This window comes from Microcoleus sp. T2B6 (assembly GCF_036700475.1).
Classification (GTDB): domain Bacteria; phylum Cyanobacteriota; class Cyanobacteriia; order Cyanobacteriales; family Microcoleaceae; genus Microcoleus.
The window spans coordinates 34,011-75,770 of sequence record NZ_JAUBOZ010000028.1; the positions used below are offsets into that span (position 1 = coordinate 34,011).

Annotated in this window: 40 protein-coding genes and 1 tRNA gene; 28 read left to right on the plus strand and 13 right to left on the minus strand. The window is 45.1% G+C overall.

Going from position 1 to position 41,760, the window contains the following annotated elements; all coding sequences use genetic code 11:
• Both QUA00_RS14725 and QUA00_RS14730 read right to left on the minus strand, forming a co-directional pair.
• The coding region (locus QUA00_RS14725; protein ID WP_333143666.1) for a serine/threonine-protein kinase at positions 1–1,055 on the minus strand (1,055 nt) is incomplete at its 3' end.
• A gap of 309 nt (positions 1,056–1,364) precedes the next feature.
• Positions 1,365–1,754 carry a CVNH domain-containing protein gene (locus QUA00_RS14730; protein ID WP_333143633.1) on the minus strand — a complete coding sequence of 130 codons (390 nt, stop codon included), beginning with the start codon at positions 1,752–1,754 and terminating at the stop codon, positions 1,365–1,367.
• Between the two features lie 465 nt (positions 1,755–2,219).
• Here QUA00_RS14730 and QUA00_RS14735 point away from each other — a divergent pair, with 465 nt between their 5' ends.
• The 5 genes from QUA00_RS14735 (at position 2,220) to QUA00_RS14755 (ending at position 3,832) form a co-directional block, all read left to right on the plus strand.
• Positions 2,220–2,624 carry a Nif11-like leader peptide family natural product precursor gene (locus QUA00_RS14735; protein ID WP_333143634.1) on the plus strand — a complete coding sequence of 135 codons (405 nt, stop codon included), beginning with the start codon at positions 2,220–2,222 and terminating at the stop codon, positions 2,622–2,624.
• Between the two features lie 46 nt (positions 2,625–2,670).
• Positions 2,671–2,910: a hypothetical protein gene (locus QUA00_RS14740; RefSeq protein WP_333143635.1), complete on the plus strand. Its 240-nt coding sequence runs from the start codon at positions 2,671–2,673 to the stop codon at positions 2,908–2,910.
• Positions 2,911–2,986: 76 nt separating this feature from the next.
• Positions 2,987–3,220: a hypothetical protein gene (locus tag QUA00_RS14745; RefSeq protein WP_333143636.1), complete on the plus strand. Its 234-nt coding sequence runs from the start codon at positions 2,987–2,989 to the stop codon at positions 3,218–3,220.
• A gap of 64 nt (positions 3,221–3,284) precedes the next feature.
• A complete protein-coding gene (locus tag QUA00_RS14750) occupies positions 3,285–3,545 on the plus strand; it encodes a hypothetical protein (protein ID WP_333143637.1) in 261 nt (86 codons plus the stop codon).
• Between the two features lie 146 nt (positions 3,546–3,691).
• On the plus strand, positions 3,692–3,832 hold the full coding sequence (locus QUA00_RS14755; RefSeq protein WP_333410086.1) for a hypothetical protein: 141 nt from the start codon (positions 3,692–3,694) through the stop codon (positions 3,830–3,832).
• A 362-nt stretch (positions 3,833–4,194) separates the two neighbouring features.
• Here the strand turns inward: QUA00_RS14755 and QUA00_RS14760 are convergent, their stop codons facing one another.
• From QUA00_RS14760 to QUA00_RS14775, 4 genes are all read right to left on the minus strand, one after another.
• Entirely contained in the window at positions 4,195–7,164 is a 2,970-nt protein-coding gene (locus tag QUA00_RS14760; RefSeq protein ID WP_333410087.1) for an NHLP bacteriocin export ABC transporter permease/ATPase subunit, read from the minus strand.
• Between the two features lie 294 nt (positions 7,165–7,458).
• Entirely contained in the window at positions 7,459–9,669 is a 2,211-nt protein-coding gene (locus tag QUA00_RS14765; protein ID WP_333410088.1) for an NHLP family bacteriocin export ABC transporter peptidase/permease/ATPase subunit, read from the minus strand.
• Between the two features lie 279 nt (positions 9,670–9,948).
• The gene (locus tag QUA00_RS14770; protein WP_333410089.1) at positions 9,949–11,736 is read right to left on the minus strand and encodes an NHLP bacteriocin system secretion protein; all 1,788 of its coding nucleotides are present in this window, start codon (positions 11,734–11,736) and stop codon (positions 9,949–9,951) included.
• 1,082 nt (positions 11,737–12,818) lie between these two features.
• Positions 12,819–12,968 (minus strand): isochorismate synthase, encoded by a 150-nt coding sequence (locus QUA00_RS14775; protein WP_333143642.1) that lies wholly within the window; start codon positions 12,966–12,968, stop codon positions 12,819–12,821.
• Positions 12,969–13,076: 108 nt separating this feature from the next.
• Here QUA00_RS14775 and QUA00_RS14780 point away from each other — a divergent pair, with 108 nt between their 5' ends.
• The 11 genes from QUA00_RS14780 (at position 13,077) to QUA00_RS14830 (ending at position 21,489) form a co-directional block, all read left to right on the plus strand.
• Complete coding sequence (locus tag QUA00_RS14780) at positions 13,077–13,256, plus strand: hypothetical protein (protein ID WP_333410090.1); 180 nt, start codon at positions 13,077–13,079, stop codon at positions 13,254–13,256.
• 211 nt (positions 13,257–13,467) lie between these two features.
• Positions 13,468–14,892: a nicotinate phosphoribosyltransferase gene (locus QUA00_RS14785; RefSeq protein WP_333143644.1), complete on the plus strand. Its 1,425-nt coding sequence runs from the start codon at positions 13,468–13,470 to the stop codon at positions 14,890–14,892.
• A gap of 83 nt (positions 14,893–14,975) precedes the next feature.
• Positions 14,976–15,575, plus strand: coding sequence for a nicotinate-nucleotide adenylyltransferase (locus QUA00_RS14790; RefSeq protein ID WP_333307586.1), 600 nt, complete (start codon positions 14,976–14,978; stop codon positions 15,573–15,575).
• On the plus strand, positions 15,536–16,285 hold the full coding sequence (locus QUA00_RS14795) for an NrtR DNA-binding winged helix domain-containing protein (protein WP_333307583.1): 750 nt from the start codon (positions 15,536–15,538) through the stop codon (positions 16,283–16,285). The genes QUA00_RS14790 and QUA00_RS14795 overlap by 40 nt, the downstream gene beginning before the upstream one ends.
• Positions 16,286–16,355: 70 nt before the next feature.
• The gene (locus tag QUA00_RS14800; RefSeq protein ID WP_333105335.1) at positions 16,356–16,649 is read left to right on the plus strand and encodes an isochorismate lyase; all 294 of its coding nucleotides are present in this window, start codon (positions 16,356–16,358) and stop codon (positions 16,647–16,649) included.
• Positions 16,650–16,736: 87 nt separating this feature from the next.
• Entirely contained in the window at positions 16,737–18,590 is a 1,854-nt protein-coding gene (locus tag QUA00_RS14805; RefSeq protein ID WP_333410091.1) for an NAD+ synthase, read from the plus strand.
• A gap of 7 nt (positions 18,591–18,597) precedes the next feature.
• The gene (locus QUA00_RS14810; RefSeq protein WP_333410092.1) at positions 18,598–19,527 is read left to right on the plus strand and encodes a DUF192 domain-containing protein; all 930 of its coding nucleotides are present in this window, start codon (positions 18,598–18,600) and stop codon (positions 19,525–19,527) included.
• Positions 19,528–19,698: 171 nt separating this feature from the next.
• Complete coding sequence (crn3, locus tag QUA00_RS14815) at positions 19,699–20,031, plus strand: CRISPR-associated ring nuclease Crn3/Csx3 (protein WP_333083735.1); 333 nt, start codon at positions 19,699–19,701, stop codon at positions 20,029–20,031.
• 140 nt (positions 20,032–20,171) lie between these two features.
• A complete protein-coding gene (locus QUA00_RS14820; protein ID WP_333307574.1) occupies positions 20,172–20,369 on the plus strand; it encodes a hypothetical protein in 198 nt (65 codons plus the stop codon).
• A 191-nt stretch (positions 20,370–20,560) separates the two neighbouring features.
• Complete coding sequence (locus QUA00_RS14825; protein ID WP_333286513.1) at positions 20,561–21,190, plus strand: hypothetical protein; 630 nt, start codon at positions 20,561–20,563, stop codon at positions 21,188–21,190.
• Between the two features lie 155 nt (positions 21,191–21,345).
• Positions 21,346–21,489, plus strand: coding sequence for a hypothetical protein (locus QUA00_RS14830; protein WP_333143650.1), 144 nt, complete (start codon positions 21,346–21,348; stop codon positions 21,487–21,489).
• Here QUA00_RS14830 and ureC read toward each other — a convergent pair.
• The 6 genes from ureC to QUA00_RS14860 form a co-directional block, all read right to left on the minus strand.
• A complete protein-coding gene (gene ureC / locus QUA00_RS14835) occupies positions 21,486–23,258 on the minus strand; it encodes an urease subunit alpha (protein ID WP_333410093.1) in 1,773 nt (590 codons plus the stop codon). The two genes, QUA00_RS14830 and ureC, sit on opposite strands and share 4 nt — an antisense overlap.
• 73 nt (positions 23,259–23,331) lie before the next feature.
• Complete coding sequence (locus QUA00_RS14840) at positions 23,332–24,003, minus strand: DUF4276 family protein (RefSeq protein ID WP_333410094.1); 672 nt, start codon at positions 24,001–24,003, stop codon at positions 23,332–23,334.
• Positions 24,000–25,142, minus strand: coding sequence for an AAA family ATPase (locus tag QUA00_RS14845; RefSeq protein ID WP_333410095.1), 1,143 nt, complete (start codon positions 25,140–25,142; stop codon positions 24,000–24,002). The genes QUA00_RS14840 and QUA00_RS14845 overlap by 4 nt, the downstream gene beginning before the upstream one ends.
• 156 nt (positions 25,143–25,298) lie before the next feature.
• Positions 25,299–25,610 (minus strand): urease subunit beta, encoded by a 312-nt coding sequence (locus QUA00_RS14850; protein ID WP_333286519.1) that lies wholly within the window; start codon positions 25,608–25,610, stop codon positions 25,299–25,301.
• Positions 25,611–25,643: 33 nt separating this feature from the next.
• Complete coding sequence (gene ureA, locus QUA00_RS14855; RefSeq protein ID WP_006635319.1) at positions 25,644–25,946, minus strand: urease subunit gamma; 303 nt, start codon at positions 25,944–25,946, stop codon at positions 25,644–25,646.
• Positions 25,947–26,118: 172 nt separating this feature from the next.
• Positions 26,119–26,994 carry an urease accessory protein UreD gene (locus QUA00_RS14860; protein WP_333410096.1) on the minus strand — a complete coding sequence of 292 codons (876 nt, stop codon included), beginning with the start codon at positions 26,992–26,994 and terminating at the stop codon, positions 26,119–26,121.
• 203 nt (positions 26,995–27,197) lie between these two features.
• Between QUA00_RS14860 and fmdA the strand changes: the two genes are divergently transcribed.
• From fmdA to QUA00_RS14880, 4 genes are all read left to right on the plus strand, one after another.
• The gene (gene fmdA, locus QUA00_RS14865) at positions 27,198–28,373 is read left to right on the plus strand and encodes a formamidase (protein WP_333286524.1); all 1,176 of its coding nucleotides are present in this window, start codon (positions 27,198–27,200) and stop codon (positions 28,371–28,373) included.
• Between the two features lie 281 nt (positions 28,374–28,654).
• On the plus strand, positions 28,655–28,918 hold the full coding sequence (locus tag QUA00_RS14870; protein ID WP_333286526.1) for a zinc ribbon domain-containing protein: 264 nt from the start codon (positions 28,655–28,657) through the stop codon (positions 28,916–28,918).
• 320 nt (positions 28,919–29,238) lie between these two features.
• Positions 29,239–31,962, plus strand: a complete 2,724-nt coding sequence (locus QUA00_RS14875) for a DNA methyltransferase (protein ID WP_333410097.1) — start codon at positions 29,239–29,241, stop codon at positions 31,960–31,962.
• A gap of 227 nt (positions 31,963–32,189) precedes the next feature.
• Positions 32,190–33,965: an ATP-binding protein gene (locus tag QUA00_RS14880; RefSeq protein ID WP_333410098.1), complete on the plus strand. Its 1,776-nt coding sequence runs from the start codon at positions 32,190–32,192 to the stop codon at positions 33,963–33,965.
• A gap of 210 nt (positions 33,966–34,175) precedes the next feature.
• Here the strand turns inward: QUA00_RS14880 and QUA00_RS14885 are convergent.
• Positions 34,176–34,260 (minus strand) — tRNA-Leu (locus tag QUA00_RS14885).
• A 198-nt stretch (positions 34,261–34,458) separates the two neighbouring features.
• Here QUA00_RS14885 and ndhL point away from each other — a divergent pair.
• The 8 genes from ndhL to QUA00_RS36830 all read left to right on the plus strand — a co-directional run bounded on the left by ndhL (position 34,459) and on the right by QUA00_RS36830 (position 41,561).
• Positions 34,459–34,674, plus strand: coding sequence for an NAD(P)H-quinone oxidoreductase subunit L (ndhL, locus tag QUA00_RS14890; protein ID WP_193972727.1), 216 nt, complete (start codon positions 34,459–34,461; stop codon positions 34,672–34,674).
• Positions 34,675–34,980, plus strand: a complete 306-nt coding sequence (locus tag QUA00_RS14895) for a DUF3007 family protein (RefSeq protein ID WP_333104690.1) — start codon at positions 34,675–34,677, stop codon at positions 34,978–34,980.
• 205 nt (positions 34,981–35,185) lie between these two features.
• Entirely contained in the window at positions 35,186–35,983 is a 798-nt protein-coding gene (gene trpA, locus QUA00_RS14900; protein ID WP_333286531.1) for a tryptophan synthase subunit alpha, read from the plus strand.
• A gap of 538 nt (positions 35,984–36,521) precedes the next feature.
• A complete protein-coding gene (locus tag QUA00_RS14905) occupies positions 36,522–37,169 on the plus strand; it encodes a DUF6658 family protein (protein ID WP_333286533.1) in 648 nt (215 codons plus the stop codon).
• A 775-nt stretch (positions 37,170–37,944) separates the two neighbouring features.
• Positions 37,945–38,145 (plus strand): hypothetical protein, encoded by a 201-nt coding sequence (locus QUA00_RS14910; protein ID WP_333286535.1) that lies wholly within the window; start codon positions 37,945–37,947, stop codon positions 38,143–38,145.
• 252 nt (positions 38,146–38,397) lie between these two features.
• Positions 38,398–40,815: an ATP-binding protein gene (locus QUA00_RS14915; RefSeq protein WP_333410101.1), complete on the plus strand. Its 2,418-nt coding sequence runs from the start codon at positions 38,398–38,400 to the stop codon at positions 40,813–40,815.
• Between the two features lie 433 nt (positions 40,816–41,248).
• Positions 41,249–41,446 (plus strand): hypothetical protein, encoded by a 198-nt coding sequence (locus QUA00_RS14920; RefSeq protein ID WP_333307548.1) that lies wholly within the window; start codon positions 41,249–41,251, stop codon positions 41,444–41,446.
• The gene (locus QUA00_RS36830) at positions 41,439–41,561 is read left to right on the plus strand and encodes a transposase (RefSeq protein WP_445252049.1); all 123 of its coding nucleotides are present in this window, start codon (positions 41,439–41,441) and stop codon (positions 41,559–41,561) included. Before QUA00_RS14920 ends, QUA00_RS36830 begins: the two co-directional genes overlap by 8 nt.
• Positions 41,562–41,760 lie beyond the last annotated feature (199 nt).

Here is a 41,760-nt window from a genome sequence, read left to right on the forward strand (position 1 = left end):
TCTTGCCTGTGACTGCTTGTGGCACAGGCATCTTGCCTGTGACTGCTTGTGGCACAGGCATCTTGCCTGTGACTGCTTGTGGCACAGGCATCTTGCCTGTGACTGCTGACTGTTTCAAAAGCTGTTAGTAAACTATCAATTTCTCGCTCTCTGCCATAAAGTTTTTGCGGAATTTGAAAGCGATCAGAAATATCTTGACATCCTAGCGAAAAAAAGGATATATTGTTATTGCTGTGCAGTTGATTTAAGCATTCTTCTAAATCCGCTTTAATGCCGATCGCACTTTGATAGCGCTCCTCAGCATTTTTCCCCATCAACTTCATCACAATATCGGAAAGAATTTGCGGAATTTCAGGATTCACCTGAGATGGAGACAAGGGCTGTTTAGCGAGATGACTGTGTACTAATTCCAGCACATCGTTAGTGTCAAAAGGCAGTTGGTATGTCAGCAGTTCGTAAAAGGTAGCGCCCAGGGAATAAAAATCCGTGCGGTAATCTAAACTTCGGTTCATCCTGCCGGTTTGTTCCGGCGACATATAAGCAAGAGTTCCCTCTAAAATGTTGGGATTTTTGATGGTGTAATTCTCGCGCGTCAACTGCGTAGAAATGCCAAAATCGATGATTTTGAGTTGTCCGTTAGCTGGATTGAAGACAATATTTGAAGGGTTAATGTCTTTGTGAATGATGTGGGCGCTGTGAATTTGTTGTAAACCTTCTGTTGTGGCGATCGCAATTCGCAAGAATTCTGCAATACTAAATTTTTGCTGCTGCATCCAAATTTTCAAGGATTCGCCGCCAAAATCCTCAACAAACATCACCAGCGTGTTTTGATATGGCTGCAAATCATAGGCTTTGATACAGCCACTCAGATTCAGAGATTGTGTAATTTTATACTCTGTGCGATAGCGGGCGAGTTCTTGGGGTGTGGGATAATTTTCTTTAAGGACTTTGATCACGACGGGGAGACAGTCGGGTTGTCGGAATGCTCGGTAAACTAGGGAGTTTGCGCTTTCGTAGATGAGTTCTGTGACTTCAACGCCAGGAAAAGTGAGCATATTCAGCCTGCGGTCAACTTTGCAGTCGAACATAGCATAAATTTGCTCCTCACACCAGATGTGCGTGAGCCATCAGTCGATTTTAGATGTTAGATTTTAGATTTTAGATTTGACTCCACATCTGAGATTTTAGATTTTAGAAGCCAAAACAGGCTTCCCAGTCAATACAGCTTGTTCGATAATGTCAGCGGCGCGCTTGACTCCGCCCGATCGCCTCTTGCATCTCGATCGCCCTTTGTTTATACGACTCTTGGGTTAGGACTTTCACAATTGCCGATCGGACTTTAGAAACGCTCAATCCTCCTATAATTAATACATTAGCTTGCCATCGTTATTATTAATTCCCAGTAATGTGACAGAAGAATGCCGATAATCACCGCTAGATGTGCGGCAATTGGCAGAAATTTGAGATCCATTAATACCGAAGTCTGTGCAAGTTCGGTTGAACGTACTTGCTTCCCCAATATTGCCTTGTACCAGTTGTCCATTTTTATTATGAACTCCTTGAATGGTAATGGAAGTGCGCTGATTAGTGCCATCTTTTTTGTCACAAGTTGCAGATAATTGAGCGCCATTGATTGAAAAATCCGTGCAACTGGTAGCAAAGGTACTTGCTTTTTGAGCATGGGTCGGCTGCTGAAAGATGGAGAACGATAGTACGATTGAAGCCGACACTCCAAACAATTTAATGAATTTCATGGTTTTTTTTGTTGATTTACTATTTTTAGCGTAAGATAATAACCCTAAAAACCTTCTAGCTTTTAGTTGAGTATGAACTTAGCCAAATAGTCAGTTGGCGACTCAGCCTCTGTGAGGTAAAATCCTAAACTTTTGGCTGGATGTCGCCCTCAAATATAGGCTGTCATTGCTTATACAAGACTTACGGAGGTATGGAACGCAGGCTTTACTCATTGCACAGAAACGGAGTATTACCAGTCTATAGTTCCGTGGAATATTCGATACCTAACCAAAAGTTCAGGTAATCTCCTCAACTAAAGGTGAGTTAAAGCTCTGTTGTTTTTATAGGTTCAAAACTAAACTTGGAGCTAGCTACTTTAGCTGGGTAATTTCCTAAACTAAATTTACGCATAGGCCAGCACTAGCCTAGCTGGAAAAAACAAATAAGGAGTTACTTCCTTAACAATTCAATTAGGAGCAAATCTCATGTCTTTTGAATTTGAAAGCGTCAATCATTTTTTTCAAGAAGTCTCGCAAGATCCAGAACTCCAGCTACAGTTCCAATCGGTAACGGATCGGGAAAGCTTAGTGAATAAAGCGGTAGCCCTGGGCAAAGAAAAAAGCTACAGTTTCTCCTCAACAGAGGTTTCTGAGTGGCTGGAGTCGGTGACTGCTCAGCATCAGAGCCAGTCAGATACTTCAGGCGAGTTGTCTGACAGTGAATTGGAGGCTGTTGCTGGCGCAGGAGTTATCGGAGCTGGTATAGGAGCAGTTCTAGGTGCTCTAGGTGGATTTCTCGGCGGTCTTTTCGCAGGAGAAGACCCCTTTAAGGAATCCGCAAAAGGAGCTATTTCTGGAGCTGTAGTCGGTGCGGCGACTCCAACACCGTAGGTAATCTTTGTCTTAATACAACACCGAAATCAAAAGGAGCAATCAGATGGACAGCACTAATCAGTTTTGCCAAGAAGTCGATCGAGATTCTGCCGTACAACAGCAACAGTCGCCAGCCAATCCTGTTGCTGAAGAATTGGACGATACGGAATTAGATGCGATCGCAGGCGGTCTTACGTTTTTCAATTGGAGTAGGCTCCAGTGGTACGGTCCGACCGAGAGAATTTCGACCGAGGATTTTGCTAGCGATTTTGCTAGCCACATAGCGGGTAAAAAGGCTGGATAGCAGCCAACTTTGCTAGGAGTTGGTTCGATCGCTTTTGGAAGCAAATTTCACTAATTATCGAAGGAGAAAACATCTGATGGAAAGCAACAATCGATTTTTGCAAGAAGTACCCTCCGAGTCGTCCGCAATCACAGCATCCGCACCGGATAACTCAACTAATCAAGAATTGAATGATACGGAATTAGATGCGATCGCAGGCGGTATCCGTACTATCACAGCCAGCGGTCCAAAGCCCGACTTTTTGTTGCGTATGGGTCCGGTCTTCCAAATAACTGAAGAAACGCTGTCCTATTTGGGACGGAAGATATGAGCTGCTTGTAACTAGAAGCGATCGCGCTTCTGCTGAGTTTAAACATCCAAGGAGAAAACATCTGATGGAAAGCAACAATCACTTTTTGCAAGAATTACCGTCCGAGTCGTCCAAACTCACAGCATCCGAATTGGGAAATTCAACCGATCGAGAATTGAACGACTTGGATCTCGAAGCGATCGCGGGTGGTCATTCTAATATGGCCGATCGCGCTCGGGCTGCCGGTATGCCTGTGGTCACAAGCAACAGTCCCCGACCTCATTTTAAAGGCCCCGCTATCAGTATGGAATTCTTTGAAGCATTAAGGAATTTCGATCGCGGATAGAAGAAATGAGTTGCTTGTAATGAGCCACTTGTAATTGCCAACTGTAACGCGATCGATGAGGCTAAAATTCGCAAAGCAATCGTATACTCTGCGATTGCTTTTTTGTTACAAAATGACAAATACAACAATCCAAATCTACAGAAAATATGAATGCAATACAGCCACTATACCTGATGCAGCAAGCCCCCGATATGAGTAACGCTACAATATTTAGCGTTGGCTTAGTTATCGCCTGCTTGCTATTGCTAATTTTGTTGTGGTTGCCCGATTTGGTAACAAAAGAATAAGCCTAATTTGGCTCGATTCATAGTGATGGCTGTAGGGGCGGGTTCACCGAAATCTCTCGGACCGATCGAACAATCCCATAAACCCGCCCTCCCCCGCCTTGATTTACATCAACATTTTCCCAATAAATTAGCGGTACATTGGTATTGTTGGTGGGGTGGGGGCGGGTTTACGAGATTGTCGATTTTTGCCAGATATTGTTGGTGAACCCGCCCCTACGGGTTGGATTTACATCAACATTTTACCCCGTAAATTAGCGGTACATTTGTATTGTTGGTGGGTAGGGCGGGTTTACGAAATTGTATATTTTTGCCAGAGATTGTTGGTGAACCCGCCCCTACGGGTTTGTGAAATCGCGTTTACATTACTCTATCTGCCGCGCCACTAATCTAGCAAATAATCCTCCCTGTTTTACCAATTCCTCAAAGGAACCAAATTCCACCAAGCGGCCGGCTTCAATTACATAAATGCGATCGGCATTGCGAATCGTACTCAGGCGGTGGGCGATGACAACTCGCGTCACATTCAACTTATCCAAACTCTCAGTAACGATCGCCTGCGTGTGATTGTCCAAAGCACTCGTAGCTTCATCCATCAGGATAACCTTTGGTTTGACAACCATTGCGCGGGCAATTAATAACCGCTGCCGCTGTCCTCCCGAAAGATTCGTGCCGCCCTCGCTGACAACCGTGTGCATTCCCATCGGCATTTGTTCGATATCGGCGGCTAAACCGGCCATTTGCGCCGCTTCCCAAGCTTCCTCCTGCGTTACCATCGCCCCGCAGGTAATATTGTCAAACATCGAACCAGCATTAATTCTGCCGTTTTGCAGCACTACTCCTAACTGCCGCCGCACAGCTTGAACGTCGAGGCCTGCTAAATCTTGATTGTCGTAATAAACAGTGCCACTTTGTGCTATTTCAAATCCCAATAACAGCCGAAATAATGTTGATTTACCGCTACCCGACGGCCCGACGATCGCGATAAATTCTCCCGGTTGAATATTGATGCTGACATCATCTAAAATTGGGGGCCCGTCCTCCCGGTAGCGGAAAGTCGCGCGATCAATCGTAATTTGACCTTTCAAGCGGCCGGGATCGGCTTTTGTCGGGTCAGATTCCGGGATTCCCTGGACGATCGGTTTGGCTCGCTCCCACAGCGGTACAATTCCTAAAATATCAGTTACGGTATTGCTCAAGTCTGTGATGCCAGAAAGAAAGGTTCCGAAGGCGGAATTAAAAGCGAGAAATGTGCCCATGTTCAGTACGTCGCCTCCTGTTTTAGGGTTTTCCATGAACTGAATTGCAAACCAAAACATCAGGATAGAACTTACTAATGGCAGCGCTTCATTAAATACTGAAACGCTGTCGTCAATTCGTTTAATTCCTGTTCTTAGCTTGATTTGCTGGCTATATTTTTTCGCCCAAGCTGCAAACGCTCGCCCTTCTGCAGCCGCTACCCGCAGCTTTGATACTCCGTTGATCAGTTCTACTGTCAGCCCGTTAATATCGCCTTCTCCTGTTTCCATCTGCCGCTCTTTTGGGATTAAGAGCAAGCTCGATGTAACTGTTACTATAACCGCGATAAGAGTTAAACCAATTCCGACTAAAGCCAGCGGCAGGCTGTAAATAAACATCAGCCCCAAATTCAGCAGGGAAAATATCGCGTTCAAAAGTGTCCGCTGCGTCGCGCCGCTGAGTTGGGCGCGAATTTGATTAACTGCTAATAAGCGAGTTAGCAAGTCCCCAGATGAATAGCTGCGAAAAAATGCCGATTTTAATCTCAGCAATCGATCCCAAACTGCCGGCTGGAGAGTGCCACTAGCAGCATTTTCGATCCGCAGGGTCAGAATTGTTTGGGCCATGCTAAATACAGCCCGTCCGATCGCCGCAACTAACAATACCAGCCCTAACTGCCACAGTAACAAACGATCGCTGTCGGGAATAGCATCATTGACCAAAATCGAGGTAGCTTGCGGCGTCACCATCCCCAACAGCGTTCCCAATATCCCCAGCCCGAAAGCAACGATGATGTCTTTTTCGTAGCCCTTCGTCCCGAAGCGAAACAGTTCCGCAGCGTTGTGAAGCAATAGCGGCAGGGGCCGGTAAAACATGAGAGTTTCTGACGACAACTCTTGGGCGATTGCTTTAGTTACCCGTTTGCGAGTGCGGTCGATCGGATCGAACAAAGTATAACGAGATCCCTTACCGGGCAACAAAGCTACTGGTCGATTGTCGGACTTTGTATAAGCCAACAGCGGGCCGCAGTTTTGCCGCCACCAATCCCCAGCCAGCAACACGCGGCGGGTGCGAAATTGGGACGATCGCGCGATCGCCTCCATCGGATCTTTAACTCGGCTGAAGTCTTCGGAACCCGCCGGGGGATTGACGGTTATACTTTGTGCCTTACCTACAGCCCCAGCAGCGATTAACAGCGGTGTTCCTTCCTCAGACAAGGCAGTTTTCCGGGGATGCAAAACCTCGGTTAAATCTCCCAAAGCTGTCTGAGTTACTTGGCGGTTTAGCTGTTCGCGTTCCTGAAAGCGCCGAAATTCCTCTGCTTTTTGCTGGGAAACCAGCAAGTTCAAGCAGCAGCAAAAATACTCGTGCAGCAAAGCTAAACTCGCGGGCAGCCAGTCGGCATTTTCCACCTCTGCTGTTGATAAAATTTGCACCTCAACTTCCCCCGAGGTCATTAGCAGCATATTCCCAGCCAAAGGAAATGCTGGGGAAGCAGAATTTAACTGCAATTCCCCGACACTCGCATCGCCCGACGAGACGCGCACCCAGACAACTGTTTCCGGCGGCGATCGCAGAATTTGACCGGGAAGTAGCGATATCTGCTGCGAGGCTGCTGCGACAACCGCAGTTTCTGGGGCAACTTTTTCCTCCGGGGCGTGAAGCGCAGCTATCCCGTAGGGAATCACTCGTTCTCCCAAATGCTGTATCCACCCTTCCACAAGCGATCGCGTTTTGCTGTCACCAGCAGCAACTAAAGCGGCACAATCTGCGATCGCGATCGGTTCCAGTTCCGTTTCGGCGATCGCGATCGCCAGAAGTCCCCAACCTGGTTTTAAATTTTCTCCCCCCCTTGTAGGGGCGGTGCCCCCGTGCCCGCCCTGGTTGGGGGGGCTAGCAGCGCCGAACAAAGCCTCGCCGGCACCGACGCCGAACATATAATGGCGGTTGCCCGCAGGCTTCTCACTTTGTATCTGGGCTGCAAAGACTGCGATCGCGCCCGACTTAACAATCCATACCTGATGCGGGTCATTCAGCAGCAGCGGTTCATTTCCTTTAATTCGGTGCAGTTTCTTAACAGGATTTAGATCGAGCATAGCTAGTAATTTGCGAGTAGTAATATCAAGTCGGGCAGGGGTTTAAAGCCTTGCCTCAAAGAAGACAGTGCGATCGAATCGATCGGGTTAATCCACAGATCCTAGGAGTGATTAAAATCCCCGTCTCATAGCTAAATTCGGTTAAAACCGACTGAATAGCTAAGACTCCATAGCGAACACTGAATAGCCAAATCAAACCATCGCTCATTTCAGTCCTCTTCAGAGGACTTTAGCTATTAGACAGGGAATTCATTCCCTGGCGGACTACCGGGTTGGCTACTGTATTTCTGCTGTTTATTGTTCATTCCCAACCAAACGAGCATAAGGCCCTCCCAGCTTTTGCAACTCCTCATGAGTGCCTCTTTGAACTACTTTCCCCCCTGCAAGCATAATAATTTCATCGCAATCTCGAATCGTACTCAAGCGGTGAGCAACCACAATACAAGAAGTACCGCGACGCCTCAAATTGCGATCGATAATTAACTCTGTTTCAGCATCCAGAGCACTCGTTGCTTCATCCAGCACCAACACCGCTGGATTCCTCACTAATGCCCTGGCAATTTCCAAGCGCTGTCGCTGTCCGCCGCTCATATTTGTCCCCCCTTCATTGAGTTGAGCATCGTATCCTCCCGGCATATTCAAAATAAGTTCGTGAATTGCCGCATCAATGCACGCTTGCACTAAATCTGCTTCCGGTACTGTCGGGTCCCAAAGCGTGAGATTTTCGCGAACAGTGCCGGCAAATAGAAATATCTCTTGTTCGACCATTGCCAGCGAATTTGCTAGGATAGAACGGGGAATCAAATTGCGGGGAACCCCGTCAAATAAAATTTCGCCATTCATTGGTTCGTAAAGCCCGGTCACAAGTTTGGCAATAGTAGATTTGCCCGAACCGCTTCCCCCCACTAACGCTACCCGCTGACCCGGTTTTACTGTTAAGTTCAAGTTTTCAATTAGGGGCGCTTCCAAGCGGCTGTAGCCAAAACTGACACCGCGCAATTCAATGCTTCCTTGCAGGTGAAAAGAATCTGGTGCAAGGGCGATGCGACAGTTTTTACTATTAAAAGAATCGCGGTCTGTTTCGGGGTCGATCGGGTTTTGCAGAACGTCATCAAGTCGGTTTAAATCGGCTTCTAATTCTTGCAGAGTGCTGCCAAAATTGACGAGATTGTTAACAGGTCGGAGGAATTGTTGAGTGAGACTTTGATAGGCAATTAACATCCCGATACTCAACCCCCCGTTCATCACCCGCAAGCCCCCGACAACTAAGATAGCAGTTCCAGCTAATGCCGTTAAAAATGCTGGTAATATTGACAATATTTGAGTGGGCAAAGCCAATTCTTGCTGGGCGTTGCTCATTTTGGCATAGTACCCGGCAAACTTAGAAAATAAATCGAATTCTAAACCGCTAGCTTTGACAGTTTCTATAGATTGAATGCCTGCAATCGCAGCACCGCCAACCTTACCTGTTTCCTGAGCTAATCTGGTGTTAGCATCGACGCGGCTGCGGGATAAAGATTGCAGTGCCAAAAAGTTTAAGGCTGCAAAAACAGCGGCAACACTGGTCAATACCCAGTCGTACATAACCATAATTATTGCATAGAAAACCATCATTACCGCGTCGATCGCAGTTGCAGCAAGTTTCCCCGATAAAATTTCAGCAACCTTATCATTAACTTGGCAGCGGCTGCTAATTTCACCTGCAAACCGCTGCGCGTAAAATCCCACAGGCAAGCGCAACGTATGCCAGACAAACTGTCCCGACATCGAAATCGCAAGCTTGTTTGCCAGCCGTCGCAAATAGAAAAGCCTCATTCGCGCTAGCAGCCCTTGAATAGCAGCGGCAAACAACATTCCCAGTATTAAAGGTCGCAGCCAGTCGTGACGGTTTTCGACAAGAATTTCATCCACAAAAATTTGGGTAAATGCCGCGCCAGCCAAACGGGGAACAGTCAGTAATAAACCAGCAATTAAACAAAATGCGATCGCCCAACGGGAACTTTGCAATCGGGAATCTAAAGCACTGGCAATACTCGGTTTTTTCCCACCCTTTTTAAACTCAGGCCCAGGCTCAAAAGTCAAAACAACGCCAGTGTAAGCAGACTTAAATTCTTCTAGGGAAACAGTCCTAGGGCCCGATGCGGGATCGTTGAGGTAAACGCGCTTTTTCTTAATCCCCTCAACCACCAAAAAGTGATTGAAATTCCAAAAAACAATAAAAGGCGGCGGTACAGTTTTCAACTCTTCGACAGTTTTTTTAAACCCTTTAGCATCTAAGCCGTAAATTCTGGCTGCTTTGAGGATATTAGAAGCTTTACTGCCATCGCGAGAAACGCCGCACTCGCTCCGCAATTGAGCTAAAGGTACTGGGTGTTCGCAGTAACTTAAAATAATTCCTAAAGCAGCAGCACCGCATTCTACTGCTTCCATTTGCAGCAGCGTGGGAGTACGAACTCGCCTTAATTTGCGCGGTGTAAAAAACTTGTCAATCCAGGGAATTTTCATCTGTTATAAGGCTAAAATCCATAATAAACTTTGCTTGTATTCGAGTCTAGATCCCCCTAAATCCCCCTGATTGTTGGGGAGTAGGGGTTGACTTTGACTGCTCTTGTCCCCCCCTTGTTAAGGGGGGTTAGGGGGGATCTAGACTTCGATATAAACAAGAGAGACGGTCGGTTTAATAGTAAGGTGCGTTAGACCCGAAATCCTCGATAATCATTCTACAACTTCGTCTGACGCACCCTACAAGTCGATGGGAGTGTGACAGTTAGCCTTAGTCCTAAATTAATAAACTCCTGTCAAAGACCGAAAAATAGGAATCACGTAAGAAATCGGCGCTAACTGCCCGATTTGAACCCGCACTAGCGCAGTAGTACCGGGGGAAATCTTGAGAGGAGGCCCGTTCGAGGAAGACCATTTGTAACCGCTGATAGTGTTCGGATCTTCCTGCAATTCCACAAATATTTGCACGGGAGCACCGCCACCAGCTATGTTTTTTGCGATGCTGTCAGCCAAATTTTCATTGCCGATAATTGACGACATATCTTGATTAGTAACCGGAAAAGGAGAAACTTGGGTTACTTTGCCGACAATGCCGCCGTAGCGTTCCCGCTTGACGACGCTAGGGGTAACTTGTACGGTCATTCCCGGTTTAATTTGCTTGCCGTCTCTGTCAGCAAAATAAACAAGACTGACCATTTTTTCGCGAGAATTTTTAGATTCAACTGTCCCGATCCTTGTACCGATGTTCAGCATTTGACCTGCAACGGCGCTAACTTCTAAAACGCGGCCGTCGTATTGGCTGGTAATTTTGCTGTCGGCCGTCAACTGATTCTGCAAGTGGGCAATCTTGCGTTTAACTTCCTGAATTTGATTTGTTTGGGCGATCGATTTTTCTAAGTCTTGTTGAGCTAGTTTGACCGCTTGGGTTTCCATGTCTTTAATCTTAGTTTTGATTTCGTCAATTTTATTCAGGTTTTGCAGGTACTCCCGTTCGGTGTTACTTTTCTGAACTTTAAGTTCTTGGAGATTGTTTTTAATTTCGTTAAGGCGGTTGAGATTTTGCAGGTACTCCCGTTCGGTATTGGTAGCTTCTACCTTGAGTTGCTGCCGGCTGTTTTTGATGTCGTCAATTTTATTGAGATTTTGCAGGAATTCGCGATCGCTATTGGTTTTCTGAACGTCGAGTTCTTTTAACTGCGTTTCAATATCCGCCAGTTGCATCTGAGAGTCCGCGAATTCCTGTCTCGCTTGCAGCATTACATCCTCGCTGATCGCCCTCTCTTGTTCGTAAAGAACGCGGCGAGTTTCAAACCGCTGCTGTAAAGTTTCCACCAAAGAAGCGATGTGCTGTTTTCGCTGCAAAAGACTGTCCTGTTTTTTGGCGATCGCGGCCAGAGTTTGCTGCCGCAATATCGGCGCAACTTGTTCTCGCCGCAAACTTTCTTCCAAACTTTGGCGTTTTTCTGCTAATGCTGTCAGAGTTTGCTGCCGCAGTACCGGCGCAATTTGTTCGCGGCGCAAACTTTCTTCCAAACTTTGCCGTTTTTGCTCTAATGCCGCCATACTTTGCTGGTGCAGTATCGGTGCAACTGACTCCCTATTCAAGCTTTCTTGAAGGTCTTTTTGCTGCTGTTCTAGGGTTTTTAATTCCAGGGCAATCTGCTGTTTTTGCAGCTTATTAGTATCTTGTTTTTGCCCTTGCAGTTGGGCTAATTTCGCTTTTTCTTGCTCTAACTGCTGCTTGAGGTCTAGTTTATCAATTCTACCGATTTCCTGACCCCGTTTAACAACATCTCCCGGCTTGATATTTAGCTTTACCAATTGACCGGAACTAGCAGCTTGAAATTGCACGACTCGGCGGGGCAGAAGCAACACGCCTTGACCGGAAACAGTCAGCGGAATTCGCCCGATCGCACTCCAAACCCCCGCAGCAGCAACTAAACAGCCAATTGCAGTTAGTGGCAGCCACGATCGAGGACTAACCACCTGCATCATTTCGTCGAGGCGTTCCGGTGAAGATAAGCGATCGATCGCTTCAGTAGTGAAAAGTTTGTTTTGTTTTACCTGCATCAGCTATTCCTTTCGAGAGTGCGATCGCGGCTGTAAGCAGGGGTGTATTTGAAAGGGAAATTCCTTGCAAGTCAATTGAGGCACAAACAATTTCCCAACAAACGTTCAAAGCTTCCGTGCAATTACTTGAATGTTCTCACTCCTGTTTGCAGCTTGCCTGTAAAATCACTTTACGACAATTAACCCTCGTAAGACCTAACTAACAGTAGAGTTTTCAGCTAACAAAAAGACCAGCGTACAGCCAGTCTTCAGACGGGGGAATGACCCGAACTTTCGGCTAGGTATCGCCCGCAGCCAGGGCCTACACATTGGTCACCAGTTAAGCTAAAAACACTTTGGTCAATGGGTAGAATTACTCTAAAGTATCGAAGTAGCAACTTAAAATGTGGTGCGATTTGTTCAATGAGGTGGGTAAAACATTTACGACACCTGCAAGGATTGCTATATAGTTTGATTTTTGATAAAATTAGTGAACCAACCCCAGTGCAACAAAAGGTTCTAGTTTTGCTTGTGTTTCTCTAACTTATACGCAGTAAACCGGGCGCCCGAATCTTTCTTTAAAAAGCTTACTCTACACTGAATATACCTTTTATCTATTGGGGAAGTTCAGTGTAATTGGTGATTGGTAATTGTAGGTTGGGTAGAACTAAGGAATGAGAATTAAATAACTTACAATGCGTGATGGTTCTTGTGGGATGGGCGTCCCGCCCGTCCAGAAAGGGCGGGACGCCCGCCCGTCCAGAAAGGGCGGGCGTCCCGCCCAACCCACAAACTTGTGTAAATTATTTAATTCGCGATCCTAAGAGAAACCGCACCTACAATTACTATTAACAGTCAATCGATTTTAGATTAAAGAATTGAAGCATTGACCCCACGGATAAATTCGGGGGCTTGCTTATCGGATACAGGTTTTTGATTTCTCCGTCCTGAGTCTGCAAAGGAATGAATCACGTGGCGGGTATCCTGGATGCTTTCGGTCAAAATCAACAGTCAAAAGTTAACAGTCAACAGTTAATTGTTAACCGTTGACTGTTAAACTGAATGCCTGTGCCGAACTCGCTAGAAACGGCGGGAATGGCTGTTCATTCTTTGGATTTAGAACTTTTGGAAAGCTTACCTTCAAAAGGTTGAACTCCACTATTGGGATAGTTGTCATCGCTGGGGCTAAAAATCCGCACCGCTGCTTCCGAAACGTAACGCATCGCGTTTGCCAAAGATTTAGAAAGATTCATAGAATCTGCCTCTCTTGTCTGAGTTCTGATACTTTTAATATTACTCAGATTTTTGGGCGGTGGATGACTTTAGCAATATTTATTTGAATTACTTATTGGTCTGCAACAATGAAGCAAGCTGAAGCTTGGAGAAATTACGCATTTTTGGACGATCGACCTTTTGGTGGTAGATTTTTCCTTGCTAAACTCAAGCAGTCGCGATCGCCCTCCGACGCTCAGAAACCGCGTTGTCTAACTCTATTCAAGGGCTGCAACGAAATATTTTCGCAAAAAACCCGCAACGCTTGAGTGTTTGTGCTTAATTCCTGAGTTTGTTAAATTAAGTATTTATATGGGTTTTACCATAATATTAATCTACCCATTAACCGAAATCCGCTATTTAAGGGCATAATCAGCGAATTTCTCCGACAAATATCTGCCATCTTTATCAAAAATTTACAAAAAGATATGGTGTTTGTCACTATAATTAAGAAAAAGAAGTTTGTCCGGGGTTTTTCTTATGAAAACTACCACAGAAAGCCTGCAGCTCACAGGTTTTGAAGAAATCTTAGAAGACCAGGAACTGACGGTTTCTTCAGCAGATTACAGCCTTTTGACCGATCTCTACCAGCTAACGATGGCCGCTTGTTACGTCGGGGAAGGACTCGACGGGCGGGCCGCGAGTTTTGAGTTGTTCGCGCGCAGGCTGCCAGAGGGTTTTGGCTACGCGATCGCGATGGGTTTGGCTCAAGTTATCGATTATTTGGAAAAATTTCGGTTTTCGCCGGCGCAAATTCAGGCTTTGCAGTCCACTGGGATTTTTGCTGGCGCCCCGGAACGATTTTGGACTTTACTCGCCACAGCCCGCTTTACTGGCGATGTTTGGGCGGTGCCGGAGGGGACGGCGGTGTTTGCCAACGAGCCTCTGCTGCGAATTGAGGCTCCTCTGTGGCAGGCTCAGTTAGTGGAAACTTATTTATTGAATGCCATAAATTATCAAACTTTGATTGCGACGCGGGCAGCGCGGCTGCGCGATGTGGCGGGCCCGGAGGCTAAATTGCTAGAATTCGGGACGCGGAGGGCTTTTGGGCCTCAAGCTGCTGTATGGGCTGCTAGGGCTGCCCTGGCTGCGGGGTTCGACGGAACTTCTAATGTTTTGGCTGCTTTGAAGTTAGGCAGCAAACCTGTAGGTACGATCGCCCATGCTTTGGTAATGGCTGTTGCCGCCCTCGAAGGCAGCGAGAATCAGGCGTTTGCAGCTTTTCACCGCTATTTTCCGGGGGCGCCACTGCTGATAGATACTTACGATACTGTGGCGGCGGCGCGGATGTTGGCCGATCGAGTAAACAGCGGTGAAATGCAGTTGGAAGGCGTGCGGCTGGATTCGGGCGATTTGGCGGTGCTGTCTCGGGAAGTTCGATCGATCCTGCCTGGGGTTCCAATTTTTGCTAGTGGCGATTTGGACGATCGAGAAATTGCTAAATTAAAAAGTAGCGGCGCTTGCATTGACGGTTACGGTTTGGGAACGAAGTTGGTCAGCGGTTCCCCTGTGAACGGTGTTTATAAGTTGGTGGAAATTGACGGAATTCCGGTGATGAAAGAGGCAAGCGGCAAGGTAACATATCCAGGAAGAAAGCAAATTTTTAGACATATTGAAAATGGACACATTCTCGGAGATTGTTTGGGATTGTCAGGAGAAACTATTCACAATTGCGATTCTTACTTACCATTAATGGAGTTGGTTGTAAAGGACGGCACACGAGTGCAGAACCAGGAAAGTTTGGACGATATCGCCAAACGAACTGCTGCTTCTGTCGCCAGTCTGCGCCCCGAAACTCGCCAACTTGACAACCCGATTTCGCCGCCTGTGGAAATTTCTACAGATTTGCAGAGTCTCACCCAAAAAACGAAAAAGAGTCAATCGATTTTAGATTTTAGATTTTAGATTTTAGATTGAAGTCAGTAGTCAGTAGTCAGTAGTCAACAATCAACAGTCAACAGTCAACAGTCAACAATTACCGATTACCTATGCAGAAGATTGCTCTTTTTGGAACCAGTGCCGATCCGCCCACAGCAGGACACAAAACAATTCTGAGTTGGCTTTCCCAACATTTTGATTGGGTAGCAGTTTGGGCTTCGGACAATCCTTTTAAGTCGCACCAAACTTCTCTAGAACACCGATCGGCAATGCTGCTGTTAATGATTCAAGAAATTAATTCGCCCAGACACAATCTTTGCTTGCATCCAGAACTCAGCAGTCCGAGGACGGTGGAAACTGTGGAACAAGCAAGATTGCTGTGGCAGGATGCAGATTTGACACTGGTAATAGGTTCTGACTTGGTGGGGCAACTGTCTCGCTGGTACAAATTTGAACAATTGTTAAAACAAGTGGACTTGCTGATAGTACCGCGACCGGGTTATCCGTCAGAACAATTAGATTTGTGGCAGTTGAGGCGCATGGGTGCAGAGGTGGCGATCGCATCTTTGAATGGTCCCAATGTTTCTTCTACCTTCTATCGGGAAACAGGAGACACCCAAGCCCTGACTCCGACCATCGAAGATTACATCAATAGGGAGCATTTGTACGCATGGCACGAGGCACGAAAAAGAGCGAAGGTTGCTCATTAGCTGACTTTAAAGTAGGAGTAGATAATGTGATTTTTTCCGTCGATGCCGTGCAGAACCGCTTGTTGGTACTGTTGGTAATGCGGCAAGACGAACCGTTTATGGATTCTTGGAGTCTTCCTGGTACTTTGGTGCGGGACGGAGAGTCTCTTGAAAATGCGGCTTACCGAATTTTGTCTGAGAAAATTCGGGTAAAAAATTTGTATCTGGAGCAATTGTATACTTTCGGAGAACCGGGGCGCGATCCTCGGGAAATTACCAGGGGCGATCGTTATCTTTCGGTGAGTTATTTTGCTTTGGTTCGCTTTGAGGAAGCTGAGTTAATTGCTGGGAGTGTAGTGGCGGGTGTGGGCCACCGCGTCGGCGGCATTGCTTGGTATCCCGTGCAACAAGTTCCTAAGCTGGCCTTCGATCACAATCAAATTCTCGAATACGGATACCGGCGACTGCGTAACAAACTTGAATACAGTCCGGTAGCTTTTGAAGTTTTGCCGGATGTTTTTACTTTGAGCGATTTGTATCAGCTTTATACAACTATTTTGGGGGAAAGTTTTTCGGATTATTCTAATTTTAGATCTCGATTGTTAAAATTGGGTTTTTTGTGCGATACCGGTGTTAAGGTTTCGCGGGGGGCTGGCCGCCCTGCTAGTTTGTACCGCTTTGATGCGGCCGCTTTTGCTCCTTTAAAAAATAAGCCGTTGGTTTTTATTTAGCTGTTACTTAGATGACATTCGGGGATCAATTTAGTAACATTAGAATAGAAGCTATTAAGGAGTGCAGACGATGAAAGACCCTGATGAATGCGCTAATATTCACGAAGTTCGGGAGGAAATTGATATCATCGATCGAGAAGTGATCGAGGCTTTGAGCAAGAGATTTCAATACGTCATCGCGGCCGCAAGGTTCAAAACGAGTGAAGCTAGCGTTAAATCGTTCGATCGCTTTCACGATATGTTACAGCAGCGGCGCGAGTGGGCTCAAGAATCGGGTTTGAATCCTGATGTGGTTGAAAATATTTACCGGGATTTGGTAAATTATTATATTGAAGAAGAGTTGAAACATTACAAATCCAAGTAATCTTTCGCTACATTCAAATCTAGGACTATAGGAAAGTGAGTCCGCGCGGGCGGACTGTTAGCAATATTTATTAGGTGATTTGGTGAGATGAAAATTGCGATCGCACAACTCAATCCTACTATTGGTGATATCTTGGGCAACTCCAACCTAATTCTGGAGGCTGCGAAAAAAGCTGATGTTGAGGGCGCAAACTTATTGCTAACACCGGAACTTTCCCTGATCGGTTATCCGCCGCGCGATTTGTTAATCAATCCGAGTTTCATTGCAGATGCAGGTGCACAGTTGCTGCAACTGGCGCAAGCTTTGCCGCCGGAGTTGGCAGTCATAGCAGGCACTGCCTTACCTAATGCTAATGCTGTTAAACTCGGCGGAAAATCCTTGTTTAATAGCGCTGTTTTGTTGCAAAATGGCGTGGTCAAACAAGTTTTTCATAAACGCTTGTTGCCTACTTATGATGTATTTGATGAAGATAGATATTTTGAACCGGGAGAAAACAGCAATTACTTTACTATTGGCAAAGTCAAAATCGGCGTTACAATTTGTGAAGATTTGTGGAACAATGAGGAGTTTTGGGGTAAACGCAGTTACGCGGGCGATCCTGTTTCCGATTTGGCAAAATTGGGTGTAGATTTAGTGGTGAATTTGTCGGCATCGCCTTATTCTGCGGGAAAGCGGGGAGTGCGATCGGCGATGTTGCAGCACAGCGTCATCCGCTGCGGGAAACCGATTATTTACGCTAATCAGGTAGGGGGAAATGACGATATTATTTTTGACGGCAGCAGTTTTGCTGTGAATCGAAAGGGTGATTTAATTCAGGTATTGGCTTCTTTTGAAACTGATTTTGTGGTGCTGGAATATGACCCAGCTAAACAAGATTTAGTTGGCAGCGGGAACGGGCAATATGCCCGTTCCACAACTGATTTGGGATTATGTGAAGGACGACAAAAACTAGGTTCGATCGGCAGTGGCGTTGGCAGTGGCGGGAACGGGCAAGATGCCCGTTCCACAACTGATTTGAGTTTTCATCCGGCAGAGGGAGATGCAGAAATTTGGGCTGCTTTGGTTTTGGGAGTGCGAGATTATGTTCGCAAGTGCGGTTTTTCTAAGGTTGTACTCGGTTTGAGTGGCGGGATAGATTCGGCTTTGGTGGCGGCGATCGCCAGTTGCGCGATCGGGCCCGAAAATGTTCTAGGGGTGTTGATGCCTTCTCCTTACAGTTCGGATCATTCGGTTAATGATGCTGTGGAATTAGCCCGAAATCTGGGCATCGCGATCGAACAATTGCCGATCGGCGATTTGATGGAAACTTACGATCGCACTCTCGCCAATTTGTTTGTCAATACAACTTTCGGGATTGCTGAGGAAAATATTCAATCGCGGATTCGAGGCAATCTGTTGATGGCAATTTCTAACAAGTTCGGACATTTGCTGCTTTCGACGGGCAATAAGTCGGAAATGGCGGTGGGTTACTGCACTCTCTACGGCGATATGAATGGGGGATTGGCGGTGATTTCCGATGTGCCGAAAACTCGCGTTTATTCGCTTTGTCGGTGGCTGAATTCTGGCGGATATGTAGGGGCGGTGCCCCCGTGCCCGCCCTCTCCGTACCCACACCCGTGCCAGCCCCTGGGCAAGGAAATTATTCCGGTTAATATTATTAATAAAGCGCCGAGTGCTGAACTGAAACCTGGCCAAATTGACCAAGATTCTTTGCCGGATTACGATGTTTTGGATGACATCTTGTATCGGTTGATAGAACATCACGAATCTGCCCAAAAAATGGTCGCTGCCGGACACGATGAAGCCGTGGTTAAACGGGTAGTAAAATTAGTGAGGCAAGCGGAGTTTAAACGGCGGCAAGCAGCCCCTGGTTTGAAAATTAGCGATCGAGCTTTTGGTACCGGTTGGCGGATGCCGATCGCCAAATCTTCCTTCTATTAAACGCAAAATGGTTAACATCGACGGTACTTTCGGCTTCGATTTTCTCCTTGGAAGTCTCAGCAACGACACGATTAAAGGATTTGCGGGTAATGATACTATTCAAGGTTTGGGGGGAAATGACCGAATTTTTGGCGATCGGGAAAATGACTTGCTAGCAGGAAATGAAGGGGCTGATACGGTGTCTGGCGGGCAGGGAAGCGATACAATCTATGGAGGACAAGAGTCGGATTGGATTTTTGGCGATCGGGGTAACGATTTGCTAATAGGCGGCGAAGGCAAGGATATCTTGACAGGAGGCGCGGGGGAGGATTTATTTGTGATGAAAAAAACCGCCGCCACATCTACTATTACTCAAGCCGATATAATTACAGATTTTGGCAACGGCAATGATAAAATTGTCTTGACAGAAGGCATGAAAATTAGCGATTTAGAGCTTTCAGTTTCCGACAACCAAACTATTATGAAAGATAAAAACTCTGGTAATTATTTAGGAGTTGTTTCGGGAAATTCTAATCTGACTGAATCCAACTTTATGTCGCTGTTTGGCGGACTAGATATGGGTCAGCTTTTGCCAATTTCGGTTAACACGATTATAGCCGATCGCGCGATCGGACTGGAAGTGGCGCAAACTCCCCAAGAACAAGCCACAGGTTTAATGTTTCGCACAGAATTGCCAGACGACAGAGGAATGCTTTTCCCCATCGAACCCGCGCGAAACGTGCGTTTTTGGATGAAAAACGTGTTGATTGAGCTGGATATGGTTTTTCTGCGGGAAGGCGTCGTGCAGGCGATAATTCCTAACGTACCGCCGTGTTTGACCGAAACCTGCCCCAACTACGGCCCGGATGTTCCCGTTGACGGAGTTATTGAACTCAAAGGCGGAAGGGCGGCCCAATTGGGACTCAAAATTGGCGATCGGATTCCCAATTTACCCTAAAAAGGTAGATGATATCATGTCTGTTTGATTCGGACTTGTATGATATTAAATTTTGTAGGGGCGGGTTCACAAACAATAATTGCCCATAATCTACAATATAATAAACCCGCCCCCGCCCATACTACCAGACATGATATGATTTTATCGCAGCATTCAACATTTGTGCATCCCATGAATCCTATTGAATTAAAAATAATCCCCCATCAAACTCAAGACGGTTTAGCTTACCAACATTTGCGCTTGCGAATTACAACTCAAGACGGTATTATCACACCCGATGATTTACAAGGTTTGAAACTTCCTCAAGACGTTCAATTAAGCCAAGGAATTGTCATTGAAGGTAGAGGAGCAATTTGGCTGTACGGGTATTTAGTGCACGAATGTCATCCTGCTGCTTGGGTGGGATGTTACGATCCGCGATTAGAAGGTGCGGTGGTAGTAGCGACGCACAAGCACGAGGTATCTGTTGGACAGGTATTAAAATTGAGTTTACCAAGCGATTAAGACTCTCCTGAGTTTTAGGTGATAATAAATAAAAATAAAACTTCCCGTGGTGGGGGCATATTACCTGCGTTAGCGACACGCTAACACTAATGTTTCCACCACAAATCCAGGAGAGTCGCGATTAAATTAGAGCGTTTTGAGTGAATAGTCCAGACTATTGTGCACCAGACTATCCAGCTATGAATGCCGATCGCGGCAGAATTGCTGTGGGAGGAATTGATATAAATGGCAGGAGAGATAAATTCTCTAACCGTGCAGGTTCCACACCTGTGGATGAGGTAGTTGCACCTCGACTAGATATCTTTTCTACAACTCGCTATCACACCTACGAAACCTAATATCTCACCTTTACTCAAAGAACACGATCGCGAATTACGCACTCCGACAGAGAAACCGGGTTTTTTACCGAATCTGCGAGTCACAACGCAGTATTTTCCTAAAAAACCCGGTTTCTGAACCCCCGTGCAAAAGCCCTAGCAAAAAATGGTTTGACGCGCAATATACTGTTGTTAGCTTTTAGTTATTAATTATGGCAAATTACAGAACTGTATTGTTGTTCAATAGTCTAACTTTAGTGCTAGTTGGGCTAGTGACGGCGTGTCTGAGTTTGTTCGGTTCTTCAGTAAAAGGGTTATTTTTGCCGCCTTGTTCTGCCACGTATCCGGGTGCAGGTTTCTTTTTTTTGGCGTTTCAAATGTTATTTTATTTATCGGTAATGGTGTGCGCTTTTACCTTTGGATTGCTGAGAATTATTCAACCCGATCGCCCAGAAAATCGATTTATTTTATATTCGGCACTGTTTGCAGGTTGCTTTCTGTTCAATGAAGTTTTTCGCACCCACGTTCATCTGGGACGTGCGGGTTTTCCGAAAGTGACAATTGTCATATTTTACGCTGTGCTGGCAATTGCATACGGATTAGCTTTTCGGAGACAAATTCGCTCGACTCCCTATGCTTTACTGCTGAGTGGCGTGGGTTTGTTATTTGTTGCCTTTTTTGCAGAAGCGCTGCCTTTGAAAAACGAGATAATTTCGAGCTTGCTGGAGGGAATACCGAAGCTGTTGAGCGGGATTAATATTGCACTTTATTTTTGGTTTTTGTGTCAGGGTTTGATAGTGCGATCGCTCAATTTTTCTAACAGGAAATCACATCCCGAATGAAGTAAGATGAAGATTTGCCGTTGGGTGGGGGCGGGTTTTTGAGATTGTCGGTTTTTGGCAAATATTGTTGGTAAAACCCGCCCCTACATGATTGTATAATCGGTTAAAACTGAGATATTGCACCCTTTTCAATTAATTGTTTAGGAACAGGCAAGATGCCTGTTCCACAAGAAAATTTATATGTTGTGGAACAGGCATCTTGCCTGTTGCTGAAAATGGTGCCTGTTCCACAAGAAAATTTATATGTTGTGGAACAGGCATCTTGCCTGTTGCTGACAATGGTGCAAAATATCAGTTAAAACAAAAAGTATCGCTGCGCCATTGGCAAAACTGTTGCCGGTTCGCAAGTTAACAATTCCCCATCCGCCCTGACTTCATAAGTTTCTGGATCGACTTCCATTTGTGGCAAATAATCGTTGAGTTTCATGTCTCTTTTGGTAATTTGTCTGGTGCCGGAAACTGCTACCGTGGGCTTTTGCAAACCGAGCTGTGCCGCAATATCTCGATCGCGCGCAGCTTGGGAAACAAACGTCAGACAAGTCGCCCCAATCGCACCGCCAAAACTGCCAAACATCGGCCGCATATGCACCGGTTGCGGCGTCGGAATGCTGGCGTTAGCATCTCCCATCTGCCCGTAGGCGATCGCCCCTCCTTTAATTACCAGTTCCGGTTTCACCCCAAAAAAAGCCGGCCGCCACAAACACAAATCCGCCAATTTCCCCTCTTCCACCGAACCGACATACTGACTAATTCCGTGAGTAATCGCCGGATTAATTGTATATTTCGCAATGTACCGCTTCACCCGAAAATTGTCATTCATCCCCTCTGTTCCCCCCCCTTGGTAAGGGGGGGTTATCCCTCTTGTTTCCCCCCCTTGGTAAGGGGGGGTTAGGGGGGGTAAATTCCCCCTTTGAACCTTCATTTTATGTGCCGTTTGCCAAGTCCGAATAATCACCTCTCCAACTCTTCCCATCGCCTGAGAATCAGAAGAAATCATACTAAACGCACCTAAATCGTGCAAAATATCCTCAGCAGCAATAGTTTCCCTTCTAATTCTCGATTCAGCAAAAGCCACATCTTCAGGAATGCCTCGATCCAAATGGTGGCAAACCATCAACATATCTAAATGTTCTTCTAAAGTATTGACAGTGTAAGGGCGAGTCGGGTTAGTTGACGAGGGCAAAACATTAGCTTGTCCGCACACTTTAATAATATCCGGTGCGTGTCCGCCGCCAGCACCTTCGGTGTGGTAAGTGTGAATAGCGCGATTTTTAAAGGCGGCAATTGTAGCTTCCACAAATCCCGCTTCATTGAGAGTGTCGGTGTGAATTGCAACTTGCACATCGTACTCGTCAGCTACACTCAAACAAGTGTCGATCGTTGCTGGTGTAGTTCCCCAATCTTCGTGGAGTTTCAAACCCATTGCGCCGGCAAAGATTTGTTCAACTAATCCTTGGGGTTGACTGCTATTTCCTTTACCTAAAAACCCTAGATTTACGGGGAAAGCGTCAGCAGCTTGCAGCATTCGGTACATATGCCAAGGCCCCGGAGTGCAAGTTGTGGCGTTTGTACCCGTTGCGGGGCCAGTGCCGCCGCCGATCATTGTCGTGATTCCAGAGGCGATCGCCACTTCAATTTGCTGCGGACAAATAAAGTGAATGTGAGTGTCAATTCCCCCGGCAGTCAGAATCATTCCTTCACCGGCAATTACTTCAGTACCAGGCCCGATAATAATATCTACCCTATCTTGAATGTAAGGATTTCCGGCTTTACCAATTTTGTAAATTTTCCCGTTTTGAATCCCAACATCTGCTTTAACAATTCCCCACCAGTCTAATATTAAAGCATTAGTAATCACCGTGTCAACAGCTCCGTCTGCATTAGAAATAGGCGACTGTCCCATGCCGTCGCGAATGACTTTGCCACCGCCAAATTTAACTTCATCCCCGTAGGTTGTGAAGTCTTTTTCAACTTCTATGAATAATTCTGTATCGGCTAACCGGACGCGATCGCCCACAGTCGGCCCGAAAGTTTCCGCGTAGGCGCGGCGATCCATTCTGTAACTCATTTTAATCCACTCCTAATCAGATTTCCTAGAATTTTTGTCATTGCCCAAATACTTGAGTATACATTAATTTATGCTACAAGCCTTCTGTGTGTATACCTTCTATAAACTCAACCAATGGTTTGAAACATTGAGTACATTTCTCGGCAATTTCTTGATACGAAGTCTTCCCTAGTATCAATTTTGCATCCACTTTTTTATTGTATCCTGTGCCAGCATCTCGGAAAAGTTGATCTACAATTTTCGAGGGGGGGCGATCGTGATTTTGGTCTTCTACTGGTATTGTCCAGGTGACAGCTAGAGAAGTAACTCCTAGTTTACCTCGTAATGCAGATTCAGCCGCCAAAATCAAAGCTTCCATTTCGTATTTAAAACAAAAAACTTTGAAGCGTTCTTTGAGACGTTCATCCTGAATACCTTTCTTTTGTAATGCTTGATAAAAATTCTCCATAATTCCAGCTTTTAGCTGTTGAAAAGTCTCATGGGGAAACCCTTTATTCTTAGGATATAAGTCTGGCAAGAGAATTACACTTGAATTCGGAGTCCTGCAAAGAATATTAACAGCTTTTATTGGAGCATTCAGCAGCAACTCTTTTTTAGCGTCACCTCCTCTATCATTGTTCTCTCCTTTGATTGGAAAAAACTCTATACTGACACCTTCTTCAGATTTTTGGTCAATCAAATTTACTAACAATGCTTCCATTGCATTTTTATCTGATGGCCCTTCTACATAGATAATTACCCTCATGGTAGAAGCTCCAATTCATCACTGCGGTGGAGTTTTTCAATTTCCTCTGTCCCAAAGTCATCAACCATATCTGTTAAAACTTTGGAATTACCAGGTTTAATAAACTTTGATTCTCCATTCTCCTTTCGCATCACAGCAATTTGGGAAATATCAAATTGGGTTAAAAAATAAGAAGAATGAGTAGCCAAAAGAACCTGAGTGCGTTCAGCAGCTTTTTCAAACAATCCTGCTAAAAGAGGGAGTGTCCGAGGATGAACACCTTGATCCGGCTCATCAATACAAATTAGAGAGGGTGGTTTCGGGTGCAAACAAAGACAAATCCAACAAATTAATCTTAGAATACCATCGGATAAATCCGCAAGACTTAAATCCTGGTTAATCCCCTTTTCCTGCCAAAATGCGATAACTTCTCCAGGCCCGCCGCGAGCTTTTACAGTCAATTTTTTGAATCCTGGAATAACTGATTGTAAATGTTGTTGCAGGTCATCAAAAACGGCGCTATGTTCAGTCCTTAAATAGTGTAATACTGAACTCAAATTGCCTGCATCTTCATCCAACACTGGTTCTTGTTCAATGAGAACAGATTTGCGAATTTTGTGATTAGCAATGTTAAATGAACTGTAAAATTTCCAACCCCCGATATACTCTCGTAGTTTATAGAGAGTTGCTAAATCTGGATTTGTTATTGTCCTGAGTGCGAGTTGATTGCGTTTGGGAAATACGCGATTTGTCTCTGCATATCCTGGTTCGCGATACAAACCTTCAGTACCTTTAATATCCATGAACAAATGTTGAGATGACTCCACTCGCTCGAAAGAAATTTGCGGATTGCTTCTCGGCCCCATGAGTTCTCCTTGATAGGAGATATTAGACTCACCTGTATCAATTTTAAGCTCCCATTCAAACTTTTCTGAGCCGGTAATATGGAAAATCTGTTGACCGATAGAACCCTTAATAATTTCGTTAGGAATCTCGCTTTCCATACTGTCGGTCAAAAATTTTAGAAACTCAAACAGGCTTGATTTCCCAGAACCATTAGCTCCCACAATAATTTCTAGTGGTTCCAATGGAGCAGTAAAATCTCGGAATGGTCTATAACCCTGAATTTTGATTGAGGTTATTCGGGAGTGCGGTGTCATTTCGCTACCTGTCGTTTTAGTAATATTGTTGATAATACAGGACTTACGCACGGCTGCCAAAAACCAGGTTTTTCTGTCAATATCTATCGCATAGATGCACAATTTTTCTCAGAAACTGGGTTTTTCGCGTAAGTCCTATAATAGTCTAATTGTCTCTCATCCATCTAACATACCATTCACTTTTCCATTAAAGCCGTAGACTTGACGACTACCAACAAACGGCACTAATTGAACTTCCCTTTCATCTCCCGGTTCAAACCTGACTGCTGTACCTGCGGGGATATCCAACCGCATTCCTTTGGCTTGTTCTCGATTAAACTCTAAGGCTTCGTTGGCCTCATAAAAGTGATAGTGGGAACCGATTTGAATGGGTCGATCGCCTTTATTTCCTACAAGCAACCGCAGCGTTGGGCGATCGGCATTTAATTCTATTTCGCCTGCTGAAACAATCATTTCTCCTGGAATCATTTTTTCCTCCTCTGAGTCTCTGTGGTTAATTTTTTAACGGATCGGATCGTGCACTGTTACCAACTTAGTTCCGTCGGGAAAAGTCGCCTCCACCTGGACTTCATGCACCATTTCTGCTATCCCTTCCATCACATCTTCCCGCGTCAGGAGAGTTGTTCCATAACTCATTAAATCGGCGACGGTGAGGCCATCTCTTGCTCCTTCTAAAATGGCGGCGGAAATGTAAGCTAGCGCTTCTGGATAGTTTAATTTTAAACCTCTTTGTTTGCGGCGCTCTGCTACCAGGGCGGCGGTGAAAATCAGCAGTTTGTCTTTTTCTTGGGGGGTGAGTTGCATTTTTATTCTTGTAAGTGCGATCGCATTATTTGGTTATGATATCGTTTACGGTTGTTGCTGAATGATTAAGAATGATTAAACCGCAGAGGGCGCAGAGGGCGCAGAGTCAGAGAAGAGAGAGATGAATAATCTAATTAGGAGGGCAACTATAGATTGAAACTCAAAGATCATCCTATTTTATCCAAACTCTGGGCAAACAGCAAGGGCGTTCTGAAAAAGATAAGCGCAGCAAGTGCCAAATGTTGACAAACCAGTCTCTAGCTGCGGTGGTGGATGTACCGCGATATCGGCACAGCAAACCGTTAGGAATACGAGTCACGCCGACGGTGGAATTACCAGGATAAATTGTTGCCTCAGATGGCAAATTTCGCACTTTTTCCACGATTTCTGTGGTTACGGGTTCGCCTACCCAAGCGAGGGTGGCGACTACGGGTTTTCCTGCGAGGCCGTGAGGACTTTCGAGCATTTTTTCTCCACCTTTGAGCAATTGTCTGTCAATCCATAAAGGGCTGTTTTGTTGCCAGATTTCGGTGTGCGAGATCCATTCTCCAGACAAGAACTTTTCGCCCCTAGCACTGCGTCCAAATCTGGTAATTTCCCACAGTAAAATCCTCGCTGTTGGTGCTAATTCTACCCGCAAATTTTGCCGATATATTGCGCCGTCAAAAACTATTGTTTCTTGTGGCAGCCATTCTAAATTAGCACCGGGTTCTAGTTTGATGTCAATATTTTGTTGTGATTCTAGTCCGCTGCTACGATATATTTTACCAGCGGCGGCGCTGGTAATCAAGGCTTTGGCGTTGGGTTGGAGGTGAAAATGGCTGGAAAGTCGATCGCCCCCGACAACTCCACCAGCCGTGTGCAAGATGACGCTGTGACAAATCTCTTTACCTTCAGGATAAAACGGGCGCTGCACCTTTAGGGGCGCTTGCATTTGATTGTGAATGATTTGAGTTGAGCCGCTGCGGTTAGCGTAGACTAAATCCAGGCTGCCGTGCCATCCATTTTCAACTTGATCTATATGTTGTTTGGTCAAATTTTCCGTCACTAATTTTTAAATTTAAAAACATTCCCAATCAAAAACATACCACGACTGCGGCGCTTCCCTGCAATTAGTTAAATAATGATAATCGTTCTCTGAAATATTTTTGGTTTCTGCACTTATTAGTATAAGAATTTACATTTATCAACCATCAGATCGGCGAAGATGCGCGTACCATGTAAAAATCAGTAACTAGAGGAGTGCAGAATATGCCTCAAGTTCTCTTCAAAGTTGATTTGACCAAACCGATGTCAGAACAGGAATTAGTCGGTCACAATCGCTGGCATCCAGATATTCCAGCAGTAGTTTCCGTCAATCCCGGCGATGTATTTCGCATCGAGTGCAAAGACTGGACAGACGGACAAATTAAAAATGACGACAATCCCGACGACATTCGCGATGTAGACTTAACAGTAGTTCACGTTTTGAGCGGGCCAATTTACGTTAACGGCGCGCAGCCGGGGGATATTCTAGTAGTCGATATCCTCGATATCGGGGCTTTGCAAGGGGACGAATGGGGTTTTACGGGAATTTTTGCTAAAGAAAACGGCGGCGGTTTCTTAACCGAACATTTTCCGACTGCTGCTAAAGCAATTTGGGATTTTCAGGGAATTTATACCGCTTCCCGACACATACCAAAAGTCAGGTTTGCTGGGATTACTCATCCGGGTTTAATCGGCTGCGCTCCTTCTCAGGAATTGTTGAATAAATGGAACAAACGGGAAGCGGAATTAGTAGCAACAAATCCCGATCGAGTGCCGCCTTTAGCAGCGCTGCCGAACTCCAAAAATGCAATTTTGGGCTCGCTGCAAGGGGCAGAATTCGATCGAGTGGCGGCAGAAGCGGCGCGCACTGTTCCTCCCCGCGAACACGGCGGCAATTGCGATATTAAAAACCTGTCGCGGGGTTCGAGAATTTATTTCCCGGTTTATGTCGAAGGCGCGAAACTTTCGATGGGAGATATTCACTTTTCTCAAGGAGACGGGGAGATTTCATTCTGCGGGGCAATTGAAATGTCGGGCTACATCGACCTCCACGTTGATATTATCAAAGGTGGCATGGATAAATACGCGATGGTCAACCCGATTTTCAAACCAGGGCCGGTGGAACCCCGCTATTCTGAGTACCTCGTTTTTGAAGGGATTTCTGTTGATGAATTTACGGGTCAGCAGTATTATATGGATGCCCACGTTGCTTATCGACGAGCTTGTTTGAATGCGATCGAATATTTGAAAAAGTTTGGTTTTACCGGAGAACAAGCGTATTTGCTGTTAAGCTGTGCTCCTGTGGAGGGTCGCATCAGCGGCATTGTGGATATTCCCAATGCTTGCTGCACGATTGCTTTACCGACAGAAATTTTCCAGATGGATATTCTGCCGTCTTAATTAGTAGGGCGGGCCGGGCCAGTCAAGGGGGTGTGAACTTAAGACTAAAGCCCTCTGTATCTCTCGCTTTTATCCGAGTCTAGATCCCCCTAAATCCCCCTTAAAAAGGGGGACTTTGAGCGCTCTTCTCCCCCCCTTTTTAAGGGGGGCTAGGGGGGATCTAGAGGAATGTGACTCAGACAGCAGACTGATACTAACTTTGACCTTAAGTTGAACTTAAATTAACACAAATGCGCGGCCCGCCCTAGTCATTGCATCCAAATTTACCCTCAAAAATTGATATGCCTCTATACGATTTTAAGTGTGAAACTTGCGGCATTTTTGATAAGTGGCGCCCTCTTGCAGAATCAGATACACCGGTGCTTTGCCCGAATTGCGAAACTGTTGCTAAACGCATCTTTTCGCCGCCGATGATTTTAACGGGAAAGCTGCGGTTGAAAGGTCAAGAAAATCGGGAACCGGAGGTAGTTAAGCGTTCTGAGCAACCTAAACCGCAGCGGAATCGCGAACACCGAGGGGGACGACCTTGGATGATCGGTCACTGATCCAGTTTGATATTCCGACAGTCCGATAGTCCGGCAGGGAATGAATTCCCTGCCTCAAAGCGAAAGTCCTCTTAAGAGGACTGTAAAGTTAGTATTTGCTTGCTGTGCGTAAGTCCTGTATTTCAGTCGGTTTCAACCGACTTTTGCTATTAGACAGGGACTTCAGTCCCTGGCGGGCCTGGCGGGCCTGGCGGGCAAAGGAAGTATGAATCAATTCTACTCTCTTTAAAAAAGGCTAGGGAGTATCGAAATTTTAAGCGATCGCTGCGTAACTTCTAACCAGATTATACTAATTAATATGCGTTTTAAATTATCCTCCCATGCCAGCAACCCCTGAAAGCCTCCAAAAATTCGTTACCTACTGCCAACAACACATTACAGGCGATGAAAAAGGACAAGCACAGGTATTTTTAGACCGCTTCTTTCGGGCTTTCGGCCACGATGGGGCATTAGAAGCAGGCGCAACCTATGAGGAACGCATAGAAAAAAGCAGCAAAAAAGGTCAAATGGGATTTGCTGATTTGGTGTGGAAAAAGCACGTTTTGATTGAAATGAAAAAGCGCGGTGAAGATTTGACTAAAAGAGAACACCGCACCCAAACAGAACGCTATTATATTCGCCTCAAAAAAGACGATCGCCCGCGCTACGTGATGATGTGCAATTTTGACGAGTTTCACATTTACGATTTCGACCTTCAGCCGGATCAGCCTGTAGACATTATATCCCTAGAGCAATTGCCCGCGCGATCGCCCGCTTTTGCCTTTATGGAATCTACTAGCCGCCGCCCCATATTCAAAAACAACCAAGTCGAGATTACCGAAAAAGCTGCTAGCAGAATGGGGATGCTGCTGGAAATGCTAATCGAGCGCGGCAAAGAGCGCAAATTTGCTAAATTTAATCAGTTTCAGGCACAGCGATTTGTGTTGCAGTGCGTCTTAGCAATGTTTGCCGAAGATAGGGGACTTTTGCCACCTGCACTATTTACTCGCTGCGTCAAAGATTGTCTGGAAGGAGCAAGTTCTTACGATGTCTTGGGCGGCTTATTTCAAGCAATGAATCAGCAGGGAGTCACGCCGGAAGGACGTTATGAAGGAGTCGAGTATTTCAACGGCGGATTATTTTCGGAAATACACCCCATTGAACTGCAACAGGGAGAGTTGAAAATATTAGAAGTTTGTGCCGAACAAAACTGGAGTCAGGTACGCCCTTCTATTTTTGGCAATATCTTTGAATCGGCTTTGAAAACAGATAAAAAACAGCGCCGCGCTTATGGGATTCACTTTACTACTGAGGGAGACATTCGCCGCATTGTTTTGCCCACAATTAGCTATTACTGGGAAGAGCGAATTAACGCTGCAAATACCGTAGCCAAACTGCAAAATCTGCACCAAGAATTAGGTCGCTATCGCGTCCTAGATCCGGCTTGCGGTTCAGGTAATTTTCTGTATGTAGCTTATCAGGAACTCAAGCAAGTTGAAAAGTTACTTTTAGATAAGCTAAACGAGTTCGACGGTACAAGAGGTTATATGAATTTAGTCACGCCGCAGCAATTTTACGGCATGGATATTAACTCGTTTGCGGTGGAGTTGGCGCGGGTGACGTTGATGATTGGCCGCAAGGTGGCGATCGATAATTTGGGATTGAAAGAACCTTCTCTGCCTTTAGATACTTTGGATAAAAATATTGTCTGTAAGGATGCTTTATTTACTGATTGGGTGAAGGCTGACGCGATTATCGGCAATCCTCCGTTTTTAGGCGGAAAGCACATGAGGATTGCCCTGGGAGATGAATATATTGACCGCGTGTTTAAACGCTTCCCTGATGTGAAAGATTCGGTTGATTTTTGTGCTTATTGGTTTCGCATAGCTCACAATAATTTAGAACTAAATGGCAGGGCTGGTTTAGTTGCTACTAATTCAATTAGTCAAGGTAAAAGTCGTGCTGCTGCTTTAGATTATGTCGCGCAAAATGGCGGTCACATTTATGCAGCCGTTTCTACTCAGCCTTGGTCTGGCGAAGCTAAGGTTCATGTTAGTTTGATTAACTGGAGCAAGGAAAAACCGAAAGTTTATTATTTAGATAACCTCGCGGTTTCTAGTATCAACTCTTCGCTGCAAGCTACGATTGATGTTTCTCAAGCTGCTAGGTTGTCAGCGAATTTAAACAAATGCTTTCAAGGGGTAATTCCGGTGGGTATGGGATTTATCGTTACTCAAGAACAGGTTAATGATTGGATTAAAGAAGATACTAAAAATCAAGAGGTTCTTAAACTTTTTTCAATGGGTGCAAATCTAGCAAAGAATCCTAACGGTATGCCGGAACGCTGGATTATTGACTTCAATGATATGAGCATTGAAGAAGCGAGTGAATATGTGCTGCCTTTCGAGTATGTAAAAGCTCATGTCAAGCCTGAACGAGATAAAAACCGCAGAGAAGTAACTAAAGTTAATTGGTGGAAATATGGCGAAAAACGACCAGCAATGAGAAAGGCGATCGCCCCTTTATCTCACTACTTTGCAGTTCCAGAGGTATCCAAATGGGCTGTTTTCGTTCCTTGCTCTTGTGAATGGCTGCCCGGAAATAAAACTAAAGTCGTTGTCTCTGATGATTTTTATATTCTCGGCATTCTCTCATCTAAAATTCACCGAATTTGGATGCACGCTCAAAAATCAACTCTCAAAGGAGATATCGCATACACCCACAATACCTGCTTTGAAACTTTCCCATTTCCCCAGACACCGACTCGTAAATCAGTAGAGCAAATTCGGGCAACGGCGGTCGAATTGCATCAATACCGCACTCAACAAATGTCAGCAAAGCAGTGGGGAATTACTCAACTTTACAATAAATTTTTTGAAGAGCCAACAAGTCAACTTTATAAACTTCATGCTAAGCTCGATCGCGAATGTAATGCAGCTTACGGATTTACTGACAGCGACTATATTTTACCAAAAGTGCTGGAATTAAACCGAGAACTGGCAGAAAAAGAAAAACGGGGCGAATCGGTAGTTGGGCCTTGTGTCCCAACTGACTACAAATACTAATCGCTGTTATCAGAAATTTTGTAAATCTGGGTATAATCACATAGATTGTTGATAGAGATCACAAACACTCTAGTCTAAAAAGAGAGATACTAGGGGAAGCGTTGAGTTTTGAGTGAAAGATTTCAAAATTCAAAATTCAACACTCAAAACTGCTTTCGACCTTCAGCATAAGTGCATTCTGCTTTTCTTCGCTCAATTACTCCTGATTAGTTTGGGAGGAACTTCCAATGTTATTATTTAACCACAGTCAGTCCAAGAATAGCAAGGTAGAGCAAGAGCACTATGCTCAAAAACATTTGTTACAAAAATCAACTATTAATATAACTGGGCTAAAGGCAGAATGCAACCGTTTGCGGATCGGTCAAAAGATTAGCTATGGCTATGCTTTAGCTATCGGCATAGCGATTTTGGGAACTGGTGCGGGACTGAGATTGGGAGACTACTTTCGCAAGCAAGCTTTAGTTCAGGTGAATGTTGCTGGGCAGCAGCAGCAAATGTTGCAAAATTTGCAAAATACCGTATTTGAAGCCCGATCGCACGCGGCGAGATTGCCGGCCGTTTTGGGAAACACGGTGTTGCTGCAATACGAACAAGATCGGTTTTTCGGGCAAATCACTCAGGCGAAAATCCTGATTTCAGAAATTGAATCTTTTGCACTAGAAAATCATGATAGACTAGCAACAGAAGAGGCAGCATTGCAGGCTCTCTTGAAGAAATCTGCCCTCGTCATTGATTACTACGCTCAGCTAATTAAATTGCAGTTAAAAGAAGCGGAAGTAGGGAACTTGCCACCCAACAGCATCGAGTCCGCACAGCTACAAATGTTGAGGACTAGCAGCGGCAAAGAGGCGATCGTACTAGATAACCTTGCTCAACGTTTAACTGACCTAATTTCAACAGTAGAACTTCACAAACAGGAAGGAACCCAAGCATTAGAAGAATCTGAAAATTTGCGAAACCGAATTATTCTCGGAAGTATGCTAATTTCAGCACTCATCGCTGTGGCACTGGCGGACAAAACCAGCCGCGCGATCGCCCAACCCCTCGAAACCGTCACTAATGTGGCTCAGCAAGTCACTCGCGAATCAAATTTTAACCTGCAAGTACCAGTCACAACCGACGACGAAATCGGAGTTTTAGCGGTCTCTTTCAATCAATTAATTCAGCGAGTTAGCGAGTATACAAAAGAACTAAAAGAAACTCAATCCCAATTAATTCAAACCGAAAAAATGTCATCTCTCGGTCAAATGGTTGCAGGGATAGCCCACGAAATCAACAATCCTGTCAACTTCATCGGGGGCAACATTGACTATGCCAACCAATACATCAAAGATTTGGTAGATTTGGTAACTCTCTATCAAGAATATTATCCCAACCCACCAGATGCCATTCTAGAGCGCATCGAAGACATTGAACTCGAATTTCTCAGAGAAGATTTACCAAAAACTCTCTCTTCGATGAAAATGGGAGCCGACCGCATTCGCGAAATTGTCGTCTCCATGCGGAATTTTTCGCGATGCGACGACGGAAAAATGAAATCAGCCGACATTCACGAAGGAATTGATAGCACCCTCGTAATTCTCAATCATCGGCTCAAACAAGGTATTCAAGTTATTAAACAATACGGCAAGTTGCCTGCGGTTGAGTGCTATCTGGCCCAACTAAATCAAGTATTTATGAACGTGATAGGCAATGCAATAGATGCGCTGGAAGAGGTGAAAAAGGAAGACAAAGGCTATTCGCCAACGATTTGGGTTAGCACGGAAGTTACGGCCGACAATACTGTCACCGTCAAGATTCGGGATAACGGGCCGGGAATTGCCTCCGCAAGCGTCCAACAGATATTTGACCCATTTTTTACTACAAAGTCGATCGGCAAAGGTACTGGATTAGGATTGGCTATTTCCTATCAAATCCTTGCCAAGCATCAAGGCAAAATTGAGGTAAATTCTCAAATAGGACAGGGCACGGAATTTGTGATTACTTTGCCAGTTGCTGCGTAATATAGGACGGGCTAGAAGCCCATTCCACAAATTTGGGACGGGCTAGAAGCCCATCCCACAAATCCTGCAAGAATTACTATAAGCTGGCGCGCATCTAATTTGAAGAATCCTCTTTCTGAAAACTCTTGTGGGCTGGGCTTTGAACATCGCCCGAAAAAAATAAAGTTAAATGCCGCAACAGCTTATTAACTCACAAATGATTGAAATGGATGGGGGCGGAGGGACTTGAACCCACACGACCGTTTCGGGTCAACGGATTTTAAGTCCGTAGCGTCTACCATTCCGCCACGCCCCCCTTTGGTCAAGCTGCTGTGGTTTTGAGCCACTAAGAGCAACAGCCTTTTATTCTACAGCCAAAACCCCAATTTACGCAACCCCTAATCAAAAAATTCCCAAAAGTCGCGCTGGATCTCCGCAAGCGGTACAATAGTTAACCAGCTAACGCAGCGTGCCAACTGACTTACCCGTGTTATTATTCCCCTAAAGCAAATCTATGTATATTACCTTACTGCTTTACGCCGTCTTGGCAGGAGCCTACCTCCTGGTAGTACCCGCCGCCACCTACGCTTACCTGAACAGCCGCTGGTACGTCGCTACCTCTTTTGAGCGCGGCTTCATGTACTTCTTGATGTTCTTCTTCTTCCCAGGTATGTTTCTGCTAGCTCCGTTTTTGAATTTTCGGCCCAAACGGCGGCAGATAGAAGCATAAATGCGACGTATTGACGTAATTGGAATCAGTGTCGGCTTTTTTGTAGCAGGTGGGTTTGTCTACTTGCTACTGCAATTTGCCGGACTCGACAGCATGAATGCAGGGATTTGGAGTCAGTTATTTTTGGTCGCCGGCTTGATTGGCTGGCTGGTGACTTATTTATTTCGAGCACTGACTCAAAATATGACCTACAGCCAGCAATTGCAAGACTACAAAGAAGCTGTCTTGCAGAAGCAGCTAGATGCACTCACTCCTGAAGAATTAGCCAAACTTCAAGCCGAAATTGAGCAGGAAAAAGATAATTAGTCATTAGTCATTAGTCATTAGTCATTAGTCATTAGTTATTAGCAATAAACGGTGAAAAAATGACTGCCGACTAAAAGCTAAGGAAGATGAATATAGACCGCCAAGTAATGATTGCTGACTAATGACTAATGACCGCTGACTAATGACTAATGACTAATGACTAATGACCAATGACTGATGACTAATAACTAATGACTAATAACTAATGACTATTTCTAATTGTTTTGAAACGTTACGCAAGAACCACCAATGTGCATTGATTCCTTTTATTACTGCTGGCGACCCCGACTTGGAGACAACGGCTAAAGCACTGCAAATTTTGGATGATAACGGTGCAGACGCGATCGAGCTTGGCGTTCCCTATTCTGACCCGCTAGCTGACGGGCCGGTGATTCAAGCTGCTGCTACAAGGGCTCTACAGCGGGGAACGCGGTTAGATTCGGTGCTGGAAATGGTAGCGAAAGTTAGTCCGAATTTGCGATCGCCCATCATTCTCTTCACATACTACAACCCGATTTTGTACCGAGGTATAGAAACCTTCTTGCAGCAAATCAAAAGTGCTGGAGTTCAGGGATTGGTTGTACCAGACTTGCCCTTAGAAGAAGCAGACAGTCTCATCCAACCTGCCAACAAATTAGGGATTGAACTAACATTATTAGTTGCTCCCACAAGTCCCAAAAGTCGTATAGAAGCGATCGCTCGTCAGTCTCAAGGATTTATTTACTTAGTCAGTGTGACGGGGGTTACGGGAGTACGCGAAGGCTTAGAAACGAGAGCCAAAGAGTTGCTGCAAGAACTTCGCACCGTCACCGACAAACCCATCGGCGTCGGGTTTGGTATATCGAAACCCGAACACGCTCGCCAAGTGAAAGAATGGGGTGCAGATGCTGCGATTGTTGGTAGTGCTTTTGTCAAACGCTTGGCCGAAGGAACTCCAGAACAGGGTTTAGAGGCGATCGGCGAATTCTGCAAAAGTCTAAAAACAGCGATTCAAAATGCTTAGTAAGTGTGCACATACTTTCAGCCATTAGACAGATGTGTGCGATCGGGATAGGCCACGACAATTGCGATTAAAGACCTTGTTGTACTTGAGATCATACATCCACTGCCTTCTGGTTCCTGACCGGAAGGTTTTTTTTTGAACTTAAAAGGCAAAACATCTCAACCTAGTGCGCGCACAGAGAACCAAACAGCCATGTAGGGAAACGACATTGCCTTGTCCGGTGCGGGATGCTGCGACTTTTAATAATAGGTAGAAGATTGAGGATTGTCCATTCCTTCTTCCTGATTGCTGATTTCTATCCGCTCGCCAAGCCGAAGAGCCTTCTTCCTTCTTCCTTCTCCCTTCTCCCTTCTTATTTCTTCCTTCTTCCTTCCTTCTTCCTTCTACTATAACTTAAGGAATGTAACTTGGGATAGATGAAAAGCTGCGGTTTCTATTCGTATACTTAAAAAAGTGTTTAAGTGCCTAATTTGGTAAGGCTAGACATCTACAAAGCCACAAAGCATTTGAGCATCTCACAATAGAAAGGAGCATTTTTATGAAGAGACTAACTGCATTTCTGAAAAAAATTCGAGCTGTACAAATCTTAACAGTTTTTCTGGCTGGCATTTTAGTATTAGTGAGTACAGCCTGCAGCGGCCCTGGTGTGGCGGCAGGAAAAACGGATGTGATGCCAGGAAAAGCTGATGCGAGGGTAGGAAAAACAGCCGACCAAATTAGAGAAGAAGTGCCGACCGGGGCTGTAACGTCCGAATTCAAAGGCGGCATGAACGACTACCCCGATGTCGATCCCAGAAACAAAAAGCTTACAACACAAGAAGCAAAAGCTCAGCTTCTCAAAGAGGAAGCGCAGCACCGCATTGACACGAAATCTAGCAACAATGTAGGCGAAAATGTACGGCGGGTAGCGGATGACGCGCCTGAGAAACTAGGCCAAATTGGGGACAAGGTGAAGGAAGATGCTCGCACCGCCCAGCGCAAAGCTGATAACTTTGGCGACAAAACCAAACAAGGCTTTTCTAATCTTAAAGAAAACACTCGCGATGGCTTGAAGGGAGCAAAAGATATTGTTAAAGAAGCCACGCAGGGAGCAAAAGAAAGAGTATCAGAGGGTACTGAGTCTCTGAGATATGGTACCAGCGGCGGTCAAGAAAATATCAATGATGCAGCACGAGATGCAAGATAGAACGCTGAAGAGGCCTCGGACAAGGTTCCCTAGAAAGTGAGTCGAGATATTGACTGACCTCAACGAGCGACAAAAAGAGCGACAGACGACTAATCTCAAATAACGCTGTTTCCTTCTCGGGAAGCTACATTCCGACAGGGGTTTTAACCCCTGTCGGAATGTAGGTAAAGTCAATCGATTTTAGATTTTAGATTTTAGATTTTAGATTAAAGAATTGAAGCCTTGACCCCACGGATAAATTAGGGGGCAAGTTTATCGGATACAGGTTTTTTATTTCTGGACGGATGAATCCGGGGGCTTGTATCCTGGATGCTTTCGGTCAATCGATTTTAGATTAAAGATTAAAGATTAAAGAATTGAAGCATTGACCCCACGGATAAATTCGGGAGACTGGAATGCCACTGCTTTCACGACGGATTTTTATAATTTCTATAGAGTATATTTGGACTTTTTAAGGTAGTAAGTTTTTGATCGGCTTCGCGGAAATTTGGGCGATCGCGCTATATTAAATTCACTTAATTAGCAATTGTATTTTTCAAGACATGATAAGGCAGCGTTTCTACCGTATTACGCCTTCATTGAATCGCATTTGAGATTAACAGCAGAAACTTATACGTAAGTAAAAAGCTTTAATCTCGATCGCCCAAGTATAAAATGTTGTTCATTAACAGATAATTGGAATTTGGGATCGACCGCTAGAAAATTATGGTATTTATGCCCTAAGATAGATACACTAAGTTTTGTCACCTTAATGTCTGGGTGGAGGCCAGCCGATATGGACGCAATAGTAGATTGGACTACGGTAATACCGGGGTATCGCCCGATCGCGCACTTGTACACAGATTCTCGATCGGCTATCGATCCGTTCGTGCGCGTGAAACACCGACAACCCGCCGCTAAAATTCTCAAACCTACGTCGTGGTGGCGGAGGATTTCCGGGACGCGGTGCTGCCACAATCGAATAAAGTTGCATTAGCGACCGTTAATTGCATCGGGAGAAATAGTCCTCAACCGAACAGACATTCTCGACGAACTTGAACGCAGACCGGTTATTTACAAATACATTAAACATTCCAATCTTTCAATTAATCTAGACTGTTATCTGCCAGATGGAGGTGTATAAATTTTAGCAAAAAGAGGCCACGGATGCGGGATATATTCGAGCCGTAATCCGCCGCCAATCGACAGGGGAAATGGAGGCAAACCTTATCTTGGGAATTCTGTTTTGATGCTAGTAACTATGATGCACGACTTTCATGATGCGCTGGCCGATTTGGCACTCTATGCAGATGCCACACCGGCGGAGCGCCAACAAATCCTTAAGCGCGTTGGGGCTAGTCAGAAAAAACTCAAAGAATTCGCGCACCATACGCCGATCAATTACCAACACAAGTTCGATCTGGTTGAGGCAGAATTGCTCGGCGTTTTGGGACAGACAGCAGAAGCAATGGAACTGTACGATCGAGCTATTACCGGAGCTAAAGCTCACGAATATGTCAATGAAGAAGCTCTTGCCTGCGAACTCGCTGCTAAGTTTTACCTGTCATTGGGAAGAGAAAAAATTGCCCGAATCTACATGATAGATGCCTATGATTGCTATGTCCGCTGGGGAGATCGAGCCAAAATTGATGACTTAGAAAAACGTTATCCTCAATTATTAAAACCGATTTTAGAACCCGCAAAACTCCCTGTACATCCCTTAGCAAATTTTCCAACACCTGCTGGGCAAAATCAATCGCTTCATCCATCCATTCATCCATCCATTCCTCCGTCTGTTTCGGCGAGCGTCTCAGATTTCGGGAATTTTTCAACACTGCTAAAAGCTTGTCAAGGGCTCTCTAGTGAAAGAGAACTCGATCGACTGATTGCCAAACTGATGCAACTGGCGATGAAAAATACAGCAGCTAACAAAGGGGCGCTGATTTTGCCAAATGGCAATCAATGGGAAATCGCGGCTACCAGCGCGATCGACAATTCGGGACTCGAATGGGCGATCGACTTATCATCGGCAAAACTCGATGAAAACAGCGATATCTTGCCCCTCACAATTGTTGACTGCGTTAAAAATTTATTGAAACCTGTGATTGTTCGGGATCTCGCTCAACAACGTGATTGGGATTCCGACTCCTACATCCTCAAATACCAACCGCAGAGCCTGTTGTGTTGGCCGATTCTCGATCGAGGCAACTTAGTCGGCATTTTGTATCTGGAAAATCGCTTAACCGCAAGAGTTTTTACCCGCGATCGCCTGCAACTTCTCAATCTCCTGTGTTCCCAGGCAGCCATCTGTTTGCAAAATGCTCTACTCTATAAAAAATATCAGGATTACAACCTACAATTAGAGCGATCGCTAGTAAAAATTAGTCGAACCGAAGCTCAGCTTGCAGATCAGAAAACAATGCTCCAAGCGATTCTTGATGTCGCTCCGATTTGGATTTGGATGGTGAATCTCAGTGGTAAAGTACAGTTTTTGAACAAGACATTTTCTCAAGATGTGGGCGTGTCTCTGAGCGATTTCCTAGCTGTCGATCATTATAAAGATATACTGGGGGAGAATGCAGCGGGCTGTCTGGCTTCCGATGCCGCCTGCCTTGCTCAAGATTTGCCGCATTACTCCAGCGAAATTCTCAGACTTGTTGACGGCAAACTACACGATTTAGAAATCACGAAAGTCCAGTTAAAAAATTCCCTGGGCGAGACAATCGGGATTATTGGTTTGGCTGTTGATGCCACCGATCGCAAGCGAGCAGCCGAACTTTTGCAAGAGCAAAATCAACAGCTAGAAAGAACTTTAAAAAATTTACAACAAGCACAACTGCAAATCGTGCAAAGTGAGAAAATGTCTGCCTTGGGTAATTTAGTCGCCGGAGTTGCCCACGAAATTAACAATCCGATTGGGTTTATTTCTGGCAATTTAAGCGAAGGTAAAAGAAGTTTGGAAGATGTTATCGAACACTTAGAATTGTATCGCTCCGGTGCATCCCAATCGGAAATAGCCGACCACGCCGAAGAGATAGACCTCGATTATCTTTTGGAAGATTTACCGAAGATGATTGATTCAATGCAACTTGGATGCGATCGCATTTGCAGCATCAGCAACAGTTTGCGTACCTTCTCGCGAGGCGACAAAGACTACAAAGTTCCTTTTAATATTCACGAAGGCATTGATAGCGCTATTTTAATTTTGAAACACCGTCTCAAAGCAAACGAACACCGCCCGCAGATCGAAGTGATAACTAAATACGGCAATCTCCCTAAAATCGAATGTTTTCCCGGTCAATTGAATCAAGTTTTCATGAACCTGCTTGCCAATGCGATCGATGCCTTAGAAGAGTCAAATATAGGACGCAGTTTTAGCGAAATTACCGCCAATCCCAACCGCATCACGATTTGCACGGAGCTAGTCGGCGAAGGGTACATTAAAATTAAAATTGCTGATAACGGCATCGGAATCAAAGAGGAAATTAAACAGCAGATATTCGACCATTTGTTCACGACGAAAGGTGTCGGAAAGGGAACGGGATTGGGGTTGACAATTGTCCACCAGATTGCGGTAGAGAAACATGGCGGAAGCATTGAGGTGAAGGGAGAGCTTGGAGTTGGCACTGAGTTTGCGATCGTTTTGCCTGTGAAGGGAGAAATTTGAACTCAAATTCAATGTTTTTTGGGCGATCGCGTAATAAGATATACTGAATTTTATTGGGGTCTTTTTTTGAAAGCCTTGGCATAACTATTTTAAAGTAGCATCATTTTTTTATCCAGCAGTTGTTCAATCACATCAATTTTTCCAACCAACTTTAAGGAAAATCCGCCATCGGTAGAAAGGGAAGCTAGATTTTTTAGTTCTCCCTAAGCTGTTGTGCACCTAATTTGACACTCAATTTTTCTACAATTATTGTGGAACGGGCATCCTGCCCGTCTCTGGATTCAATTTAAATGCGTAGCAGCTTAGCCAATGGGCGAGTTTTTGAACCAAGCTTTGAGCTACCTTAAAATGTTATGAGTTGCTCGCCCTCATAATAGTAGAGGATTGGTGTGTACGAGGCCAAAACGCTAATGAATTTTACTGAGTGTACCTTATGCGGTTGATAACCGCTATATTGGCTCAGGTGATGTATCTGACGGAGGAAGTAAAAACGATGAAACTGCAAACCATTGGCTCGACGTTACTCTTCTCACTTCTAGCCGCGCTGAGTGGCGGCGATTTTCCCTTCCTCCCTAGTGCTCAAGCCAAAATCCCTTCTCCTATTGATCCCTTGATTCAATCGGCTGGCTAAGCGTCTCCTCAATTTATCACCCTATTCTCCAGACTTTAATCCGATAGAATTATGGTGGTCACAACTGAAAGCTTTTTTACGTCATTTCTCTCCAACCACTACCACTCCAGCTTGATGTTTTACTTGCTACTGGACGCTTATTTACTCAATACTAAATAATTCACAAAGGGGTTGACAAGCTGTTGCTACTGTACTTCATGAAGCGGGAATTGGTTGTATTTTAGACACCCTATAAGGAATGAGAATTAAATAACTCCCACAATAACAATTAAAATTGTAAGTTATTTAATTCGCGATCCTAAGTGAGCGCGTCA

What these genes read in the sequence shown, in the direction of transcription:
- QUA00_RS14730 (WP_333143633.1), bottom strand. Translation starts at nt 1,754, where the DNA reads ATGAAATTCATTAAATTGTTTGGAGTGTCGGCTTCAATCGTACTATCG.
- QUA00_RS14735 (WP_333143634.1), top strand. Translation starts at nt 2,220, where the DNA reads ATGTCTTTTGAATTTGAAAGCGTCAATCATTTTTTTCAAGAAGTCTCG.
- QUA00_RS14740 (WP_333143635.1), top strand. Translation starts at nt 2,671, where the DNA reads ATGGACAGCACTAATCAGTTTTGCCAAGAAGTCGATCGAGATTCTGCC.
- QUA00_RS14745 (WP_333143636.1), top strand. Translation starts at nt 2,987, where the DNA reads ATGGAAAGCAACAATCGATTTTTGCAAGAAGTACCCTCCGAGTCGTCC.
- QUA00_RS14750 (WP_333143637.1), top strand. Translation starts at nt 3,285, where the DNA reads ATGGAAAGCAACAATCACTTTTTGCAAGAATTACCGTCCGAGTCGTCC.
- QUA00_RS14755 (WP_333410086.1), top strand. Translation starts at nt 3,692, where the DNA reads ATGAATGCAATACAGCCACTATACCTGATGCAGCAAGCCCCCGATATG.
- QUA00_RS14760 (WP_333410087.1), bottom strand. Translation starts at nt 7,164, where the DNA reads ATGCTCGATCTAAATCCTGTTAAGAAACTGCACCGAATTAAAGGAAAT.
- QUA00_RS14765 (WP_333410088.1), bottom strand. Translation starts at nt 9,669, where the DNA reads ATGAAAATTCCCTGGATTGACAAGTTTTTTACACCGCGCAAATTAAGG.
- QUA00_RS14770 (WP_333410089.1), bottom strand. Translation starts at nt 11,736, where the DNA reads ATGCAGGTAAAACAAAACAAACTTTTCACTACTGAAGCGATCGATCGC.
- QUA00_RS14775 (WP_333143642.1), bottom strand. Translation starts at nt 12,968, where the DNA reads ATGAATCTTTCTAAATCTTTGGCAAACGCGATGCGTTACGTTTCGGAA.
- QUA00_RS14780 (WP_333410090.1), top strand. Translation starts at nt 13,077, where the DNA reads ATGAAGCAAGCTGAAGCTTGGAGAAATTACGCATTTTTGGACGATCGA.
- QUA00_RS14785 (WP_333143644.1), top strand. Translation starts at nt 13,468, where the DNA reads ATGAAAACTACCACAGAAAGCCTGCAGCTCACAGGTTTTGAAGAAATC.
- QUA00_RS14790 (WP_333307586.1), top strand. Translation starts at nt 14,976, where the DNA reads ATGCAGAAGATTGCTCTTTTTGGAACCAGTGCCGATCCGCCCACAGCA.
- QUA00_RS14795 (WP_333307583.1), top strand. Translation starts at nt 15,536, where the DNA reads ATGGCACGAGGCACGAAAAAGAGCGAAGGTTGCTCATTAGCTGACTTT.
- QUA00_RS14800 (WP_333105335.1), top strand. Translation starts at nt 16,356, where the DNA reads ATGAAAGACCCTGATGAATGCGCTAATATTCACGAAGTTCGGGAGGAA.
- QUA00_RS14805 (WP_333410091.1), top strand. Translation starts at nt 16,737, where the DNA reads ATGAAAATTGCGATCGCACAACTCAATCCTACTATTGGTGATATCTTG.
- QUA00_RS14810 (WP_333410092.1), top strand. Translation starts at nt 18,598, where the DNA reads ATGGTTAACATCGACGGTACTTTCGGCTTCGATTTTCTCCTTGGAAGT.
- crn3 (WP_333083735.1), top strand. Translation starts at nt 19,699, where the DNA reads ATGAATCCTATTGAATTAAAAATAATCCCCCATCAAACTCAAGACGGT.
- QUA00_RS14825 (WP_333286513.1), top strand. Translation starts at nt 20,561, where the DNA reads ATGGCAAATTACAGAACTGTATTGTTGTTCAATAGTCTAACTTTAGTG.
- QUA00_RS14830 (WP_333143650.1), top strand. Translation starts at nt 21,346, where the DNA reads ATGCCTGTTCCACAAGAAAATTTATATGTTGTGGAACAGGCATCTTGC.
- ureC (WP_333410093.1), bottom strand. Translation starts at nt 23,258, where the DNA reads ATGAGTTACAGAATGGATCGCCGCGCCTACGCGGAAACTTTCGGGCCG.
- QUA00_RS14840 (WP_333410094.1), bottom strand. Translation starts at nt 24,003, where the DNA reads ATGAGGGTAATTATCTATGTAGAAGGGCCATCAGATAAAAATGCAATG.
- QUA00_RS14845 (WP_333410095.1), bottom strand. Translation starts at nt 25,142, where the DNA reads ATGACACCGCACTCCCGAATAACCTCAATCAAAATTCAGGGTTATAGA.
- QUA00_RS14850 (WP_333286519.1), bottom strand. Translation starts at nt 25,610, where the DNA reads ATGATTCCAGGAGAAATGATTGTTTCAGCAGGCGAAATAGAATTAAAT.
- ureA (WP_006635319.1), bottom strand. Translation starts at nt 25,946, where the DNA reads ATGCAACTCACCCCCCAAGAAAAAGACAAACTGCTGATTTTCACCGCC.
- fmdA (WP_333286524.1), top strand. Translation starts at nt 27,198, where the DNA reads ATGCCTCAAGTTCTCTTCAAAGTTGATTTGACCAAACCGATGTCAGAA.
- QUA00_RS14870 (WP_333286526.1), top strand. Translation starts at nt 28,655, where the DNA reads ATGCCTCTATACGATTTTAAGTGTGAAACTTGCGGCATTTTTGATAAG.
- QUA00_RS14875 (WP_333410097.1), top strand. Translation starts at nt 29,239, where the DNA reads ATGCCAGCAACCCCTGAAAGCCTCCAAAAATTCGTTACCTACTGCCAA.
- QUA00_RS14880 (WP_333410098.1), top strand. Translation starts at nt 32,190, where the DNA reads ATGTTATTATTTAACCACAGTCAGTCCAAGAATAGCAAGGTAGAGCAA.
- ndhL (WP_193972727.1), top strand. Translation starts at nt 34,459, where the DNA reads ATGTATATTACCTTACTGCTTTACGCCGTCTTGGCAGGAGCCTACCTC.
- QUA00_RS14895 (WP_333104690.1), top strand. Translation starts at nt 34,675, where the DNA reads ATGCGACGTATTGACGTAATTGGAATCAGTGTCGGCTTTTTTGTAGCA.
- trpA (WP_333286531.1), top strand. Translation starts at nt 35,186, where the DNA reads ATGACTATTTCTAATTGTTTTGAAACGTTACGCAAGAACCACCAATGT.
- QUA00_RS14905 (WP_333286533.1), top strand. Translation starts at nt 36,522, where the DNA reads ATGAAGAGACTAACTGCATTTCTGAAAAAAATTCGAGCTGTACAAATC.
- QUA00_RS14910 (WP_333286535.1), top strand. Translation starts at nt 37,945, where the DNA reads ATGGACGCAATAGTAGATTGGACTACGGTAATACCGGGGTATCGCCCG.
- QUA00_RS14915 (WP_333410101.1), top strand. Translation starts at nt 38,398, where the DNA reads ATGCTAGTAACTATGATGCACGACTTTCATGATGCGCTGGCCGATTTG.
- QUA00_RS14920 (WP_333307548.1), top strand. Translation starts at nt 41,249, where the DNA reads ATGCGGTTGATAACCGCTATATTGGCTCAGGTGATGTATCTGACGGAG.